General features: G+C 37.9%; 62 protein-coding genes, 1 other RNA gene and 1 pseudogene (2 of these 64 running past the window's edge). 18 read left to right on the forward strand and 46 right to left on the reverse strand.

Annotated features, from left to right (window positions below; genetic code table 11):
• From mntR to LC455_RS20030, 3 genes are all read right to left on the reverse strand, one after another.
• Positions 1-233: the 5' portion of a transcriptional regulator MntR gene (gene mntR / locus LC455_RS20020; RefSeq protein WP_223593366.1), read on the reverse strand. The gene continues 190 nt to the left of window position 1, outside the view; only the first 233 of its 423 coding nucleotides appear in the window; its start codon is at positions 231-233; its stop codon lies off the left edge, out of view.
• Positions 234-327: 94 nt separating this feature from the next.
• Positions 328-2,496, reverse strand: a complete 2,169-nt coding sequence (locus LC455_RS20025; protein WP_223593368.1) for a DNA topoisomerase III — start codon at positions 2,494-2,496, stop codon at positions 328-330.
• 134 nt (positions 2,497-2,630) lie between these two features.
• Positions 2,631-2,888: a hypothetical protein gene (locus LC455_RS20030; protein ID WP_223593369.1), complete on the reverse strand. Its 258-nt coding sequence runs from the start codon at positions 2,886-2,888 to the stop codon at positions 2,631-2,633.
• Between the two features lie 209 nt (positions 2,889-3,097).
• Here LC455_RS20030 and cspD point away from each other — a divergent pair, with 209 nt between their 5' ends.
• A complete protein-coding gene (gene cspD, locus LC455_RS20035; RefSeq protein WP_026563856.1) occupies positions 3,098-3,298 on the forward strand; it encodes a cold-shock protein CspD in 201 nt (66 codons plus the stop codon).
• 44 nt (positions 3,299-3,342) lie between these two features.
• Here cspD and LC455_RS20040 read toward each other — a convergent pair whose 3' ends face one another.
• On the reverse strand, positions 3,343-3,531 hold the full coding sequence (locus LC455_RS20040) for a zinc-finger domain-containing protein (protein ID WP_223593370.1): 189 nt from the start codon (positions 3,529-3,531) through the stop codon (positions 3,343-3,345).
• A gap of 21 nt (positions 3,532-3,552) precedes the next feature.
• On the reverse strand, positions 3,553-4,209 hold the full coding sequence (locus LC455_RS20045) for a reverse transcriptase-like protein (RefSeq protein ID WP_223593372.1): 657 nt from the start codon (positions 4,207-4,209) through the stop codon (positions 3,553-3,555).
• Positions 4,210-4,357: 148 nt separating this feature from the next.
• Here LC455_RS20045 and LC455_RS20050 point away from each other — a divergent pair, with 148 nt between their 5' ends.
• Positions 4,358-4,774 carry an RNase H family protein gene (locus LC455_RS20050; RefSeq protein ID WP_223593374.1) on the forward strand — a complete coding sequence of 139 codons (417 nt, stop codon included), beginning with the start codon at positions 4,358-4,360 and terminating at the stop codon, positions 4,772-4,774.
• Complete coding sequence (locus tag LC455_RS20055) at positions 4,771-5,691, forward strand: DMT family transporter (RefSeq protein WP_223593376.1); 921 nt, start codon at positions 4,771-4,773, stop codon at positions 5,689-5,691. Before LC455_RS20050 ends, LC455_RS20055 begins: the two co-directional genes overlap by 4 nt.
• 60 nt (positions 5,692-5,751) lie before the next feature.
• On the opposite strand, the gene LC455_RS20060 is transcribed toward LC455_RS20055, so the two are convergent.
• Complete coding sequence (locus tag LC455_RS20060) at positions 5,752-6,021, reverse strand: DUF6123 family protein (RefSeq protein ID WP_223593378.1); 270 nt, start codon at positions 6,019-6,021, stop codon at positions 5,752-5,754.
• A 40-nt stretch (positions 6,022-6,061) separates the two neighbouring features.
• The gene (locus LC455_RS20065; protein WP_223593380.1) at positions 6,062-6,553 is read right to left on the reverse strand and encodes a divergent PAP2 family protein; all 492 of its coding nucleotides are present in this window, start codon (positions 6,551-6,553) and stop codon (positions 6,062-6,064) included.
• Positions 6,554-6,636: 83 nt separating this feature from the next.
• On the opposite strand from LC455_RS20065, the gene sspL reads away from it, so the two are divergent.
• Positions 6,637-6,774 (forward strand): small, acid-soluble spore protein L, encoded by a 138-nt coding sequence (gene sspL, locus LC455_RS20070; protein WP_223593381.1) that lies wholly within the window; start codon positions 6,637-6,639, stop codon positions 6,772-6,774.
• A gap of 51 nt (positions 6,775-6,825) precedes the next feature.
• Here the strand turns inward: sspL and LC455_RS20075 are convergent, their stop codons facing one another.
• The 6 genes from LC455_RS20075 to LC455_RS31495 form a co-directional block, all read right to left on the reverse strand.
• The gene (locus tag LC455_RS20075; RefSeq protein ID WP_223593383.1) at positions 6,826-7,722 is read right to left on the reverse strand and encodes a 5'-3' exonuclease; all 897 of its coding nucleotides are present in this window, start codon (positions 7,720-7,722) and stop codon (positions 6,826-6,828) included.
• Between the two features lie 70 nt (positions 7,723-7,792).
• Positions 7,793-8,620 (reverse strand): sulfurtransferase, encoded by an 828-nt coding sequence (locus LC455_RS20080; RefSeq protein WP_223593385.1) that lies wholly within the window; start codon positions 8,618-8,620, stop codon positions 7,793-7,795.
• 21 nt (positions 8,621-8,641) lie between these two features.
• The gene (locus tag LC455_RS20085; protein WP_223593387.1) at positions 8,642-12,310 is read right to left on the reverse strand and encodes a dynamin family protein; all 3,669 of its coding nucleotides are present in this window, start codon (positions 12,308-12,310) and stop codon (positions 8,642-8,644) included.
• 317 nt (positions 12,311-12,627) lie between these two features.
• On the reverse strand, positions 12,628-13,197 hold the full coding sequence (locus LC455_RS20090) for an isoprenylcysteine carboxyl methyltransferase family protein (protein ID WP_223593388.1): 570 nt from the start codon (positions 13,195-13,197) through the stop codon (positions 12,628-12,630).
• Complete coding sequence (locus tag LC455_RS20095; RefSeq protein WP_223593389.1) at positions 13,198-14,286, reverse strand: type III polyketide synthase; 1,089 nt, start codon at positions 14,284-14,286, stop codon at positions 13,198-13,200.
• 183 nt (positions 14,287-14,469) lie between these two features.
• Positions 14,470-14,595 (reverse strand): hypothetical protein, encoded by a 126-nt coding sequence (locus tag LC455_RS31495; protein WP_263297850.1) that lies wholly within the window; start codon positions 14,593-14,595, stop codon positions 14,470-14,472.
• A 351-nt stretch (positions 14,596-14,946) separates the two neighbouring features.
• Here LC455_RS31495 and LC455_RS20100 point away from each other — a divergent pair, with 351 nt between their 5' ends.
• Genes LC455_RS20100 through LC455_RS20110 form a run of 3 tightly spaced genes read left to right on the forward strand, consistent with a single transcriptional unit; the run spans position 14,947 to position 17,251 of the window.
• On the forward strand, positions 14,947-15,096 hold the full coding sequence (locus LC455_RS20100) for a cytochrome c oxidase subunit 2A (RefSeq protein WP_223593390.1): 150 nt from the start codon (positions 14,947-14,949) through the stop codon (positions 15,094-15,096).
• A gap of 20 nt (positions 15,097-15,116) precedes the next feature.
• Positions 15,117-15,593: a cytochrome c oxidase subunit II gene (locus tag LC455_RS20105; protein ID WP_223593391.1), complete on the forward strand. Its 477-nt coding sequence runs from the start codon at positions 15,117-15,119 to the stop codon at positions 15,591-15,593.
• Positions 15,593-17,251: a b(o/a)3-type cytochrome-c oxidase subunit 1 gene (locus tag LC455_RS20110; RefSeq protein ID WP_223593392.1), complete on the forward strand. Its 1,659-nt coding sequence runs from the start codon at positions 15,593-15,595 to the stop codon at positions 17,249-17,251. The genes LC455_RS20105 and LC455_RS20110 overlap by 1 nt, the downstream gene beginning before the upstream one ends.
• Before the next feature lie 174 nt (positions 17,252-17,425).
• Here LC455_RS20110 and LC455_RS20115 read toward each other — a convergent pair whose 3' ends face one another.
• The 3 genes and pseudogenes from LC455_RS20115 to LC455_RS20125 all read right to left on the reverse strand — a co-directional run.
• A complete protein-coding gene (locus LC455_RS20115; RefSeq protein WP_223593394.1) occupies positions 17,426-18,340 on the reverse strand; it encodes a DMT family transporter in 915 nt (304 codons plus the stop codon).
• Positions 18,337-19,836: a carboxypeptidase M32 gene (locus LC455_RS20120; RefSeq protein ID WP_223593396.1), complete on the reverse strand. Its 1,500-nt coding sequence runs from the start codon at positions 19,834-19,836 to the stop codon at positions 18,337-18,339. The genes LC455_RS20115 and LC455_RS20120 overlap by 4 nt, the downstream gene beginning before the upstream one ends.
• Positions 19,837-20,018: 182 nt before the next feature.
• A pseudogene (locus tag LC455_RS20125) lies at positions 20,019-20,135 on the reverse strand (DUF2249 domain-containing protein); the annotation flags it as partial.
• 22 nt (positions 20,136-20,157) lie between these two features.
• Between LC455_RS20125 and LC455_RS20130 the strand changes: the two are divergent.
• Entirely contained in the window at positions 20,158-20,310 is a 153-nt protein-coding gene (locus LC455_RS20130) for a hypothetical protein (protein WP_223593398.1), read from the forward strand.
• Between the two features lie 24 nt (positions 20,311-20,334).
• Here LC455_RS20130 and LC455_RS20135 read toward each other — a convergent pair whose 3' ends face one another.
• Positions 20,335-22,698 (reverse strand): nitric-oxide reductase large subunit, encoded by a 2,364-nt coding sequence (locus LC455_RS20135; protein ID WP_223593400.1) that lies wholly within the window; start codon positions 22,696-22,698, stop codon positions 20,335-20,337.
• 214 nt (positions 22,699-22,912) lie between these two features.
• Between LC455_RS20135 and LC455_RS20140 the strand changes: the two genes are divergently transcribed.
• Genes LC455_RS20140 through LC455_RS20160 form a run of 5 tightly spaced genes read left to right on the forward strand, consistent with a single transcriptional unit; the run spans position 22,913 to position 25,651 of the window.
• Complete coding sequence (locus tag LC455_RS20140) at positions 22,913-23,605, forward strand: Crp/Fnr family transcriptional regulator (protein WP_223593402.1); 693 nt, start codon at positions 22,913-22,915, stop codon at positions 23,603-23,605.
• Between the two features lie 21 nt (positions 23,606-23,626).
• On the forward strand, positions 23,627-23,860 hold the full coding sequence (locus LC455_RS20145; RefSeq protein WP_223593404.1) for a DUF2249 domain-containing protein: 234 nt from the start codon (positions 23,627-23,629) through the stop codon (positions 23,858-23,860).
• A 15-nt stretch (positions 23,861-23,875) separates the two neighbouring features.
• Entirely contained in the window at positions 23,876-24,082 is a 207-nt protein-coding gene (locus LC455_RS20150; protein ID WP_223593406.1) for a DUF2249 domain-containing protein, read from the forward strand.
• Between the two features lie 13 nt (positions 24,083-24,095).
• Positions 24,096-25,340 (forward strand): hypothetical protein, encoded by a 1,245-nt coding sequence (locus LC455_RS20155; RefSeq protein WP_223593408.1) that lies wholly within the window; start codon positions 24,096-24,098, stop codon positions 25,338-25,340.
• Between the two features lie 11 nt (positions 25,341-25,351).
• The gene (locus LC455_RS20160) at positions 25,352-25,651 is read left to right on the forward strand and encodes a metal-sulfur cluster assembly factor (RefSeq protein WP_223593410.1); all 300 of its coding nucleotides are present in this window, start codon (positions 25,352-25,354) and stop codon (positions 25,649-25,651) included.
• A 39-nt stretch (positions 25,652-25,690) separates the two neighbouring features.
• On the opposite strand, the gene LC455_RS20165 is transcribed toward LC455_RS20160, so the two are convergent.
• The 8 genes from LC455_RS20165 to LC455_RS20205 form a co-directional block, all read right to left on the reverse strand.
• Complete coding sequence (locus LC455_RS20165; RefSeq protein WP_223593412.1) at positions 25,691-27,616, reverse strand: ATP-dependent DNA helicase; 1,926 nt, start codon at positions 27,614-27,616, stop codon at positions 25,691-25,693.
• Positions 27,617-27,674: 58 nt separating this feature from the next.
• A complete protein-coding gene (locus LC455_RS20170) occupies positions 27,675-28,820 on the reverse strand; it encodes a THUMP domain-containing class I SAM-dependent RNA methyltransferase (protein WP_223593413.1) in 1,146 nt (381 codons plus the stop codon).
• Positions 28,821-28,967: 147 nt separating this feature from the next.
• Positions 28,968-29,366: RNase P RNA component class B (gene rnpB / locus LC455_RS20175), an RNA gene on the reverse strand.
• A gap of 80 nt (positions 29,367-29,446) precedes the next feature.
• Positions 29,447-29,749, reverse strand: a complete 303-nt coding sequence (gpsB, locus tag LC455_RS20180; protein ID WP_223593414.1) for a cell division regulator GpsB — start codon at positions 29,747-29,749, stop codon at positions 29,447-29,449.
• A gap of 66 nt (positions 29,750-29,815) precedes the next feature.
• A complete protein-coding gene (locus tag LC455_RS20185; protein WP_223593415.1) occupies positions 29,816-30,379 on the reverse strand; it encodes a DUF1273 domain-containing protein in 564 nt (187 codons plus the stop codon).
• Positions 30,380-30,498: 119 nt separating this feature from the next.
• A complete protein-coding gene (locus LC455_RS20190) occupies positions 30,499-30,927 on the reverse strand; it encodes a CotD family spore coat protein (RefSeq protein ID WP_223593417.1) in 429 nt (142 codons plus the stop codon).
• Between the two features lie 373 nt (positions 30,928-31,300).
• Positions 31,301-32,566: a ribonuclease H-like domain-containing protein gene (locus tag LC455_RS20200; RefSeq protein WP_223593419.1), complete on the reverse strand. Its 1,266-nt coding sequence runs from the start codon at positions 32,564-32,566 to the stop codon at positions 31,301-31,303.
• Positions 32,567-32,568: 2 nt separating this feature from the next.
• Positions 32,569-34,860, reverse strand: a complete 2,292-nt coding sequence (locus LC455_RS20205; RefSeq protein WP_317851457.1) for a DEAD/DEAH box helicase — start codon at positions 34,858-34,860, stop codon at positions 32,569-32,571.
• Between the two features lie 171 nt (positions 34,861-35,031).
• Between LC455_RS20205 and LC455_RS20210 the strand changes: the two genes are divergently transcribed.
• Together LC455_RS20210 and LC455_RS20215 are read left to right on the forward strand one after the other, a co-directional pair.
• A complete protein-coding gene (locus tag LC455_RS20210; protein WP_223593420.1) occupies positions 35,032-35,730 on the forward strand; it encodes a Crp/Fnr family transcriptional regulator in 699 nt (232 codons plus the stop codon).
• A 109-nt stretch (positions 35,731-35,839) separates the two neighbouring features.
• On the forward strand, positions 35,840-36,325 hold the full coding sequence (locus tag LC455_RS20215; RefSeq protein WP_223593421.1) for an Hsp20/alpha crystallin family protein: 486 nt from the start codon (positions 35,840-35,842) through the stop codon (positions 36,323-36,325).
• 49 nt (positions 36,326-36,374) lie between these two features.
• Here LC455_RS20215 and LC455_RS20220 read toward each other — a convergent pair whose 3' ends face one another.
• On the reverse strand, positions 36,375-36,938 hold the full coding sequence (locus LC455_RS20220) for a YppG family protein (protein ID WP_223593422.1): 564 nt from the start codon (positions 36,936-36,938) through the stop codon (positions 36,375-36,377).
• Between the two features lie 188 nt (positions 36,939-37,126).
• Here LC455_RS20220 and LC455_RS20225 point away from each other — a divergent pair, with 188 nt between their 5' ends.
• On the forward strand, positions 37,127-37,336 hold the full coding sequence (locus tag LC455_RS20225; RefSeq protein WP_223593423.1) for a YppF family protein: 210 nt from the start codon (positions 37,127-37,129) through the stop codon (positions 37,334-37,336).
• A gap of 36 nt (positions 37,337-37,372) precedes the next feature.
• On the opposite strand, the gene LC455_RS20230 is transcribed toward LC455_RS20225, so the two are convergent.
• From LC455_RS20230 to LC455_RS20240, 3 genes are all read right to left on the reverse strand, one after another.
• A complete protein-coding gene (locus tag LC455_RS20230; protein ID WP_223593424.1) occupies positions 37,373-37,726 on the reverse strand; it encodes a YppE family protein in 354 nt (117 codons plus the stop codon).
• An 89-nt stretch (positions 37,727-37,815) separates the two neighbouring features.
• The gene (locus LC455_RS20235) at positions 37,816-38,091 is read right to left on the reverse strand and encodes a hypothetical protein (RefSeq protein ID WP_223593426.1); all 276 of its coding nucleotides are present in this window, start codon (positions 38,089-38,091) and stop codon (positions 37,816-37,818) included.
• Between the two features lie 342 nt (positions 38,092-38,433).
• The gene (locus LC455_RS20240; protein WP_223593428.1) at positions 38,434-39,411 is read right to left on the reverse strand and encodes a DUF2515 domain-containing protein; all 978 of its coding nucleotides are present in this window, start codon (positions 39,409-39,411) and stop codon (positions 38,434-38,436) included.
• Between the two features lie 181 nt (positions 39,412-39,592).
• On the opposite strand from LC455_RS20240, the gene recU reads away from it, so the two are divergent.
• Complete coding sequence (gene recU, locus LC455_RS20245; protein ID WP_223593430.1) at positions 39,593-40,195, forward strand: Holliday junction resolvase RecU; 603 nt, start codon at positions 39,593-39,595, stop codon at positions 40,193-40,195.
• Between the two features lie 37 nt (positions 40,196-40,232).
• Positions 40,233-42,830 carry a penicillin-binding protein 1A gene (locus LC455_RS20250; protein WP_223593431.1) on the forward strand — a complete coding sequence of 866 codons (2,598 nt, stop codon included), beginning with the start codon at positions 40,233-40,235 and terminating at the stop codon, positions 42,828-42,830.
• Between the two features lie 28 nt (positions 42,831-42,858).
• Here LC455_RS20250 and LC455_RS20255 read toward each other — a convergent pair whose 3' ends face one another.
• From LC455_RS20255 to dapB, 17 genes are all read right to left on the reverse strand, one after another.
• Positions 42,859-43,215 (reverse strand): YpoC family protein, encoded by a 357-nt coding sequence (locus LC455_RS20255; RefSeq protein WP_223593433.1) that lies wholly within the window; start codon positions 43,213-43,215, stop codon positions 42,859-42,861.
• Positions 43,208-43,870: an endonuclease III gene (nth, locus tag LC455_RS20260; protein WP_223593434.1), complete on the reverse strand. Its 663-nt coding sequence runs from the start codon at positions 43,868-43,870 to the stop codon at positions 43,208-43,210. Before nth ends, LC455_RS20255 begins: the two co-directional genes overlap by 8 nt.
• 29 nt (positions 43,871-43,899) lie before the next feature.
• Positions 43,900-44,598 (reverse strand): DnaD domain-containing protein, encoded by a 699-nt coding sequence (locus LC455_RS20265; protein ID WP_223593435.1) that lies wholly within the window; start codon positions 44,596-44,598, stop codon positions 43,900-43,902.
• A 134-nt stretch (positions 44,599-44,732) separates the two neighbouring features.
• Positions 44,733-45,926, reverse strand: coding sequence for a pyridoxal phosphate-dependent aminotransferase (locus tag LC455_RS20270; RefSeq protein ID WP_223593526.1), 1,194 nt, complete (start codon positions 45,924-45,926; stop codon positions 44,733-44,735).
• Positions 45,927-45,958: 32 nt separating this feature from the next.
• Positions 45,959-46,432 carry a cell wall elongation regulator TseB-like domain-containing protein gene (locus tag LC455_RS20275; protein WP_223593436.1) on the reverse strand — a complete coding sequence of 158 codons (474 nt, stop codon included), beginning with the start codon at positions 46,430-46,432 and terminating at the stop codon, positions 45,959-45,961.
• A gap of 14 nt (positions 46,433-46,446) precedes the next feature.
• Complete coding sequence (locus tag LC455_RS20280; RefSeq protein ID WP_223593437.1) at positions 46,447-46,617, reverse strand: YpmA family protein; 171 nt, start codon at positions 46,615-46,617, stop codon at positions 46,447-46,449.
• Positions 46,618-46,723: 106 nt separating this feature from the next.
• On the reverse strand, positions 46,724-47,563 hold the full coding sequence (locus LC455_RS20285) for a hypothetical protein (RefSeq protein ID WP_223593438.1): 840 nt from the start codon (positions 47,561-47,563) through the stop codon (positions 46,724-46,726).
• Positions 47,564-47,614: 51 nt separating this feature from the next.
• The gene (gene dinG, locus LC455_RS20290) at positions 47,615-50,419 is read right to left on the reverse strand and encodes an ATP-dependent DNA helicase DinG (protein ID WP_223593440.1); all 2,805 of its coding nucleotides are present in this window, start codon (positions 50,417-50,419) and stop codon (positions 47,615-47,617) included.
• 91 nt (positions 50,420-50,510) lie between these two features.
• Positions 50,511-50,894, reverse strand: a complete 384-nt coding sequence (gene panD / locus LC455_RS20295; RefSeq protein ID WP_223593442.1) for an aspartate 1-decarboxylase — start codon at positions 50,892-50,894, stop codon at positions 50,511-50,513.
• Between the two features lie 25 nt (positions 50,895-50,919).
• Positions 50,920-51,768, reverse strand: a complete 849-nt coding sequence (gene panC, locus LC455_RS20300; protein WP_223593444.1) for a pantoate--beta-alanine ligase — start codon at positions 51,766-51,768, stop codon at positions 50,920-50,922.
• Complete coding sequence (gene panB, locus LC455_RS20305; protein ID WP_223593446.1) at positions 51,765-52,601, reverse strand: 3-methyl-2-oxobutanoate hydroxymethyltransferase; 837 nt, start codon at positions 52,599-52,601, stop codon at positions 51,765-51,767. The genes panC and panB overlap by 4 nt, the downstream gene beginning before the upstream one ends.
• A gap of 338 nt (positions 52,602-52,939) precedes the next feature.
• A complete protein-coding gene (locus tag LC455_RS20310) occupies positions 52,940-53,917 on the reverse strand; it encodes a biotin--[acetyl-CoA-carboxylase] ligase (RefSeq protein ID WP_223593448.1) in 978 nt (325 codons plus the stop codon).
• Entirely contained in the window at positions 53,902-55,101 is a 1,200-nt protein-coding gene (locus LC455_RS20315; protein WP_223593450.1) for a CCA tRNA nucleotidyltransferase, read from the reverse strand. The genes LC455_RS20310 and LC455_RS20315 overlap by 16 nt, the downstream gene beginning before the upstream one ends.
• Positions 55,102-55,111: 10 nt before the next feature.
• Positions 55,112-56,239: an N-acetyl-alpha-D-glucosaminyl L-malate synthase BshA gene (gene bshA, locus LC455_RS20320; protein WP_223593452.1), complete on the reverse strand. Its 1,128-nt coding sequence runs from the start codon at positions 56,237-56,239 to the stop codon at positions 55,112-55,114.
• A 3-nt stretch (positions 56,240-56,242) separates the two neighbouring features.
• Complete coding sequence (gene bshB1, locus LC455_RS20325; RefSeq protein ID WP_223593454.1) at positions 56,243-56,953, reverse strand: bacillithiol biosynthesis deacetylase BshB1; 711 nt, start codon at positions 56,951-56,953, stop codon at positions 56,243-56,245.
• Positions 56,943-57,362, reverse strand: a complete 420-nt coding sequence (gene mgsA, locus LC455_RS20330; protein ID WP_223593456.1) for a methylglyoxal synthase — start codon at positions 57,360-57,362, stop codon at positions 56,943-56,945. The genes bshB1 and mgsA overlap by 11 nt, the downstream gene beginning before the upstream one ends.
• 10 nt (positions 57,363-57,372) lie before the next feature.
• Positions 57,373-57,671: the final stretch of a 4-hydroxy-tetrahydrodipicolinate reductase gene (dapB, locus tag LC455_RS20335; protein WP_223593458.1), read on the reverse strand. It continues 505 nt past the right edge of the window; 299 of the gene's 804 nt are visible here — the last part of the coding sequence; its start codon lies beyond the right edge, outside the window; the stop codon is at positions 57,373-57,375.

Raw genomic sequence — 57,671 nt, forward strand, 5'->3', positions numbered from 1 at the left:
TCATGTCTAAAAACAAGTCGCTTGCCAATTTTATTACCTTTTGGAGTTAAACTAAGTCCTCTATATTTTTCATACACCAAATATTCATCTTTATCCAGCTTTTGAACCATTTTTGTTACTGAGGAGGGATGTACAGATAACGCTTCGGCTATATCAGAGACTCTCGCGTATCCTTTTTCTTCAATTAAATTATAAATTTGTTCAATATAATCTTCCATGCTCGGTGTTGGCATCCCTTACCCTCCATTGTCTATCATCATTAAAAGTTTACTATAGATAAAAACGAGTGACAAGGCTATTTATCTCTGAATCAGATCCCATCGGTATTTATTTTGGTGCAGGCTCAGCAAAAATAAATTTAATTTTTTGCTCCTTTTCATCGAGATAAAGCTTTGCATTAAAGGTTTTATCTTTATTTGTAAATCCTTCTATCAGTTCTGTTGTTCCTTCTTTAAGAAGCATTTTAATATTCTTTTGGGTTATGTTCTTTCCAAGGATTTTTTTTGAAATGGTAAAATCACACTTATTATTTTTATAATTTGAGCAGCCATAAAAGCTGCCTTTATCGACAACCGCCCCATCACATTTCTTACAAGGTCCTAGTTTTGTAAAGGTTCTGGTCTTCGTTGATTTCTTCCCAGGAGTAAAATTTTCCCTTACGTCATCTGAAAAAGCCCAATTATTAGCTTGACCAGTTCCGGATGTTATTAGGTGCAAAACCATCTTTTTCGTCTGTTCCATAAACTGCTTAGGTGAAGCGAAGCCGTCTGATATTTCCTTCAGCTTTTGCTCCCACTTTGCTGTCATTTCCGGTGAAGCAAGTACCTCTTGACCAATGGCACCGATTAATATTTTGGCCTTGGCGGTGGCATACACCAAATTTTTGGTTACTTCAATATAATGCCGATCCTTCAGCATCGTAATAATACCTGCTCTAGTTGCCTCTGTCCCAAGTCCTTCTGTCTTCGCCAAAATTTTCTCTAATTCTTTATCCTCGATATGTTTGCCAGCTGTTTTCATTAAGGTTATTAACTGCCCTTCTGTATATCGCTTGGGCGGCTGTGTTTGGCTCTCTTTTACCTCTACCTTTTCTGTGATTCCCTGCTCCCCTTTTGCCAGCTGCGGCAGGGCAGGGTCATCATCATGGTCCTTTGGTTTTAAAACCTTTCTCCAGCCTTCTTCAATTTGAACCTTCCCCTTCGAGATAAACTCTGCTCGTCCATCTACAAGGGTTGTTACCGTAGTATATTCGAAAATGGCTTTTTTGTAATGAATCGCTAATAAACTTTTAACTACTAAGTCATAAATTTTCCGCTCATCCGGATCTAACTTTTCCATAGTTGGAATTTGCTCAGTTGGAATGATGGCATAGTGATCGGTCACTTTTTTTTCATTTACATACCGTTTATTATCTGCAATCGAGGAAATCGGCAATGGGAAAAAGGCTTGATAGTCTTTAAGCTGCCCTAATTTATTAAGAATTTCCGGGAAGGTGCCCGCTTCTTCTTTTGTCACATAACGTGAGTCAGAGCGTGGGTAAGAAACATTTCCTTTTTGGTAGAGTTTTTGCAGAACATCCAGTGTTTTTTTCGGCGGGAACTTAAATAATTTATTAGCCTCTGCCTGTAAAGTAGAAAGATTATATAAAAGGGGTGGGTAAAATTCTTTTCGCTCGGAGATTACGTTCGCGACCTCAGCCGGTTTTCCTTGGCAAAATGCTGCAACCTTTTCGGCCAACTCCTTTTTATTTACACGAGTTTCACCATCGTTCTGCCATTTCCCAATGTATTTTTTTTCATTTATTAAGAAATGAGCAAGAACCTCCCAAAACGGTTCAGCCTTAAAATTTTCTATTTCTAATTCCCTCTTAACGATTAAAGCTAATGTAGGTGTCTGAACTCTTCCAACCGAAAATACATCGGAAAAACCTTGTTTTTGAAGAAGCAGGCTGTAAAGTCTAGATGCATTCATCCCAACCACCCAGTCAGCACATGCACGTGTATAGGCTTCAAAAAATAAGCTTCGTGTATCGTTTTCATCGAGTAGTTTTTTAAATCCTTCTCGAATGGCATTCGCGGTTAAGGATGAAATCCAAAGCCTCTTCATTGGCTTATGGCATTTGGTTAATCTTAAAATATTGCGGATAATTAACTCCCCTTCACGCCCCGCATCACCGGCATGAATAATTTCCATTACCTCCGGATTGGAAACAAGCTTTTTAATAATTGCAAACTGTTTTGCTTTATCTTTCGTGACTTCATATTCAAACTGTTCTGGAATGATAGGCAAATTATCCAAGGACCATTTTTTCCAGCCAGGCTGATATTTTTCTGGAGGAACTAATTGGCAAATGTGTCCAATTGCCCACGTTACATAGGCACCATTTGGAAAAAGTTCATTCGGAAAAATTTCAATAAAGCCGTTTTGTTTTTTATGCTTAAAGATGGACGCCAGAGTTGAACCTTGATCTGGTTTTTCAGCAATAATTAGCTTCATAATCATTGTCCCCTTTTTTAAAAACATCTCCGCTTTCATTTTACCTATTTCGAACTATCCTCGTAAAGTAATAATCATATCCATAAAAAAACCTTTCCGGTTAGAGGCCCGAAAAGGTTTACGTTTATCCATGACTACTGAATATACCAATTTTCTTCTGAAATAATATTTGAAACGGTTAATATAAATGATGGAATCCTTTCTACATTAAAGACAATCGCTCCGATATTCCTGTTAAACATGATAAATGCATCTCCATGCGAGAAAGTGGCAAGTTTATGACTCATTTGCTGCAAGGACATAAAGATTGCCTGTTTCTCGTCTGCTTCAATCCTTATCTGTGGTGAGAATCTTAAGATCCATTCGTCTCCGTCAATCGAAAATCGATACATGATTTCCCCACCCAATCATGTAAAATTTATTAATTAAACATATGAAAAAGTAGGAATTTTATGTTATGAATTGGATAAAAAAACGCTGCCATTCCTTGACTGTCCATTTCCCTTATTGTATATTTAAAGCATCATGTATCCGAACATGATAATATTCATCTTTGGCACCAATAAAGGGGTGTCTTGAAAGGCTTAGGAGGAAGAAGTAAATGCAAAACGGTAAAGTAAAATGGTTTAACAATGAAAAAGGTTTTGGTTTTATCGAAGTTGAAGGCGGCGACGATGTATTCGTACACTTCAGCGCTATCACAGGCGAAGGCTTTAAATCATTAGAAGAAGGCCAAGAAGTTTCTTTCGAAATCGTTGAAGGAAACCGTGGACCACAAGCAGCTAACGTTGTAAAACTATAATCCTAATAATAACCATTCAAGGGCTGACGATTTCGTCAGCCTTTTTAATTTGTCAGTTTTTTCCCAAACTCCTGCAGCTTTTCTCCAACGGTGCATTGTGAAATACAAAAACGGTGCGCTGTCCTCCGTCCGCCTTCTTTTTTTAAATATTGATGCAAAAAGCAGCCTTCACAGTAATGATTAATCATGTTTTCGACCTGACTTAAAAGTTCTTTTCTGGCTTGATCCTTCACTAATTCCGTACACCCCCAATGTTATAGGATTAATGTTTTGGCAAAGATTTCTTTTCCTTCTAGTGCTTGGGTAGCCAGCTTATCTGCCTCTTTATTCTCTTTTCTTGGAATGACCGTATATTTAGGAATAAGACCAAGCGCTTTGATTTTTTCCTCAATTCGATCCAGCCAGCGGTTTAACGTTGCTTCATAGCACGGCCAATCCCCTTCCAGCTGTTTTAACACAACCTGCGAGTCCCCCTTAAATTCACAGGATAAATGTTTAACACCTAAATCCTCTAAAATATTTAAAGCATAATAAAAAGCAGCATATTCGGCTTCATTGTTAGTTTCCATTTCGTTAAATCGCTCGTTAGCTCGAATCCGGTATTTCTTCTTCCCTTGTTTAAAAAAGATAACAGCTCCGAGACCAGCTTCATTTGTTTCCTTTTGAAAGCCCCCGTCAAAAAATACAATAATTTCATGTGGGTCCTCTTCGATTTCTGTTAACAGTTTCCTCATTTCCTTTAAAATCCAAGATGTTCCTTTCTCATCATAAAAATACAGGTCCGTTATTTTCCCGGATTGCTCCAATTCCTCACCTATCTCAATGGCTGTTTCACCTGAAACCCACTCAGATGAGAATTGGACCTTTTCATTACTTTTTAATTTATGATACCACTCAAGCCTATATTTCATTGTTTTCAGTCCTTCATGAAAATTTCAGTTACCATTATATATATTCTTTTTTATCATACCCACTTGTGCCATATAAAAAATATTTTCCTGCATGACTGTTTTAAAATATGATAAACTTTCATTATTACATTGTTGGAGGAAACGTAAATTGATTGAGGTCTACATTGATGGAGCCAGTGCCGGTAATCCTGGTCCTAGCGGTGCAGGTATTTTCATTAAAGGAAACGGAATAGTTGAAAAATATTCAATTCCCCTTGGAGTTATGTCAAATCATGAAGCGGAATTTCACGCTTTTATTAAAGCGTTAGAGATTTGCCTAGAAAAGGGATTTGCTGACGGTGTTGTTTCCTTTCGGACTGACTCCGAATTGGTTAACAAGGCTGTTGAAAAAGAATTCGTTAAAAACAAGCTTTATTCTCCTTTGCTTGAAAGGGCATTGCAATTAGCTAAACAAATTGATTTATTTTTTATGAAGTGGATACCAAGTGCTGAAAACAAAACAGCTGATGAGCTTGCCAGACAGGCTATTCAAAAAAATGAAATTGGGGAGCAATCAACACCATGAAAAAAACTATCTATGCTGATTTAAGTTTGCTTCTTGTCACTTTAATATGGGGAACTACTTTTGTATTGGTACAGAATGCCATCGACTTTCTCTCTCCCTTTGCTTTTAACGGGATTCGTTTCTTCATTGCGGCAATATTACTTATTATTTGCCTGCTTATTTTTGAGAGAAAGCAATTACAATTCTTGGACTTCAAACTAATTAAATCAGGAGTCTTAATTGGTTTTTGGCTGTTCCTTGGATATGTAACACAAACGATCGGCCTACTATATACCACCACCTCAAAGGCTGGATTTATCACTGGATTAAGCGTCGTATTGGTTCCGTTATTTTCAATGATTTTATTAAAGCAAATGCCTAGCCGGAATGCGGTATTAGGTGTGATTACCGCTACACTTGGCTTATTCCTGCTGACAATGACGGATGTAAGTTCTTTAAATATTGGCGATGGATTTGTTTTTATTTGTGCGATTAGCTTTGCCATGCATATCATTTTTACTGGTAAATTTTCAAGCAAGTATCCATCACTTTTATTAACGGTCATTCAGATAACAACCGTTGCCGTTTTATCAATGATTTCTTCATTTCTATTTGAGGATTGGCAAAATTCCTTTAACATGTCTAATTTATTATCGAATTCAGTCATCCTCGCATTAATTATCACAAGTGTTTTCGCCACTGCCATGGCCTTTTTTATTCAAACCAATTTTCAAAAATATACGTCAGCAACCAGGGTTGCTTTAATTTTCGCAATGGAACCCGTTTTTGCTGCGATCGCTGGCTACCTATGGGCAGATGAACGCCTATCCGTCAGTGCATTGTTTGGCTGCATACTTATTTTTATGGGAATGATCTTTGCAGAGATGCCGGTTAACAAAATCCCTTTCCTTAAAAAAAATAAGAGTATCGAAGGATAAAAAAACTCCCTTTTCCAATTTGGAAGGGAGTTTTTTTGTATCTTTGCGCAAAATAGCGATTTATAAAGCAAGCAGTTCTTTTTCTTTAACGAACTTTATGGCGCCGCTTCTGGTTTTAATCCTATTTGAAGCTAATGTTTCCAGCAATGAAACATAAAAACTGCCATCAAAGGTTTTCTGCGCCTTTAAAGTTAGTTCAATTGCCGTATTGATGACTTCATCGGTAGCATTTGTATAATGTTTCCCGAAAAAAATAAATCCAATGGCATCTTCTTGAAACTGAAATCCCTTTCCCTTCAAGAAGTGTAAATAATCTTCTACCGTCCGCATTTACGTTCCATCCCTCTCCCTGCAGTCTAAAAGCGTCCCTTTAGAATCTTAACGTAAATTTGGGGATTTTTCTATTCTTTTTTGTACATTTATGGCCTAAAATTCCCACTAGGACCCCTAGAAGTGCTCCGCCAATTACTTCTTCTGGCTCATGACCTAACATTTCTTTCAGCTTTTTGGGTTTCTCTTCTTTAAATTCTACACTTTCATCTTTTTGTATCTTTTCAATTAGATCATTCATTGAGTTTACCTTTAAGGTGAGCTCCCCTGTTTGCCTTCTAACCCCTTGGGCATCGTACATGACAATCAGCCCATAAACAAGGGATAGGGCAAAATCTACCGTTGGCAGGCCACGCTGCAGGGCAATATACGTTGTTAACGTTGATACGCCCGCTGAATGAGAACTAGGCATCCCGCCTGTCCCAAAAAAAAGCTCTGGACGCCATTCCTTCTTTTTAAAATAGTGGATAGGAATTTTCACACCCTGTGCCAGTGCAATGCTAAAAAGGGCTAAATAAACACCTTTGTTCATTTTATCACCTCTGCCTTTATTGTTAGAAAGGCTGAGTTTTATTATTCCATATGGAGATACTAACCAAGCAGGAGGTGATGGATATGGGTAAAAAACTCGGAGCTAGTCGTGGTGTTAAAGCACCCGGTGTTAATCCACAAGGTTACGGTCAGGATGCAGAATTTGCTGAGGAACCAAAAAGTAAATTAGAAAATGCAGCCAAAAAGAAAAATACAAAATGAATAAAAATCTGGCTGCCCACAGACAGGCAGCCAGATCAACCTTACTTGCTATTAGGAAACATATGCTTCATCCAGCGGCAGCAAACGCTGCAGGCCGCGAAGCTCTAATTCCATTAATTTATTTAATGCTTTTTCTTTTTCAATTCTGAGTCCAGCATCTTCTAAGGTACAGCTTACGGGAACATCACATTTAATTTCTGCGAGCCTTCTTGATAGGTGAAGCATTTCTAAATCCTGTTCAATTTTAGTTTTGTTGGATTTAGACAGCCGGTCCAAGTTTGCGATAATACCCTCGACATGATCAAATTCCTGAAGTAGCTTTAATGCTGTCTTTTCACCAATTCCTTTAACTCCTGGATAATTATCACTAGGATCACCCATTAAAGCTTTTAAATCAATCATCTGCCTTGGTGTAATTCCTTTTTCCTCCCAGAAGGTTTGCGGCGTGTGTACATGGTAATTTCCATAACCTTTTTTCAATAGGATGACGGAGATTCTCTCATCAAGGAGTTGAAGGATATCCTGATCACCCGTCAAAATCGAAACATGTGCATATTCTTTGATTTGATTAGCTATGGTTCCGATGCAATCATCTGCTTCATACCCTTCTAGACCAATATTAGGTATGTCAAATGAGGCAACGACCTCTTTTACTAAATCAAATTGCGGAATGAGCTCAACAGGAGCCTCGCCGCGATTCCCTTTATAAGCATCAAATAATTCTGTTCGGAAGGTTTTACTGCCCATATCCCAACAAACGGCAAGGTGGGTTGGTTTAAAAGAAGATACGGCTGTAAATAAATGCTTTATAAAACCATGGATTCCATTTGTAGGAATTCCTTTAGAATTTATCATAAATTGTCCTGTTACCGCCGTTGCATAAAACGCACGGAATAACAAGGCCATTCCATCAACTAGCATAAGTGAAGGCTTTTGAATATTGTTCATTTTTGACCTCCTAAAATTGTTGGTAGAAAAACAACACGTTCTCCATTATAACATAATCTGAGGTCAAAAATTATTCTATTTTATTTTCTTCATAGGAAATCCAATCACTAAAACTTCCAACGTAAAGCTTTACATTGTTATACCCGGCTTCCTTTAAAGCGATGAAGTTGGGAGTTGCAGTTACGCCAGAGCCGCAGTAAACAATAATTTTCTTGTCTTCTCCAACATCCGAGAACCGCTCTTTTTGTTCTTCCTCCCTTTTATAGCTCCCGTTATTTAAACCGGCCATCCAGGGTTTATTGATTGCCCCTGGAATATGGCCTGCTTTCTTATCAATGGGTTCTTCAATGCCTAAATACCGCTTTTCTTCACGTGAATCAATTACAACAACATTTTCGTTTTTCCCTAAAGCTGCTTCTTTCACTTCTTCAATGTCCGCCATTATTTCCGGTTTTAATTGGATGTTAAACTTTTCTTTTTCAAAGGACGGCAGCACCGCAGTTGTTGGATAATTTGCTTCTACCCACTGTTTAAAGCCCCCATCTAGTACGTATACCTGTTCATGTCCAAGATAACGTAAGAGCCACCAAAACCGGCCAGCAAATGCACCTTCACCATTATCATAGACAACAATTACCTTTTCATCATCTATTCCTGCAGTTTCCAGTTTATCGACTAATTCCGTTAATTCTGGCAGGGGGTGCCGTCCGCCATGCTCTCGGACAGGACTTGATAGGTCTTTTTCCAGATCAAAATAGACAGCGCCAGGCAAATGGCCAGCTAAATATTCTGTTCTTCCTTTTTCAGGATCAGCTAATGAAAACCGGCAATCAACAATTCTTACATGACTATCTTGTAAATTTTTGTGTAACCATTCTTTATCCAGGATAAACTTCAAAATCTTCCCCCCATTTTCATATTATTTTTGTAATTGCTCTTGAATTTCGGTCAAAAGTTCAATGGAGACTCCGCCTTCTAATGCAGCAAGGAGTCCTTGATAATAATCCTTCACCTGCTCCTCCATTTGATTTAACAAACGGTTAAATTCAGTTGATAATTTCCTATCATAATGTCCCTTTAAAAGATTCGTTTCCTGCCTTAGATAGTCATCTGCAAGAGGATTTAATGTATTGTAAAGTTCTTCACTCATCCGCTGCTTTTCATTTTTTTCGAAAAATGATTTTGGATTTTTAAAATAAGACATTGCTTTGGAAAACTGTTGATTATTTAGGCTTGTAAAGGCTGTTTGAAAATCAATATCCTCTCCATGTAATATTTCAAACGTTGAAAAAGAAAGGTCTTGATTTATTTCAATAAGTTTTCTAGTTACAGCAGATTGATAATCTACAAAAAGTTTTTCGATGAACCTGTCTAATCTTACGGTTGTTGCCCTCATTTCCTGAGCCAAATCAAAGCCGAGGCTTTCTAGAAATTCATCCAGCGCACCCTGCAATGCCCTTTTCAAATTTCGGCCATCGTCTCTTAGGGTTGAAGGATTAAATGCTTCTTTAAAGAAATCGCCAAACCTTAAAAATACTCGTTGTTTGATGTAATAAACTAATTCTTCAGCCTCTTGATATAAACGGTTTTGAATAGCCTCAGGTGTTTGTTGTTCAAACAATCCCTGAATGACCGCCTTTTGTTTTTCGATCTCAAGCCGCTTTTGTTCCTTAATTGACTTGTCTTCTTTTGAATTTTGAATTAACTTGTTCACTAACCCCTGAACACGAGATAATTCCGCCTCCGCAGAAGAAACAGTCATTTCTGTCAGGTCATTGGTAATAAAATGATAAAACGCATCTTCAAAATTCGCCATTCCGGAGCTTCTATCTTTTGTCGGATTAGTTTTCTCTTTTAATGCGAGCAGACTCGATAAGGAATAGAGGTGCGGATTTCTTATGCCATATTTAACAAGCTGTTCACCTACATAAGCGGCAACTGCATCCTTCTCTGCCTCATTTTCAGCAAGGTCGATGGCATTTATCAAAAAGAACATTTTATCCATTTGGAATGATTCTTTGACACGCCCGAGCTGAATCAGAAATTCTCGGTCTGCTTTTGAAAAAGCATGGTTGTAATATGTGACAAACAGGATTGCATCTGAGTTTTTGATATAATCAAATGCAACACCCGTATGACGGGCATTAATGGAATCCGCTCCTGGAGTGTCCACAAGGGTAATACCTTTGCGTGTTAACTCACAATCATAATAAAGCTCAATCCATTCGACATAGCAGGATTTTTCCTCTTTTGCAACAAACTCTTGAAACTCGGTTAAATCAGTTTCCATGATGGTCCCAAGTTGATTAACAAATGTGTCATAGCCCTTATTAAAGGCTTGCAGAAAAGCAAAATGGGTCTTTTCCAAAACTCCTGCTTGACCTTCCCCAAGCATAATTTGATCAATTCTCTTGGAAGCCTCTGCAAAATCGTCAGCATGAAACTCAAAAACCTTCAAGGAACGATTTACATCCTCGAGCATGGTGCTTTTTTCTTTAAACTTCACTAATACCGTTCCATGAGGAATTTTATCTGTTACTGGCTTGATTTTATTAATGGCAGCCGTTGTCGGATTTGGCGAAACAGGCAGCACTTTTTCCCCCATCAAGGCATTGGCAAAAGAAGATTTTCCTGCACTAAATGCACCGAATAAGGCAACTGTAAATCCCTTATTATTTAATCTATTTGCTTTTTCGACTAATTCTAGTGAAAGCTTTTTAAAACCTGGCAGAGTTTGAATCAGCTTTGAAGCATGATGCAAGCGATCAATGGTTACTTGCAAACGATTTTCTGCAATTGGCTGAAACGATTTTGCTTCTTTAAGAGGAAGAATCTCTGCCTGGACTGAAGGGGCAGGCTTGCTGTTGTTATTCTCATTAGCAACAATTGTTACTCCTTCAGATTTGATTAATTCGTACTCTTCCACTTCGCTTTGGCTGAACAAGTGATAAAAATCTTCCTTCAGACCTTCTGATTGTGTCAGCTTCTCTGAAATGAGTTTTTCGATACCCATCAAGTTTTTTTCGGAATTGGTTATTTCTGATAAGGCGTTTACATATTTCTCGACATTGCTAAATTCCTTTTCGAACTGATTCTTTAATTTGATATTTTGTTCTGTTAACGAATCTAAGTATCGAGCTTTAAATTCACTTAATTGATTTCTCGCAATCTTCTTTATTTCATTTGCGACATCATCTGTGTAATGAAGAAGATATTCTCCTGATAAACGGGCTCCTGTCTTAACTGTTTTCTGTAGAATTTCAAGCGGGACTGGAACTGAAAATCCTTGAGCTAAACTAAGTAGTTCACCTTGATCAAGCTTGGTTTCCTTCAAGGTCCGCAGTAAATATTCCCGTAAATGCCACTCGAGCTGTGATTTCGTTTTATCAAGAATATCTTGATAAAAGCAGTCCAACCTCGCTTCCCTTTCCTCTTGGGTTTTTTGTTTGGAGAAGAGGAATCCAACCTTAAATTCCGGCTGACACGATTCTAAATAGCCCTCTGCCAAATTCCTTGTTTGAAACGGCATGAGGTAGGCATTTTTCATAATTTGTGCAATTTCATGATCGAAGTCTTTTTCCTTATCACCTACTCCTTCCTTTAATTTCTTCAAATCAGAAGTGATATTTTGATAGGATGCTGACAAAGTCTGTTTCTCATGATCGGGTAACTCATTTAGCAAATCCACTGCTGGAGCAAGCTTTTCTTCTTCTGCTTTTTTTAAGTCATTTAGGTGGTCTTGAGTTATTTTTTTCAAAGAATGAAAAATAGATGGGAGCAGAAATTGATCTTTTGCCGCTAATCTTTCAGCAATGAATTCCTGAAGATCATGAAATTCATTAAATGGGTTGTCCTTATATTTTAAGGAAGTATAAAAAATCTTTGCAGGCTTTACACCCCATGAAGCAAAGGAATCTATAACACTTTTTTGGAATTCTGAAAAACTTAATTCTTCATCTTTGTGCTTATCGATTTGGTTGATGACCAAATATACTTCTTTGCCTGCTTCGGTAAGTTCTTTTGTAAACAAAAAGTTTAATTCCGCTTGAACATGATTATAGTCCATCACATAAAAAATTAAATCGGCGAGATGTATCGCTGATTCGGTTGCTATTCGGTGAGCATCATCAGCTGAATCGATACCAGGAGTGTCCATAATCACCGTATTAGGCGGTAAATGGGAATCACTGTGGCTAATCTCAATTTCCTCAATTTGGTCTCCGTCTTTGCAATAGTTTTTGACCAATTCATAATCATAGGGGGCTAAATAAAGCCTTGGTTTTTCATTTTTGAAAAACACCTTGGCGTATTCCTCCCCAGATTTTACTTTCACTAGGTTGGCGCTTGTTGGTATTGGGCTTGATGGCAGCAGATTTTCGCCGACGACCTGGTTGATCATTGTCGATTTTCCGGCAGAAAAATGTCCGCAAAAGGCAATAGTGAACTCACGATTTTCTAATTTTTGGGCAAGTTGTTTCACCTTTTCTGCTTGCTGATGGTCCTCTTGTCCCAATAAATATTCATATATTGAAACAGTTTTATGCTTTAGTGTTTCTATCGTTTCATTTGGATTGGCTGTTTTAACCATAATCTTATATACCCCTTAACAACATGATAATATGTTTTATTTTATACGATAATTCAAACTTTTCCTATCTTGACACTAGAAAAAACAAAAAAAACCAAGGCTTTTTACCTTGGCTTTTTTTAAATCCTATTAATGTGTAACATTTTTTAAAACGTGCTTCATGACAAATGCATAAATTAAAACGGTTCCGCCCACAAAAGCAAAAGTCATATGTAACACCTTCCTTATCAGACTCTCAGCTGAGAATGATTTTCATCGTTAATTAAATAGTAGCATAGCTGATAATGATTTTCAATATCTCTTATGAATTGTCACAATTATTTAACAAACTTGGGAATGAAGCGATGGCAGTCCTTAAAGGTTCCTTCATATTCGGTTAAACTTTTAAGAGCATTTTCTTCCTCGCGAATTCGGATAGCCAGCATAATGGCATTAAAAATCGTAAAAAGACAAGCTGTCAAATAGGCTGAAAATAAGGTTGGAATAACTAAAAATTCGATTGTCACAACAAAATAATTTGGATGCCTTATATATCGGTAAGGGCCTTTGCGAATGGCTGGAGCATCAGGTAAGACAATTATTTTTGTATTCCAAAATCTCCCTAATGAAGCGATTACCCAAATTCTAAAAAACTGGGCAAAAACAAATATCATAAGAACCCAAGGCCACACAGTAGAGAATCCTCGATTGAATAACAGCTTTTCCAATAAAAAACTAATAAAAAACAAGCTGTGCATCAGCACCATAAATCGGTAATGTTTTTCACCAAATTCAATCGCTCCTCGCTGCTTCATCCAAGATTCATTATTTTTCGCAACCAGGACTTCCACAATCCGTTGAAGTATGATGAAGCTAAAAAACAGTGTAAAAGGAAGGAAATCCTTCATTCAATTCCACCTCAATAGAAGTAATTCTGAGCTAAATCCTGGACCAAGGGCGGTGCAGAGCCCAATAGATCCTTCAGAAATATCCATTTCCATATAACGCTTTAAAACATATAAAACGGTTGCCGAGGACATATTCCCATACTGCTTTAATACTTCAAGGGATACTTCCGTCATTTTAGAGGGAATTTCTAATGACTTAACATAAGCATCAATAACTTTTTTTCCACCTGGATGGGCGATAAAATAGTCAATTTGCTCAATGGTCAATTCGTTCTCCTCCAAAAATCCACTAACATTAGGCTTTAGCCAATCTTCAATGATATGGGGGATATCACGTGAGAATACGACATACAATCCAGAATTTTTAACGTCCCAGCCCATCACATCCAAAGAATTAGGCATCAACATGGATTGTGTGGTGAGGATCATCGGTGATGCCGCCTTTTTCCTAATACCCTCCATGTTCACGTTATCACCACAAACCAATGCACAAGCAACGCCATCGGCAAATAGAGAAGTCCCAATTAAATTGCTTTTGGATAGGTCGTTACGTTGGAAGGTCAGGCTGCATAACTCTACAGAAAGTACAAGAACTTTTGCGTTTGGAAAGGCCAAACAGTATTCAAATGCTCTAGATAAACCTGCAGCCCCTCCAGCACAGCCCAATCCCCATATTGGCACCCTCTTCGTCTGGGAACGAAATGGCAAGGTATTCATGATTCTTGCTTCAATGCTTGGTGTGGCGATACCAGTTGTGGAAATATAAAAAATAGCGTCAATTTCTTCATAAGGAATATTTTCCGTTAGAAAAACGCTATTATTTAAACACTTTTCGATAGCTTCGATACCAAGTGTGGTAGAAGACTCGATATAAGCATTATTCTTTTCCTCAAAAGAATGATTCTCTTGGAACCATTCAATATCGTTTACAAAATGTCTTTTTTCAATATGACCATTTTGAAACGCTTTTAATAATCGTTCAATATCCCTAAATGAATCGCTAAAGAGCTCACGCGCGAATTTCGATGCCTGTCCTTGTTTAATTTCAAATGGTGGAATTGCCTCTGCAATGGAAATAATCGTAGGCATTATCATTCTCCTTCGACATATGTAAGGGTATTTTTTCCAGCAGACAAGAAAATTATGCGATGAGAAAAAAACGATAAAAAAAAGCTTCCCCTATTTGGAGAAGCAAACGTTTTGAAGGTTGTTGTTGTGCTCTCTTATTATAACTCGGAAATGGTTTTCGTACATTGCATAAACATTTCCAATTTACTGTTTATCTGGCTGCTTTTGAACTTCAATTTTAATTTTTTTATCGGCTACAGATCCGCAAATCTTGCAAATTTCGACCACATCGTAAAGAAGGCGGCAATTCTCACAATAATACTTTTCCACAAAAAACACGCTCTTTTCTGAAAGAAAATTAGGTATTTGATTTTATCTTATTTTCTATTTTCCATTTTGTGACTATCTTTTAAATTTGTTCATTTTTTCACAAATCAGCTATTAATCAATTACTTTTATCACAGGTTAGATGTGATTATTCACATTTTAGTCACAATTGAAAGCGGGCTTTTGTGATATAAATCACTGTTACATCAAGTTAATAACATTAACATAGTAGATATCTAAGGAATGAACAATTTGTGAATTTCGAAATTTCATATTTTACTTTCAAAATTGTTTTGTATTATGAAAGAGAATTAATTAATTTATCATTTCATTATCTGAAGGGAGTGCAAGGGGATGGCGAAGGCGGAACTAAAAACAAAACATAAGACTGAAATAGAAGACAGCTCTTCTCTCAAGGGGACACTCGCATCTGTTTTCTTTTTGGGATTCTTTATTATTATCACTTGGGTCAGTGTCTACTATTTATTCGTTGAACGTTTTTAAAATTTAAGGAGGAAACAATTATGCATATGCATAAATTTGAAAAAATTTGGCTGATTTTCGGTATTACTTGTCTTATTTTTTTCTTATCAGTCGTGGGGGTAAGCGCCTTCTATTTAGGGAATAAGCCGCCTAGCTGTTTGACAACAGTTAATCCAGAAAAGGTGGATCAAACAAAACCATTCGACAAACCAGGACTTCATAAAGTAGAGGGAAAAGATTGGGATTATGAATTAGTCTATGTAGCACATGCTTTCTCTTATAATCCTGCTCAAGTTAAAGTGCCGCTTGGAGCGAAGGTACGAGTTATCGCTACTACTAAAGACGTCATTCACGGCTTCGAAGTGGCGGGAACCAATATAAACATGATGCTTGAACCTGGTTATATCAGCGAATATACGACAACTTTTGATAAAGCTGGCGAGTATTTAATTGTTTGTAATGAATATTGTGGTGCAGGTCACCATTTAATGAGCTCGAAGATTGAGGTGGTCGAATAATGGTTAACTCAGCAGTTTCAAGAATAAAAGTTGACCCGCGTGATGCAAAGCTTTCAATGGCGCATTTTTATGTGGCATTTATTGCACTTGCTCTTGGCGGACTAATGGGGTTGCTGCAAACTCTAGTCCGTTCTGGTAAATATGAACTTCCTGGAGGAATCGGTTATTATCAAATTTTAACCGTTCACGGTGTCATGATGGGACTTGTTTTAACAACCTTCTTTATAATGGGATTCCAATATGCAGCAGTAAGCAGAACAGCCGGAACCCATTCCAATGCGGCTAGACGCACCGGCTGGATTGGCTTTTGGACCATGACTGCTGGAACAGCAATGGCTGCTACCATGGTTTTGCTTAATAAAGCAAGTGTCCTATATACTTTCTACGCTCCGCTTCAGGCACATTGGATTTTTTACTTGGGATTGACTCTTGTTGTGGTCGGCAGCTGGATTGATGGTGCCGCACAAATAATGACCTATGCCAAATGGCGGAAAAATAATCCTGGAAAACCTAGCCCGTTATTAAGCTTTATGGCCGTTATTAATACCGTCCTTTGGATCGTAGCAACTTTAGGGGTAGCGGCAACCGTTTTATTCCAATTGCTTCCATGGTCTCTTGGATTAGTTGATACAGTTGATGTTTTAGTCAGCCGTACTTTGTTCTGGTATTTCGGACATCCGTTAGTTTATTTCTGGTTATTGCCTGCCTATATGTGCTGGTATACTATTATTCCAAAAATAATTGGCGGAAAAATTTTCTCAGATTCATTAGCTAGATTGTCGTTTATCTTGTTCCTTCTCTTCTCTATTCCGGTTGGTTTCCATCACCAATTAACAGAACCGGGAATTGATCCAGCTTGGAAGTTTTTCCAAGTAGTATTAACCTTTATGGTTGTTATTCCTTCCTTAATGACAGCTTTCTCGTTGTTTGCGACCTTTGAGAGGTATGGCCGTTCAAAAGGGGCAACAGGGCTTTTTGGCTGGTTTAGAGTTCTTCCTTGGGGAGATGCTCGTTTTACAGTTCCATTCATTGGAATGGCTTCCTTCATCCCTGCGGGTGCAGGCGGTATCATCAATGCTTCAAACCAGATGGACCAAGTCGTTCATAATACGATTTGGATTACTGGGCACTTTCATTTAACAGCAGCAACCTCTGTGGTATTAACGTTCTTTGGAATTTCCTATTGGCTAATTCCTCATTTAACAGGACGCAAATTAACAAAAGCGATGAATAAATTAGGAATTATCCAAGGCTGGGTTTGGTTTATTGGTATGGTCTTCATGTCCGGAGCTATGCACTTCGAGGGCTTGCTTGGCGGTCCTAGACGTTCTGCCTTCTCCACTTATGGAGGAGCAAAGCAGGCGGCTGAATGGATTCCTTATCAAATTGCCCAAGCAGTTGGCGGATCGATTTTATTCTTAGGCATTATCCTAGTTTTAATTATCTTCATTAATCTAGCATTCTTTGCTCCAAAAGGAGAGGAAGAATTCCCTGTTGGTGAAGCAGAAAATCCACAGGAAACAGCTCCAATGGTATTCGAAAACTGGAAGTTATGGCTTGGCATCACTGCAGCCCTAATCCTTTTCGCTTACACGATACCATTTATTGATATTATTCAAAATGCTCCGCCTGGATCAAAAGGGTTCAAAACGTGGTAATAAGAAAAGCGTAAGCGCCTTCGGAACAAGCATAGCTTGTTCCTGCGATGATCATTCTAAGGAGATTTCCTTAGTGTTCAGCCCCGACTAGCAACCTCGAGGGGCTAGGCGCTGAAGCTGGACAATTCTCAAATTCGAAATAAACTATTTAATATAAAAATAGAAAGGCTTCAATCATTTGATTGAAGCCTTTTCTTTTTGAATCCTTCGTTCGAAGCCGACAGGAAGATTAATGAATAAAACAGATAAAAGAATGATGGTAGAGCCTATGCCTTGAATGGCACCAAAATTTTCATTATATACAAAAACACTTAAAAGGGTCGCAACAACTGGCTCGACTGTGGCAATAATGGCCGCTTTACTTGTTTCGATATCCTCAAGGCCTTTAGTATAAAGTAAATAGGCAAGAACGGTTGGAAACACTCCCAATCCAATAGCATAAAAGACAACATCACCATTCATAAGGATATCCACCTTAGTCCATAATCCAGTTAAAGGCAGTAAACTGATAGCAGCTACAACAAAGGTATAAAACGTAACAGTAAAGGGTGGATATTTCTTCAGGGCGAACTTCCCAAAAATACTATAAAGAGCATAGCCGAAACCTGCGCCCAGCCCCGTCAAGAGTCCCGCACCACTAATGGATGACGTATCATTTAAATTAAGTCCTGCTATCAATATACAGCCTAATATCGTTCCTGTAACTGAAATGAGCTTGATCGAATTCATTTTTTCTTTTAGAAAAAAGTAGGATAATACTGTTACAAAGGCAGGAGCTGTATACAGTAAAATTACAGCAATCGATAAATTCATTTGATTAATAGCAGAGAAGTAACACCAATTAAATAAGACAATGCTGCAAAGCCCTGTGCCAATAAATAGCGGGAGATCCTTATACGCGATTCTTAATTGGCTGCGATATTGAAATACCCCAAGTAACCCTAGTAATACCGCTGCAGTGATAACCCTCAATGTCACAATTTCCATTGGGGAAAAGCCAGAACTAGATAGTTTTCTAATAAAAATTGCAATGATTCCCCACAAGGCTGCACTAGTGGAAATCAGCACAATCGGAATCGACTTCTTCAATGTAACTGATAAACCTTTCCATACTTCTCATAGAGATATTCGATTAAATATTTAGCGCTCAGCCCTTCACCAGTCACGTCATGCAAGATTTCTAAAGGTTTTTTCATTTTCCCATATTGGTGGATATTTCTTGTCAGCCACTCTTTAATTGGAAGAAAATTTCCATCTTCCAGCAATTGATCAAAATTTGGAAGATCCTCGAGCATTTTATGCTTAAATTGAGCCGCATACATATATCCTAATGCATAGGAGGGAAAATATCCGAAGCTGCCTCCTGCCCAATGAACATCTTGAAGAACTCCAACGGCATCATTTATGGGACGGATTCCTAAGTATTCCTCATACAAGTCATTCCAAACCTTCGGCAAATCACAGACTTCGATTTCGTCATTAAATAACCTTTTTTCAATCTCATACCGGATGATGATATGCAGCGGGTAGGTTAATTCATCAGCTTCAATTCGTATGAATGAAGGCTTTGACTCGTTTATCGCACGATAAAACTCTTCAATTTCAACATGATTAAACTGACCACTTGCATATTTCTTTAACAGTTCATAATTATGTTTCCAAAAGGAAAAGCTCCGACCTACGATATTTTCATAGAAAAGAGATTGCGATTCATGAATCCCCATGGACGTTCCTGAACATAGCGGAGTGCCTACCAAGTCTTTTGAAATATTTTGTTCGTATAAAGCATGGCCGCCTTCATGAATCGTTCCAAAAACCGCAGTCCGGAAATCCTCTTCATCATATTTTGTTGTTACACGGACATCCCCAGGATTAAGACCAATGGCAAAAGGATGTACAGTTTCGTCCAGCCTTCCTGCATTAAAGTTATAACCCATTTTTGCAAGGATATCCAAGCCGAATTCACGCTGTTTTTCCTTCTTAAAGTCTTTAAATAAAAAATCGGTTTTAGGTTTATTGGCAGCTTCTGAAATTGCCTTGACCAGGGGGACAATTTTTTCCCTTAGTTCACCAAATACATTGTCCAATACATCTGTTGTAATCCCCGGTTCAAACATATCTAGTAACACATTATATTTGTTGCCTTCATATCCCCAATAGGAAATGAATCGTTTTGTCATGTCCACTAATTTCTCTAAATAAGGTCTAAATAGATCAAAGTCTGCCTTTTCTTTTGCCTCTTCCCAAATGCTTTCTGCTTTTGATTGAAGGATAACAAACTCTTTATACTCTTCAGCAGGAATTTTTTTGTTGCGTTCATATTCCTTTTTGCATTCTTCAAGAATTTTTCTAGTCGATTCAGGTACTTCTGCATTTGTTAAACTTGCTATGTAGGCGGCCATTTCTTCGGAAGTGGACATTTTAAAGACTTCGGATGATAACATTCCTATTACTTCTGATCTTTGTTCCACCCCTTGCTTCGGAGCACCAGTACGTAAATCCCAATAAATTAAACCAATTGCTTCATTGTAGGCAGACATTTTTTTTACATGCTCTAAAAATTCTTTTTCTAAATGTGCAGTCATGGTACTTCCCCCTTTCCTTCAGGTTAAATTTTATCATATTTTTCTGAAAAATAGTTGCCTATAAAGTTATAAAAAAACAACAGAATCGAATTCTGTTGTAAAATAAGTTTATAGGAAAATAGAGATGTTTCAATGGAAAATAAATAAAATGGAAAAAGAGAGAGTGTAGTTTTCAAAATTACTTTTTGGCTAATTACGACTTTCCAAACTTCAGGGCCTTCTTCAAGGTATTCCCAAGTAAATTGCTCTTTCCTTTCCATCATAAACTGATATAAGAGCGGTCTTGGACCATGATTGTTTATAATTTTAAGGAGGAGAACTATGACAGAACTGGTTGGCACCTGTATTGGCTGTGAAAAAGAGGTTTATTGTTTGGATGGATTTTTAAACGGAGTCGTAACCGAGGAAAAAGAGATTTATTGTTTTGATTGTTATGATAAAACTGCTAATAAGGAAAAAAATCCGCAAAGCTAAACTTTGCGGATTTCTTCTATTAAATTAATCTTCGTCAATAGAAAGATCCTTAACAGGTAGTATTTCTTCGTCTTTGTGAGTCGGTTTCCGTAAATTAAACAATGCTTTCAAACAGAATAAAACTAAAATCAATACACCAATAAGGAAAATGGTGTCAGGCACCGCACGCCACGTTAAAATGGTTTGTACAATATCTTTTTGGAGGAAGTTGCTTGAACGGCTGGCAGCGTATCCATGATAGAATGCTTCTTTAATTTGCATGAAGCCGACAGGGAGTAACGAAACGAAAACCATTCCTGCTAGACCTACGTTCAATAAAATACAGCTGATTTTGATCCATTTATCATTCCAAGCTTCTGGTTTCACAATGTTTCTTAAAGAATAAAGAAGTACGGCTACGGCAAACATGCCGTATACACCCATCATGGAAGCATGACCATGTGTTGGTGTTAAGAATTGTCCGTGTTCGAAATAGCTTACTGCAGGCAAGTTAATGAGGAATCCAAGGACACCGGCACCTACTAAGTTCCAAATCGCAACAGAGATTAGGAACCAGAATGTTCCTTTATATGGGAAGATAACCCCGCCATCACGCATCATTTTATACTGTTCATATGCTTCTAAAATTAACAATGTTAATGGAATTACTTCTAATGCTGAGAACACGGCACCAAGTCCCAGCCAAACTTCTGCCGAACCGTTATAGTAGTAATGGTGTCCAATTCCGATAACCCCGCTGCCTAATAATAGGATTAATTGGAAGTACAATTGTCTGACTGTAGATTTTTTCGTTACCAATCCTAATTGAACTAATAAGAAACCAATAACGACAACAGCAAAAACTTCAAAAATACCTTCAACCCATAGATGAATGATCCACCAACGCCAGTAATCTGCAAAGGTAAAGCTTGTCCCTGGATTGATAAATAACGCGAAGATATAGAAAGCTGGCACTGCAATCGCAGAGTAGAATAATAGATGGATAAGACCGCCCTTATCGGATTCTCTCTTAAGACCTGCTTTAACTCCTCTAAATACAATGAAAAGCCAGATTAACATACCAACAATCAGGATCAGCTGCCAAATACGTCCTAATTCAATATACTCCCAGCCGGTGTGGCCAAATAAGAACCATTGGTTACCTAATTTTCCATTCGCTCCAAGCCACTCTCCGACCATACTGCCGCCAACAAGAACAACCAATGCCCAGAATAAAATATCTACTAATAAGCCTTGTTTCTTCGGTTCATAGCCGCCTACCAGCGGTGCAACATAAATACCCATTCCAAGCCATGCTGTAGCAATCCAGAAAATCGCCAACTGCAGGTGGTAGCCTTTGGTAATATTAAATGGAAGAATATCGTGGATCCACTTAATTCCAAAAAAGCTTTCTGGTTCGATATAATAGTGTGCGAGGAGCGCACCAAACATACATTGAACAAAGAATAGTACTGATACAACAGTAAAATACTTTCCTGTTTTTACCTGCGAACTAGTTACCGGCATGTTCCGTAAATCGATACGCGGGAATTTCCCTTCCTTATACGCTTCCTGCATACCAAATTGATAGCGATAGAAGAGATAAAGGATAACACCAATCATTAAAATAAGTATCGTAATACTAGCACCGCTCCACCAAATAGCAGAAAAGGATAATTGATTTCCTGCATCCTCATAATAAGGCCAGTTATTTGTATAAGTGATCTTGTCACCTTGACGAACGGTACTTGATAGCCAAGCTGTCCAGAAGAAGAAATCTGAGATTTGGGTGATTTGATCACCTTTTGCAACATAGGAACGGTCACTTTTTGGAAGATCCGATTCTTTAATAAGATTAGCCTTTAACCCCCAGCCATCACCCTTTGTAAATACCAGCTTATAATAGGCTCTAACTTTTTCAAGACCAAATACTTGAGCAGCAGTCAGCTTCATTGTCTCCTTGCTGCTGTCATAGCGATTTTTGCGCATTTCTTTTATTACTTTATTTTTAATTATTGTTTTTTCGTCCGCTGCTATTGATGCATAGGTTTTGCCGTACTTTTCATTTGCTTTATAGTCCTGCATTCCTTCAGTGTAAATCTTTAATGCTTCAGCAGTATAATCTGGCCCCATATAAGAACCATGTCCTAAAACTGTACCATAATCCATTAATCCGTATTTTTGGAAAACCGCCTGGCCCCCCATAATTGATGCTTTTGTAAACAACACTTCACCATTTTCATTCGTAACCTCTAACGGTCTAGGAGCCTGCTCCTTAAAGATCCAATAGCCCCCGGCTAGAAGAACAGTGAAGCTAAGTAAAATAGTAATAATCAAAACGGATTTCAAAAGTGCATTTTTATTTGCCTTCACCGCTTGTTGTGATGAGGTCGTCCGCTGTAATTCCATTCCTTTCATCCTCTCATGTTTCATTACAGTCCGTATTGTAACTTTCACAAGACTGTCACAAAGTGAACCACCTCATCTTTGTACTGTGATTTTTAACACACTACTGAGAATTATTTTCATAAAGATCTTTTCAGCTATGACGGAGGTCACATATCTACTGTTACATCACTGCTACAATGTAACTAAAGTAATTACTAACATTAAGGTGATGTTAATGAAACAAGAGGACATTGAAAAAAGATTAGCGGCTGTTCCCATCTTCAAAGAATTATCCAACGAGGAACTGGCTCCATTCGTTAAGATTGCTCAGACGCGCTTTTATAAGAATAAGATGTATGTTTTTATGCAGGAAGACCCGCTAGATCGAGTTTTCTTTATTCATAGCGGGAAAATCAAAATTTATAAAACGGATTTTTCCGGCAAAGAACAAATTATATCGGTACTCGAGCCTGGTGAAATGTTCCCGCATGCTGGATTTTTCAGACAGGGAAATTTCCCGGCACATGCGGAAGTCATTGAAGAAGCCAATTTGATTGTTATCCCGATTGACAAATTTGAAGAAATTCTCATTTCTTATCCAGAGCTTTGTGTGAAGTTATTTAAAGTATTGGGTGAGAAAATTGTAGACTTGCAAGGAAGATTAGAAGCCCAGGTTCTTCATAATACTTATGAACAAATCATTTTACTGCTCATTAGATTGTGTAAATCCAATGGTGAAAAATTGGGAAAGCGCTATAAATTAACGACACAATTTACGAACCGTGAACTGGCCAATATGATTGGAACCTCCAGAGAAACCGTTAGCAGAGCCATCAATCATGTAAAGAAGAAGGAATATATCACCCAAGACCTTGACGGCTTTTATCACATTGACAGTGATGCACTCCAACAGGAACTATTTTATTAATAATAAGGAGTTGTTTCCCAAATGGAACAAAGAATTATTGAATTAGATGTCCGTGAAGAATTAAAAAATAAAATCGAACCCTTCCAAAAAATAATGGAAGCTGTTAAAGAATTAAAAAATGATGATATTTTTATACTGCATGCACCTTTTAAACCAGTTCCCCTTTTTGCTGTACTAAAAGCAAAAGGTTTTACACATGAAGAAGAGGAAATTGAGTCAAAGCATTGGAAAGTAATATTTAGGAAAAAAAGCTAGAAGGGAGAGCTTACAATGATATTAGATAATCGGGGTTTAGAGCCTCCACAGCCTATGATGAGGACCTTAGCTGCTCTAGAAACCTTAGCCGAAGGCGAAGTCCTAACCATTATTAATGATCGAAGACCGATGTTTCTCTACGAGCAGTTAGATGAACTTGGTTACCAGCAGCTAACAGAACAACAAAACGATGGAAGTTTTAAAATCGAAATCTTCCGCTAAGAAGGTGAATACTATGCTTCCTCAAAACATGGGAAGTGAAACGAATATTAAGCTTCCTTTTTCTTTTATTTTCTTTAGCTTACTTGCATTAGTATTTTCACAATTAATTTTATTAATAAAGGGACAAATGATGATTGAAGGCAGCTTTAGAATCCCTGCCATTTGGTCAGCTGCTCACCTATTAGTCCTCGGATGGGCATTAATGGCGGCCATGGGTGCCATGTATCAACTAGTACCCGTTGCCTTCTTAACAAAAATTTGGAATGAGAAATTCGGATTTATACAGTTTTTCATTACAGCAGCAGGAATAATAAGCTTTTCAGGCATGCTTTATTGGGCTCCGCAAAAAGCGCTTATACCAGGGATTCTAACACTATTGGGCATATTAATGTTTTTATTTCAAATGTTTATGACATTACGAAGTCAGGCAAAACCCAATATCCTGGCAGCCTTTGTCGGCACTGCCTTGTTTTGTTTATTCGGTACTATCTTAATGGGAATCACATTGATTTATTGTTTAAAAACAGGGATTGGTGCCAATCACTATCAATCCATTTTTAAAACCCATTTATTAATGGGTATAACCGGCTGGTTTACGTTATTAATATTCGGATTTTCTTATAAAATGGTTCCAATGTTTTCTTTATCCCATGGCTTTACAATGGTTCATGCAAAATATGTCTTTGGAATCTATATGACAGGTTTAGCCATTACAGCTATTTCCTTTTTCACCGATTATACTTTTTTATTAAAAATTGGTATTTTCCTACTTTTTGCAGGATTTTCGATTTTCAGCTGGCATATTAGCTTAATCATCAAAAAACGTTTAAAGAAAAAACTCGATAAACCGTTTACCATTGCATTAACAGCGATTGTTTTTGGAAATCTCATTCATCTTGCTGCTTTTATCCTAATATTGAGCACGCATTTTTCAACTCTAGTTGGGCCGCTTGTATATGCATATCTACTCCTCTGGATTGTATTAAGCATTGTCGGGTACTTATTTAAAATTGTTCCATTTTTATGGTGGACCTACAAATATAGTAAGGAAATCGGCAAATCAAAGGTTCCTTCCTTGAAGGAAATGATGGATGAGAAAGTAGTTGTTCCATTATTTTTAAGCTTTATTATCGCAGTGATCGCCGTATTTTCTTCACTTGCTTTTAAATCGGCGCTGCTTTTTAACATCGGCCAGAGTATTCTTTCAATTATATTTATATTGATTGCCATTTGTATTTTAAGAGTCTTAAAAAAATAGGAGTGTTGAAAATGAATTTAAGAGAAAAGATCGATAGTCAGTTAAAAAGTGTTTATGACCCTGAATTAAATATTAACGTTATAGATTTAGGATTAATTTATAATATCGAGATTACAGAAGAAAATGATGTTACGATTACTATGACACTTACAACACCCGGATGCCCGCTGCATGACAGCATTACAAGCGGAGTACGTTACTCCATAAATGGAATTGAAGAAACAAGAAATGTAGCGGTCAATCTCGTCTGGGAGCCAGCTTGGTCCCCTGAAAAAATGACACCCGAAGGACTTAGATTACTCGGACGGTAAATAAAACGGAAGCACCGTTAATTGGGTGCTTCCGTTTTCTTATTCCTCTATTGCCTTAGTTGGTAAAACATCTTTTATTTTTGTTAATACGTTGTTGTCGATGTTTCCATCTAATAAAATATGAACCGTTCCCTTATCCTGTTCACTTCTAATTAATCGCCCAATTCCCTGCCGCAAGCGAAGCAGCATATATGGTAAATCCACCTCTGAAAAAGGATCCACAACTCCCTCTCTTTTTGCCGTAAAGACAGGATCATGAGGAGGATACGGCAGTGAAAAAATCAATACATTTTCAAGTGATCTGCCTGGAATGTCAAGTCCTTCCCATAGATGAATAGAACAAAGGACCGCATGTTCGTCATTTTGAAATTTTGAAACAAGGGTGCTGATTTCTTCATCCCCTTCGAAATAAACGGGATACGGAATTGAGCCTTTTAATCTTTGTTTTAGCAGCATCATTTCTTCCTTTGTATTAAGAAGAACCAGTGCTCGTCCTTGTGATTCCCTAATTTGAGTGATTAGATAATCTATTTTTCCATTGATTGTTTCATTCTTGAAGTTTGGAAGATATGCCTTCATTTTCTCCTCATAATCGAACGGCGAAGCGACTGAAAAGGATAAATAATCCTGAACTCCAAGGCTTGCAGCTATATAATCGAACGATTTTTGATTAGCCAAGGTTGCCGATGAAAAAATAAATGGTTTTTTCTGCGAGAAAACCTCTTCCTTCATTACCGTTTCAACCATTTTAGGCATAATGACAAGCGTCCGTTCCCCTGCATTTTCTTCAAACCAAGTAATTCCATTTACTTCTTGGAGAAAAAGCGATAATGAATGAGTAATTTGCTCTAAATATTCCTCAACAATTTTTAAGTCATATTCATTGATTACATATAATTCACTCTCAAACACCAGCTCTTCTTCTAATGTTTGAAGGGTAGAAAGTAATTTCCGGCAGGTTTTTAATACTAATGCATGTTTAGTAATTATCTGTTTTTCGGATCCTTGCGAATAGGAGGAGAAGCTTGATATCGCATCAAAAAATGCTTCGTTTTCTAGTAATGCTTCTTCAATCGTATACAAGGTTTTTTCTCGAACTTCATTTTCCATTAACCGGGTAAGCAGCGTCTCTAATGTATAATCAGTAAAACGGTAGCTCAAGGCTTTTTGTGCAGCATATTCGAGTAGATGACCTTCATCAAAGACGACAGCCGAATGTTCTGGCAGGAGGGCCAATTGTCCTTCACGCTTTCGTGATTCTTTTGTCCATATATGCTCCATATAAAAATCGTGTGAGCAGATAATTAAATCCTTAGCATGCCGGTAAAATTCCCGGTGTAATGTCAGGCCGCAGCGATGGCGTTTTTCACAGGAAAAACAATCCTGAAGGGCATCCCAATTGACTTTTCCCCAATGCTCATCTGACAATGCCGGATAATCCCTCCGGTCACCGTACTTCTCAAAATTCTGCATGGTACCACTGGCATGAACAAAATCAGGCAATTGTTCATAAATATTGGCAATACCTTCTGAGTAATCGTCACCCCTTGCAAGGTCCAGTTTCTTTAGACATAAATATTGGTCCCGGGATTTTGCCAGGCGCACATCAACCTCCAGACCTAGGACCTTTTCTAATTTAGCAATATCACCTTCTTTTTTGACAAGCTGTTCAATTAAAGTCTCATCCGCACAGGCAATAATGGCAGGACGATTTGTATAGCGAGCATACATAATGGCGTAAAGTAAATAAACGATCGTTTTTCCTGTTCCTACACCCGCTTCCGCAAACATCACCTTTTTATCCTTGAAAGCTTTTTCAAGCTGGAAAGCCATATAAATTTGTTCATCACGGAGCTCAAAGCCGGCTTCCGGCAAAATATCATAAAATAAATCGCCAATCCATTCACTCAACTTATCATAAAATGATTCCGATTTCGAAACTTCAAACGGTAGTCCTTGCTGCATGTTAACCCTCCAAAAAAAAAGCGCCCTAGACGACGCTTATAAAAGTTGTTTGTTAAATTTAAGACTCACTTAGACGCGGAGGCTTTTTCCCCCAATATTGATAAAGGTCTGTTCGGATAAAACCGTTAAACAATTTTCTTTTCTTTGTTGCCGGCTTACCATAAAACTGTTCAAACTCTTCATTAGAAGTAAGGATATAAATGGACCACGTATCAAGTTTTTGAAACGCCTGTCCCATTTCTTTGTACATATGCTCGACTGCTCTTTTCTCACCAAGTCTTTCACCATATGGAGGGTTGCCGACGATCGTACCATATTCTTTATTTGTAGATATATCCTTAACTTGCATTTGCTTAAATTGAATTAAGTCAGCAAAACCAGCCTCAAAAGCATTCTCTTGAGCAATTTTAACCATCCGATGATCAATATCTGATCCGGTAATGTCGAGAGGCTGATCGTATTTGGCAAGATCTTCTGCTTCATTTCGGGCATTATCCCAAACTTTGGCTGGAATCCATTTCCACCCTTCTGATACAAACTCTCGATTAAAACCCGGTGCGATATTTTGACCAATCATTGCTGCTTCGATCGGAATCGTGCCTGAACCGCAGAACGGGTCAATAAAGGGCCGATCAGGCCGCCAATTCGTCAACATAACCAGTGCTGCTGCCAGAGTTTCTTTAAGTGGTGCCTCCCCTTGATCCGTACGGTAGCCGCGTTTATGCAGCCCCTGACCGCTGGAATCAATTGTGATCGTTACGACATCCTTTAATAATGCTACTTCAATCCGATACAATGCCCCGCTTTCCTCAAACCAGGAATTCCTTTTATAATGTTTTTTCATCCGCTCAACAATAGCCTTTTTTACAATCGCTTGGCAATCCGAAACACTAAAGAGCTTTGATTTAACCGACTTCCCAATGACTGGAAATTCCGCATCCTCTGGCAGGAATTGTTCCCATGGCAGGGCCTTAGTCTTTTCAAATAATTCATCAAAGGTAAAAGCTTTAAATTCACCAACCTTAATCTTAATCCGGTCAGCGGTTCTAAGCCATAAGTTGCTTCTGACAATAGCAGATTCGTCCCCCGTGTATGTAACTTTCCCATTCTCTACTTGACATTCATAGCCAAGCGCTCGCACTTCTTTCGCTACTAATGCTTCGAGCCCCATAGCAGCAGTTGCTATTAGTTGATATTTACCCATTTTTTCACCCTTAACTCTTTCACATAATTATACAGTATCCATTATTGGCTAAAATCGCTGAAAAATTCAGAGTCTATCGAAACATATAAAAAGCCCTCCTTAAAAGGAAGGCCGTTATATATGCACTTTACATTCCCATTAATAACGTTCTGTAAGCCATGTTCTGTACCAAAGTACTTCAAACGACCGTTATGTCTCGTACTGAGGTGGTAATCATCTATCTACAGATTCGGATGAATCTGTCCTTCTCCTTGTTCAGTTCCTCAGAGAAAGTGCCCCTACCATTATTTGGGTTTCTCGCTCGTGGGGTTTACCCGTTCCACCCTTTCCATTTCTAGAAAGGCATCGTCACTGTGGCACTTTTAAAGGTACTCATACCATATCCAATTGGACTTAGGTATTTTTCCGGCCGTCAACAAGGCGTTACGCCCTGCTGCCCTAGCTTATGATTTCGCTAGGCACGAACACTACGGACATCTCAGCCCGTGCGAGCATGGACTTTCCTCTACAAGTTGCAATAGCTCCTTGCAGCGATTACCCGAACGTCATTAATGATGACATTTCTTATTATATGTATTTCATGGTGTTTATTCAATGGTTTTTATTAGGAAATGTCATAAAATCTGTTAATCGTAAAGTTTGTTGCCAAAAACATGCTTTTCAAGATTGGACAGACGTTTTAGAATATCAAAATTGGTTGTTCCTGCCGGTTGGGCAACAGGCTGTCTTTTAGATGTATCCTCAAGCTGTTTGCGCAAACGCAAATTCTCTTGTTGAAGATCTTCAATTTCCTGATGAAACGTTGCATAATCCTTAATAATTAAATCTAAAAATTTATCAACATCTTCTTGTTTGTAACCACGTACTCCAGTCTTAAACTCTTTTTCTAAAATATCCTTAGCTGTTAATTTCACTTTATCTGACAGCATTCAAATCACCTCAAGTTTAGCCAATCATTACCTATTATTTTTTCAAAAATTAGTGTTTTTGTCAATCTATTCATAATCCGTTCGCTTTAATTGCTCTTCCTCCACAATCATCTGCAAATCATAAAAGGTAATCAGGTTAATTGAATACAAATGATTATTTTGATATTGCTGCGCTAATTCATATAAATATTTGGGACTTCCTTCCTTTTCATGATCGTAAAGGAGAAGCATACCATCGCTTTTTTGAATAAAAAATTGATTCTTTAAACGGTATTGCCATGGTTTTTCATAGCCTTTTTTTGTAACCGAATCAATAAAATCAGCTTGAGCGAGTATAGATTCATACCATTCCTTATTAGTTTCATTCCAGGATACTTGTTGGTCCAAAAATGGTGTTATGACTGCAAGCTTTAATTCAGGAAATTCTGATTGCATTTCAAACACAACTTCGGCTGCCCACAATTCCACTCCAAGCTGGCCGCTAATGAGCACCCATTCTAGCCCTTCTTCTGCCATTGGCATTAAGACCTTTTTAATGGCCGCTTTTATATAGAAAACTGACGGATGGTCATTTTTAAAAATACCTAATTCAAAGGGCTTATAACCTGAAATTGCCAATACTTTATTCAAGGAAGTTCTCCTCATTAAAAAATTTAAAAATGGACAAACATTTTTTTAAACAAAGCATAACATATAGTAAACAATAAAAAAAACAAGGGCTAAAAAGCCCCTGTAATTAGCAATGACCCCTAAGGTCTAGGTCCCATAAAAGGTCCTGGAGCGAACCCTGGACCTCCTGGTGCAAATCCTGGACCTCCTGGGCCAAATCCTGGACCTCCTGGGCCGAATCCTGGACCTCCTGGGCCGAATCCTGGACCAAATCCTGGACCTCCTGGTGCAAATCCTGGAGCACCTGCTCCCGGTACAACATTCGGTAATGCATTCGATACTGGCATTACTGGTGCACATGGGTTGCAGCAATTAATATGTTGGTTACATACCTCTTCAGCACATGATGCAGTCTGCGGACAGTAATGTTTATGTTGGAACATATGATGATTTATAGTTGTAGTGTGTACTGGATGAATGTGCGGTACCACTGTAGTTGAGAACGTATGGTTCACAAAGTTCTGAGTCGGATGAATGACTGGCGGTGTAAAATTAGTTCCTAAATACATTTCATAATCTCCCTTCAAATATTGTGTTTACATTAACAGCCTATGTAAAAGGGATTACTCTTGTACTAAGGAAAATACCTATTTTTGCTAATCTTATAAAAACGAATAAAAGCTATCTTTTAAATTCGTAAAAACAAAGGCAGTTAAACAAACAACTACAAAAAAGGCAAACAAAATTGCTTTATACATATTACCACTCCATATTGTTTCTATCGTGTTTTAACTCAACACAATTTAACATTTTACCCTTTTCAACTATGATTAACAATATGGAAAAATGATTTTTTTAAAATAAATTTTTAAGATTTTGTGACAGCATATCGAAGCTTGACGAAAAGAGCAGAGTTATTACATTTTTTGACGAAAATTGCGCTTACCCAGGAAATTTTGCTAATTTTCGTTCTAACCGTTCACTTCTTTTTTTAAGCTGTTCATAGGAATACTCACCGGTTAATTTAGGAAGTTTGGAAGTTTGAGTAACGATTAAAATCGCTTCATGACAATAAAAAATAGCACTCTTATAATCTTTGACTTTATGCTCATAAATTTTAGCAAGCTCTAAGCAGGCCTCAAGCGTTAATTTTTCATCCTTGGAATCGACAACATCGGCAAACAATTTCCGAGCCATTTCCCAATTCTGGTCTTTTTTGTGCTGCAAAGCGAGAGCAAGTTTTGCTTGATACGAAGGGAAATCACTGCCCTCAACAAGCTTTTTTAATACCTTTTCCGCTTCCCTTTTCTCCCCTAAGCCCGCAAACCATCGGCCAACTTCAAAGGACTCTGATCTCGTTTGCTTCTCGTCAATTCCGCAGATTTGAAAAGTTAGATGAGTATATAATGTGATCAATGACAAAATATCGATTTCATTATGTTTTAATATTCCCAGCATCCCCTCTGGCTGCTTACTTTCAACAAAATCGAAATAGATCATTGGAGCCAAAAATCCAGGGATATCATCTACCCGTTCAACCCCTAGAATCTCTTTCTCCACGACAGCCAGCTTCATCTTTTCTATTTTGTGCTTCCATAGCCTTCTGGCTGCATGGAATAAATCAAAATGTCCAAAAGCCGGAAGTTTCGGAACATGTTCTCTCACAAGAGTATGACGCGTCTTAACCTGCGGCCAATCGAAGGATTTTCCATTATACGTGACAAGCGTTTTATAATTCACTTTTTCTAAAAAACTTTGGTATAAAGGAACTTCCGCCCCTGGGTGCGGTAAAATATGTTGTCTTAAGATTAGTTCTTCCCCGACGAAACTTGCATACCCTAATAGAAAAATAGTATTTCCGGTTCCTCCCCCTAGTCCAGTTGTTTCGGTATCAAAGAAGAATAAATCCTCAGGCTGATGGCCTTGTGCGGATAACGGATGATTAATTGGTCGCTTGTTCCATAGGGCCACTGCAGTCAGAAAGTCACGAAAATAATAAATCCCATGCTTCTCGGAAATCGGATATTTCACTTCCCTGATTAAGCAATAATCCTGATCCATATAATAAGGAAATATGTTTTCGCCCGCCCATTTTTCCCGGAATGGCACATCAATTGTAGGAACTATGGGCGGCTTTTCTATTTTTTCCGGCTGATTTCCGCTAGTAAGGTGCGGCTTTAGCCGATTTAATTTATTTTTTAATGACATTGTCACACTTCCTTGTCACTAATAGAAGACTGCAAAAAAGAATCAATAATTTTTAAGGCGTCCTTTTTGGCGGATTCACTAACGGTTTCTGTGCCAATACATGACGGACAACCGGATTCACATTGACACCGATTAATCATCTTTTTTGTTTCTGCAAAAACCGCTGCCATTCCGCTGTGGATTTTTTCACTTAAGCCTATCCCGCCTGGGTAGCGATCATAAAAAAAGATGGTCGGCTTTTCATTATGGTCGGCCTTGACTTGCGGAACCACATGGATGTCCTGTGGATCGGACATAACAAATAAAGGAGCGATAGACCCAAGTGCATGGGCAGTTCCCACAAGCCCTTGCTCAAGTCTATCATAGCCCATTTCTGCTAAAGGTTTATTTAATGATATCCAGGCTGCATTCGTATGAAGTTCCTCCTCAGGGAGGTGAATGGGACCAGAGCCAATATTTTCGTGGGTTTCAAACTTGATTTTCTTAAAAATCGTCGCCATTGCCCTGACACTGACATCGCCATAACCAATTTCAGCATTATCCATTGTTTTAAGTTTATCTACCTCTAAGACCTTTAATTGAACAGCTAAATTTGCATCGGTAAAATAATCTACGTCTACTTCTCTCACAAACGCCTTTTTCTCTTCCCAATCCAATTTTTCAACCTGGAATTGGGTCCCTTGGTGTAAATATATAGCTTCATCATGTAGTAAGGTCATCGCGGAGAAACGGTCCATTTCACCAATAACCTTTACATTCGCCACGTCAGATTGATCGACGATGATTACATTTTCCTGCGAAGCCGAACGCAAGCTAATATTATGGGCTGGGAACGAATCATTCATCCAATACCATTTGTCGCCATTTCGATAAAGAACGCGTTCTTCTGACAAATACTCCAGTAATTCCTCTGTACCAACACTGCCAAACTGCTCATCCGCTTTAAACGGAAGCTCATAGGCCGCACATTTCATATGATCGATTAAAATGATCAAATTATCGGGATTGATTCTTGCCGTTTCTGGACTCTTATTAAAGAAATAGTCTGGGTTCTGGATGATAAACTGATCCAATGGACTTGAGCTGGCTACCATTATTACTAGGGCCTCACCATGCCGTCTTCCCGCTCTGCCTGCCTGCTGCCATGCACTTGATATTGTGCCTGGATAGCCAGTCATAATACAAACCTGAAGTTGTCCGATATCAACTCCTAATTCAAGTGCATTTGTGCTAACAACACCGTAAATTTCACCTGAGCGAAGACCTTTTTCAATCCTTCTTCTTTCTGTAGGCAGATAGCCGCCTCGATAGCCCATGATTGATTTGGGGCCTAATTGATTTTTCACTAATTCTTGCAAGTAGGTCAGAATAATTTCCACCCTAACCCTGCTTCTTGCGAAAACTATTGTCTGAATTTTATTTTTTAACAGTTGACCAGCTAGTTTTCGAACTTCAAGTGTTGCACTTCTTCTTATATTTAAGGGCTTGTTCACAATTGGCGGATTATAAAAGAGAAAATGCTTTCTGCCGCTTGGAGCTCCATTATTATCGATTAAGTGCATTATTTCTTCTGTTAATTTTTCCGCAAGCTCAAGTGGATTGGCAATCGTTGCGGATGTACAAATAAATATTGGATTACTTCCGTAATAACGGCAAATCCGTTTTAATCTTCGAATGACATTGGCTACATGGCTGCCGAACACGCCCCGATAGGTATGGAGTTCATCAATCACGACAAATTTAAGATTTTCGAACAAAGACACCCATTTCGTATGGTGCGGCAAGATGGCCGAATGAAGCATATCAGGATTTGTAATAACGACATGCCCAGCTTGTCTTACCCTTTGACGAATATTTGCTGGTGTATCACCATCATACGTATAGCTGTTGATGTCAACACCTGCCGCTTGAATAATTTCATTGATTTCACTTTTTTGATCCTGTGCGAGTGCTTTTGTAGGGAACATATATAAGGCCCTTGCATTTGGATTTGAAAGAATCGTTTGCAACACTGGAAGATTATAGCAAAGTGTTTTTCCTGATGCAGTCGGTGTAACGGCTACGATACTGTTACCTTCCATAATCTTTTCATAGGCGGCTTTTTGATGTGTATAAAGCTTCTCAATCCCTTTACTTTGAAGCGATTGTATTAAAAAAGGGTGTAAATCTTGGGGAAGTGAAACTGTTTGGGCAGGCTTTTCATCAAGGGTATGCCATTTGACAATATTCTCTTTAAAGTCATCATTTATTTTTAATTCTGATAGAATATCTTGCAGGCTTTTTTTCAACATCATGACTCTCACCTCATTACTTCTATTTTAGCGAATAAACGTTCGCTGCAAAAGATTATATACAAAATTTTTTCTATTTCCTGCATTGATATTTTTACCTTTTATAGAAAGAGATTACTTTGAACCCTTAATTTGATACAATAATAGTAATTGAATTTATTTGAAGGTGATCAAATGAAAATAGATGAAATAAAACGAGTCCTATCTGATTTTTCTCTTTTTCGTGAGTTAAATGATTTCGAATTAAGCAAAATTACCGATATTGCCAACGCCAGAGAGTGGAAAAAGCAAAGCCATGTTTTTCTTCAGGGTGACCCGCTAGAAAATGTTTATTTTATTAATGATGGAAAAATCAAAATTTACAAAAGTGATATCAATGGTAAGGAACAAATAGTTACCATCGCGAAAAAGGGCGAAATGTTTCCCCATGTTGGTTTTTTTAGAAAAGGGGATTATCCTGCCTATGCCGAGGTTCTTGAGCCATCGACCCTTATTGCAGTCCCCATATCAAAATTTGAATCCGTTTTGATTGAAAATCCGGAACTTTGCATTAAGGTCTTTAAAGTCCTAGGTGAAAAGATTGTTGACCTGCAAAATCGTCTTGAGGAGCAAATTCTTAACAATACATATGAACAAATTGTCAAACTGTTAATTCGGCTTGCCCAGAAGCATGGAAAGGAACTGGAGGATGGAACAATCCTGCTAAGGTCCGAATTCACGAATAAAGATCTTGCCAATATGATTGGGACAACAAGAGAAACCATTAGCCGGACACTGACCAAAATGAAAAAGGACGAATTAATTGAAGTGGACGAAGACGGAAATATGATTGTAGACATCGAAATTCTCATGGAAGAAATTAACATAATCTAAAAAAAGCCCGCAGCAAAAATAAAACGCTGCGGCGTTTTATTTTAACCGCACCCACCCAGGCTCAATTTCATATGATATCATGTGAAATTTCGAAAGTGAGGGTATCAAAATGTCATCAAAGCTTCCGAGTGATAAAAATAATAACTCCAAAAAGCCCGTACCTGAACCTTTTCGTGAATTAGTGAAATCAATGAACGACTTATTCACTGAAAAACCGATTAGGGGGTTTTTACAATCTATCGATGAGTTTTTTAAACATCCATTTCCTCCAACGGCAGGCTTTCATGTTGAAACATTAGAAACCGACAGTGAATATATTATCACTGCTGAACTTCCTGGTGTAAAAAGAGATCAGATTCATTTAAATATGAGGGAAAACTATATAACTATCTCTGTGGAAAATAATCAGATTGAAACCCAGGAAGATGATCTTAACCAAATTTATTCACGGAAAATGTTTAGGCAGCAATCTTCAAGAACGGTTTCCCTTCCCCAGACTATCAATGAAAAAAAAGTAAAAGCATCGTATCGAGATGGTTTATTACAAATTCGAATTCCACAAGAAAAAGGCAAGGTCATTGAGATTGAAGATTAAATTAACAGCGTAATAAAAAGAGACGGCTTAAATTAAGCCGTCTCTTTTATTACGCTTTAAAAATTCCTCCAAATCCTTTGACTAGCGAGGAAACTTGGTTGACTGCATTCATCATTTGACCTGCTGTATTCACCATCTTATTAAAATCAACGGATCCATCCTGCGATTTAAAGGAATTCATAAAGGATTGCATTCCGCCAGGTTGTTTAGGTATGACATTTTGTTTTGGATAGGGGTTCATCATAGGATACCCATTCATGGCTTGAAATTGGTTGGGTTGGTATTGGTGATACATTTCTTCCTGTGGCTGCAATGGATTCTGGAACAAGAATTGTGAGTCTTTTTGTGAATTATTTTGGTTCGGATATGGGATATTTTGTGGGGCGAATCCAGGTTGATAGTTTTGGGCCATTTGCTGAAAAACTTGCGGGTTATAAGGATTTTGTTGTGGATATCCGTTCCAATTATAATTTCCAGGTGGAGTCTGATATAGAAATGGTTGAGTACGAGCAATATATGGCTGATTCCATTGCTGACCAATCGGGCTCTGGTGCATCATTTGCCCCGAATATCCATTATGAAAGTATTGGTTTGGCCGCCTTTTACCAAACATGGGCAAACATCTCCTCCGCATTTATCTCTCCTACAATTTATGAAGGATATGAGTGAAAGGTGATTAATTGGAAAGGGACAACCTATGTCAAAATCCCGTGAATTTTGTCTAAAGTTTAAATATTTTAAAAACTAAAAATCTCTTTTTTTCGTGATACGATATAAAAAATGGTGAAGGAGGAGCTTTATATGAACATTCGTGAATTAAAAAGCAGATTTATTCAAAGTCGGGATTACATCACAGATGACGTTAATGCACTAATGGATTTTGCTAAGAAAGCCTATATTCATAACGAAATTAGCATTAAAGAATATCGCCTTCTTGTCCGCGAACTTGAAAGTCAAGGCGCGGTTATTCCTGAAATTGATAAGGAAAACTCCCTCATCGAACATTCCTAATCTATAATCTAAAGAGATGCAAAATGCATCTCTTTTCTATTTGTTCACTTTTAAAATTTCTAAAAGAAAATATTCAATTGTTCGGTGGGTATTTAAAAACCTTGTCTTGCTGGTTTCTGGAAAAAAACATTGAATTGAGAGTTGTGAAATATGCTCTCTCGTCGTATCAATTTGCTTAAGATGAATATGCTTAACCGACTCATTTTTCAGCCATGCGTTCATGGCATCTTTCCACCGGTCGTTAACTTCTCTTACCTCATTTGAAAATGGTTTAACAGTTTCATGAAAATCATAGCTAATGCCATTTTCTCTTCCTTCCTGATAGTATTTTAGAAATAGGCGGTTATAGTGTAAAAGTTTTTCTGTTAAGTCGATAATTTCTGTCTTCATTTTGCCAATACCCCTTCATAATCTACAAATAAAAAAGCAGCATTGATTTTCGCTGCTACTTTATCACATTATTTTCATTTTAACGGTAATTAAAAACCTAATTCAAGTTCTAACCGTTTTGCAGCAGGGTTTTTGTTTGACTCAATACTGTTTTCGAAAAATGCTAAGTTAACTTGATCGATTTTATTCTCTATGAATGAGAGTTTCAATGCAGAATCATTTATTTTACTTTGCTCTTCCTGGTTTAAACTAATGCGAAGGTCGGAGAAAGATGCCTCAAGAACAGAATCCAATTCTTCCAATTGATCGTATATTTCAGTCAGCATCGATACCAGCTTTTCTTTTTCAGACATTGGCTTATTCATATTAAAAACCCTCCTCGCTTAATCTATATGGTATAATTCTCTTTCTTTGTTTGGCTTCCTTCCCCCTTGACAAAACTAGAAGCTATTCGTCAAAGAAAGTGTCAAAATAGCAATTTACTTATATTATTTCGACACATTCCTAAGTTCGAATGAAAAATAAAAAACGGCACAAGCTAAAGCATGGAGGTGTTAAGATGCCAAAAAAGACTAAACCAACCAACAAGCAGAAGCAAGCAGCATCGGGAAAAAATGTTGGCTATGGTGATAAAAAGCTAGAGGGTCCAGATCGTCCTTCTACATAAGATTTTCAAAGAAAAAGCAAGGAATCACACCTTGCTTTTTTTATTCGAATTTTTTTAAGTTGAGGACTTTTTGGAGGGATAGCAAAAATTGAAGTTGATTTGATTTAACGAAATACCAATCAGTTAGATGTATGGGGTGGCGATGGCGAGCCGGAAAATACATCCATGCCGGAGAAATCCTTCGATGCTGACTCCAATCAGTGCAGGTATGCTGATCATGCTCAATTACGGGAAAAACTGCCCTTAATAAAGGGGTATTTCGTTGCGTTTTAACTTTAAAATACTGTTCATAATCATATCTTGAACCTGTATGCGGCGTTTTTGCAGCGAATTCATAGAAATAAGGAAATAAACGAGGATGAAACAGAATGCTGGCAAGTCTTTTTCCTAAATCAATCCGCTTAGAAAGGGAAGTAAATCCGTACACACTAGCCCCATAAACCTCACCCCCGCATGTCGGGAACAATACACAACTAAAATGAAGCCAGTCCTGAAAGGAAAAGATAAGCGAACGAAAAACTTTCTTCTTATACACTGGGTGCTCAATGACAGGTTTTTGGATCACATTTTGCTCGTTAATAATCAAAGCCGTGGTCAGCCTCTTTCTATCTCTTTCTTTCCAATAACGATTCCATTCCTTTTGAATAAATGTGGATACATTAAAATTAGGAAGTAAATGAAACATTGGCTTGTTGATTTTCGTCGAATATTGATAGAGCAATAACTGGGGGAATACGTCATGGAAAATAAGCCAATTGGCCATTTCATACGTTAAAAAAAGCTGTTTCCTAACCTGCGGAGTGAGTAAATGAGGGAGGACTGATCCCTCCAGGTCACACATATTCCATCCTCCATTCCGAGAAACCATACTGGCAAGGAAGGACCACATAATATCCGTATTTTTATTAAAATAAGAAAAGTAGGCATTAGTTCTAGATATATTATCGATATTTCGCTTGTTTGTTTCTCTTCGAATTTGACGAATGATGGTTTCTTCCTGTATTGTAAGATGATTCATACTCATCTTCCCTTAACGAGTTTTAATAGATTATAAGCCTTGATCGAACCGTAAATGGGTTCATGCTCTTGTTTGACAATCAAGGTACAATTGTTATTAGCTTGTGCATGTTAATTCATTTTATTCACCCCATTTTCTCCAAATTTGATATGATATGTTTAGCTTGTGAGGTGTGTTTAGTATGAATTTTAACTATCCAAATGGGAAGAAGTATATCACTAAGGAGCTGCCAGCGGAAAAGACAGCAGGCAATAAAAAAAACGGCTCCTACAGTAATAGAGGAATGACACTGGAGGAAGATCTGAATGAAACAAATGATTATTATCGGGAAAGAAAAATAGCTGTTATTCATAAAAAGCCAACACCAGTGCAAATTGTACAGGTGGATTACCCAAAAAGAAGTGCTGCCGTTATAAAAGAGGCTTATTTTAAACTAGCCTCTACTACCGACTATAATGGGGTTTATAAAGGAAAATATATTGATTTTGAAGCGAAGGAAACACAAAATTCAACTTCTTTTCCACTAAAAAATTTCCATCAGCATCAAATAACTCATATGGAAGAAGTCATGAACCAGGGAGGAATTTGTTTCGTCATCCTTCGTTTTACAAAAAATGAGAAAGTTTATTTGCTTGAAGCAAAGCATCTCCTTTCTTTTTGGGAAAGGATGGCTAATGGAGGCAGAAAATCGATTACAATGGAAGAAATCGAACAGCTAGGGCATTACATACCGCTTGGATATCATCCAAGAATTGACTATATTAAAATAATTGATACACTTTAACCTTTTTTGGAAAGGTTTGAAAGGATGGAATTTGTTTATGGCAGACCAATATCAATCACGAGAGGAGCGCCGAAAGAATCTCCAAGCTAAAGGAAAACCAAAAGGAAAAGCCAAGAAAAAACCAGGCGGACTATTTAAGAAAATATTTCTATCTCTCGTTGTCCTTGGTATCGTTGGCATTCTGGCTGGAGTTGGTACTTTCGCCTATTTAGTGAAGGATGCTCCCAAACTTGATCCTAAATTATTAAAAGATCCAATCCCCTCTAAGGTTTTAGATAAAGATGGAAAACTAATATCTGAAGTAGGGGCGGTAAATCGTGAATATGTAAACTATAAGGACATTCCTAAGCAAGTCGAGAATGCCATTTTAGCCACAGAAGATTATCGTTTTTACAAGCACCATGGTATCGATCCAATTCGCCTAGGTGGTGCCGTATTGGCTAATATACGACATGGCTTTGGCTCTGAAGGGGCTAGTACAATTACACAGCAGGTTGTAAAAAATTCATTTTTGACCCCTGAAAAAACATTAAAACGTAAAGTTGAAGAAGCCTGGCTCTCCTACCAGTTAGAGCAGCAATACACGAAACACCAAATTTTCGAAATGTATGTTAATAAAGTGTATGTTTCCGAAAACAGCCACGGTATTGCCACGGCAGCAAAAATCTATTATGGAAAAGAATTAAAAGATTTAACTCTGGGAGAAGCTGCGCAAATTGCTGGAATGCCGCAAAGTCCTAATAATTATAATCCGTTTGAACATCCGGATTCAGCCGAGAAAAGACGTAACATCGTTTTATCTTTAATGAATCAGCATGGATATATTACAAAGCAACAAATGGAAGATGCGAAAAAGGTGTCTGTTGCTTCTACTGTTTTGAAAGAAGAACAACGGAAAATTGATGAAAAGCCGTTTGAATCTTTTGTCGATGCAGTTATTGATGAAGTAAAAGAAACAACGGATCTTGATATCAATACAGACGGTTTAACCATTTATACAACCTTAGATCCGAATGCCCAAACCTATGTTGATAAAATTTTAAACTCAAAAGATATCATCCCATACCCTGATGAAGATATTCAAGCTGGGATCGCTCTCCTTGATACGAAAACAGGTGAAATTCGGGCAATTGGCGGTGGCCGAAATCCAAAGGTAAAACGCGGATTTAACTATGCAATCGATACAAAGCGCCAGCCAGGCTCGACCATTAAGCCAGTTCTCGATTATGGTCCTGCTATTGAATACTTAAATTGGGGCACCTATGAAATGATTGAGGATAAACCGATTACCTATTCAACCGGGAAAAAATTCGGAAATTGGGACCAAAAATACAAAGGTCCCATGACGATTAGAACCGCCTTGCAGTTATCACGCAATACTCCTGCCGTTCAAGCACTTCAGCAGGTTGGCTTAGATAAAGCAAGAGATTTTGCGTTAAATTTAGGAATTCCATTGAAAGAAATATATGAGTCCTATGCAATCGGCGGCTTTGGCGGGAAAACGATTGGGGTTTCGCCGCTAGAAATGGCGGGTGCCTATAGCGCCTTTGGTAATAAAGGCATTTACACAAAACCGCATGCGATTACTAAAATCAAGCTCCGTGACGGGACAATGATTAATACAGCTCCAGAACCAAAAGTGGTAATGAAGGACTCAACAGCTTTCATGGTTACGGATATGTTAAAAAGTGTATTGGTATCACCTGGAACTGGGGTAAGAGCGAAAGTACCAGGACTTCCAATTGCCGGTAAGACAGGGACGACAAACTATACAACTGATGAAATGAATAAATATAATATTAACAGCAGTTCAGTACCGGATGCCTGGTTTACAGGATATACAACTAACTATACGGCTTCTATATGGACCGGGTACAAAGATCGAACCACGCCAATTACAGCTGTTGGAAATAATCAAAGATTAGCGCAATTAATCTTTAAAAATTTAATGGCCTATGTATCAAAGGATATTGATACTCCTGATTTTGAGATGCCAAATAGTGTTCAAAAAGTTAGGATTGAAAAAGGCTCAATGCCTCCAGTCTTAGCTAGTGAATTCACCCCTGATAGTGAAATTACGACCGAATACGCTCTTAAAGGGCATGCGCCTAAAAAAGTATCTCAGAAATATAATAAACTTGAAGCTCCAACGAATCCTGTTGCCAAATTAGATGAAACTGGTCAAAATATTGTATTGACATGGGACTATAAAAATGCGACCGAAAATGTTACTTTCGATGTATCCGTTGATAACGGAACCGAAGTGAACCATATCCCTGTTAAAACGAACACTTTGAGTATTCCTGCTACACCTGGCACGAAATATACGTTTGCTATTGTTGCCATTAGCGGAAATAAAAAGAGTGATCCAGTAACAGCCTCCATTGAAATTCAAAAGCCAGCCAATGAAAATGACACAGGCAATGGTAATGGGACTGAAGGCGGGAATGGCAACGGAAATGGAAATGGTAATGGTAATGGGAATGGTAATGGGAATGACAACGGAAATGGCGAAGGCCAAGGTGATACAGGTGATACAGGTGATACAGGTGATACAGGTGGAACAATTCCGCCAATAACCATTCCGGGTACTCCTTCGAGCGGTCAAAGTACAGAACCACGAAGTGGAACATAAAAATTTATATGATCAAAAATAAAATCGTCTAGGCCTTTGGCTTAGACGATTTATTTTTGATTGTTTTCTTCACAAAATGTTTTTCCTGTTCATCCATCAGCTCTGAGAGCTGCCGGTAAGAATGATATAAATTGGGCCTTGCTTTAATAAATGCCAATCGTTCTTCAAGATTAACCGGTTTTGTCTCTAATTGGTCAAATAACAGAGTCCCTTGAAAAAAGGACCTATCATTGGACTTCAATATAAATTGAATGAATAGCTCGATCCCTTTCTCCATCCATTCCTTGATATTTTTAAGGCTGCGGCTGCGAAAAGATTCATCCAGTCTTTCTTTTACTAGCTTCCATTCCTTTAGGATGTTTATCACTTCTTGATCTTTATCCATGGGAAACGGCACTGCCCTTCATTCTTTTTTTACCTTCACGGCAAATTTCTAATAACGGGCATGATGGGCACTGAGGATTTTGAGCTTTACAATGATACCTTCCAAAAAAGATTAAGCGATGGTGGGTAACCGACCATTCATCTTTTGGAATTCGTTTCATTAAAGTCTTTTCCACTTCCAATACGGAATCCTTCCACCGGCATATTCCTAGACGCTTACTAACTCTTTCAACATGCGTATCAACGGCGATGGCAGGGACATCAAAGGCAACAGAAACCACGACATTGGCTGTTTTTCTTCCCACACCCGGCAGTTTAGTTAACTCGTCCCTATCTTTTGGAAGTTCTCCGTTATATTCATCTAAGATCATTCTGCAGAGACTTTGAATATTTTTCGCTTTATTCCTGTAAAGTCCAATCGAACGTATGTCATTTTGTAATTCCTCAAGCGGAACTCTTAAATAATCTTCCGGTGTTTTATACTTTTTAAATAATTCCTTTGTGACCTTATTTACGAGCGCATCTGTACATTGTGCCGATAATGAGACAGCAATAATAAGTTCAAAAGGATTTGAATGGGTTAATTCACAATGGGCGTCTGGGAACATCTCTCCCATTTGATCTAAACAATATCGGATTTGAGTATTATTCAGCATAACATTTCACCTGCTTGTACGTAAAACTATTATTGTTCTAACCAGTTGTAAAAGGGAATCGATGAATGCTGGGATTCATCTTTAACATTTGGTTTCAGAGATTGTTTTTGACGAAACTTTCGTCCCTGGTTTTTAGCTTGTTCTATTGTTTTTATACCGTTTTTCTTCCACTCAAACAGGATCCTATCAATATAGCGAAAATTTAATTTGCCTGACATTACAGCTTCTTTTAATCCCGCTTTAATAATAACTGGGTCATGGTGATCATCATCCATCCACATCCCAAGGGTTTCGCATTCAAATGGTGATAAAGGCCGGCCAAACTCCTTTTCAAAACATGTATATAAATCAGTTTCCTCAGCCTTCTTTTCCATTTGGTTCATATTTTGATTTTGAATCATAAATTGATCCACGAGTCTCTCCCACAAAGGCTTTAAGGAATACTTTTCAAATCGGATACCTTCATGCGAATATTCATCCATGATTTCAATGAAACCTCTTTGGATTAGCCTTCTGAGCATTTCATTGCATTCTGAAATAGAAATAGTCATTCTTGCAGACAGTTCTTCTGGGGTTGGAAATTCATTCCCTTTTTCTAAAAAAGTAAGTATATTTAGTAAAAGAACGAGCTCTGTTTCGTTTAAGTTAAGATTGCGGTATTCAGAAAATAATAGTGTTGGTATCGAAATATTACCTTCTTGGAGCCACGCTAATAAAGTTGTTTTCATCTTTTGGACACCTCCTGATAAGTATACCATGAACATTTTATCCGAGTAAGAGTATTAGGTATCCAGCATTGGAAAGGAAATCAAAAAGCCTGCAGAAAGCAGACTTTTTGTAAATATCAATAGTTCTAACTATTTTAGTTTTTAACGTTCGCTTTTTCTAGTACAAACTGGTGAATCCTTGCTACGGCTTTTTCTAATTGTTCGAGAGAAGTTGCGTAGGAAAGGCGAATATTATCTGGTGTTCCAAACCCTGAACCAGGAATGACAGCCACTTTTGCCTCTACAAGTAATGCTTCTACAAAGTCATCTACTTGGTCAAAACCAGTCATTTCAGCAGCAGCTTTCACATTTGGATATAAGTAAAAAGCACCTTGTGGTTTTACACAAGTAAAGCCAGGAATTGCAACTAACTTATCATAAATGATTTCTAATCTTTTTTCAAATGCCTGACGCATTTCTTCTACTGGTTCTTGCGGACCGTTGTAAGCTGCAATAGAAGCATATTGTGCAGTTGTAGTGGGATTCGATGTACTATGGCTGGCAAGATTTGTCATTGCTTCAATGATTTCTTTATTTCCGGCAGCATAACCAATTCTCCATCCAGTCATGGAATGTGATTTGGAAACACCGTTAATGACAATTGTTTGTTCCTTAAGCTCAGGTGATAGCTCGGCAATCGATATATGCTTAACGCCGCCATATACAAGCTTTTCATAAATCTCATCTGAAACGATGAGAATATTTTCTTTCAAACAAATTTTACCTAATTCTAAAAGTTCTTCAGCTGTATAAAGAACACCAGTTGGATTGCTTGGTGAATTGATAATCACCGCTTTAGTTTTTTTCGTAATAGCCTTTATAAGTTGTTCCGGTGTAATCTTAAATTGATTTTCTTCAGAACCCTCAATATAAACGGGGACACCGCCTGCTAATTTAACTTGTTCGGGATAGCTTACCCAATAAGGAGTAGGAATGATAACCTCATCGCCATCATTAAGAATCACCTGAAATAATGTATAAAGAGCATGCTTGGCTCCATTGCCTACAATTATTTCATTTGGTTTATATGTTAATCCCTGGTCTTGTTCAAATTTCTTGATAATCGCTTTTTTTAATGCCGGTAATCCAGCTGAAGGGGTGTACTTTGTATAGCCTTCATTCATCGATTCTACTGCAGCATCTAAAATATGTTGAGGTGTATTAAAGTCAGGCTCCCCTGCTCCTAAACCAATTACATCCTCTCCCTTTTCTTTTAATTCCTTCGCTTTAGCGGTGATTGCTAAAGTAGTAGAAGGTGTAAGTGCCAAAACTCTATTCGCCAGCTCCACTACCATGCCTGTTCCTCCATTCTCCATCCATTCTATAGATTTTCAATTTTTTTCAGCCATTCGCCTGTTTCAAAGTGTACATAATAATAATTTATTAAATTATTTTCAGAACGATAATAAATTTCCCATAATGGGATATTTTTTTCCATACCTAACCGTACTGAAATAATTTTTTTAGGTTTTTTTTCTTGTAATAATTTTTTTATAGCCTCATTTTTCGTGAGACCATTTTTTGCTTTTTTCACCATAACTTTTTTACTTTTTTCGGGAATCCATACAATGATATTTTCACCTTTGTTATTTTTTCCCTCGATTACATTTACTGTCTCTAAACCATTGTAAATATGAAAGTCCTCTACTTTACTAATTTGAACCCTTTTATTAGCAAGCAGTAACGCTTTTTCTTCAGCCGCTTTTACAGGTTCTTCTGCAGAGAAATATACCTTAATCAAGACACCAAAAATACCAAGAACAAATAATGCTAGAAAAAATAACCACTTTTTCACTTTCATTCACTTCTTTATGTACGATATATAGTAAAAATCGCTTTATTTTTGTCTTCTTGATCAAGGGCCAATCCAAACATAAGGTCTTTTTCTTTCAAGGTACGATTCAGCGCATCAACTACTTTATATAAATCCGGACTATGCTGGATTTTTACAGTTGATATAACTTCTATTTTACTTTCCATTCAATTCCTCCATAAAACAAAATCGATATAAATTTCTTCTCAATTATTATAACAGGTTAAAGCGAGAAACGTACTTGAAAATGCTAGAATAATTAAATGAATATTTTTACTCCTCTGCTGCAGCGGGCAAGGGAATTACTTCATAGTTTGAATCTGTAAATTTAATTGTCACTGTACCGTGTTTTTTTGTAAAATATATCTCCGACCAAATATCATGTAAATCGTGTATGATTTCAGTATCAAAGAGATCACCTTCATCAGCAAATAGAATCGAAATTTGCGGATTAAAAAATTCGATTAATTTTTCAGTTATTGCGTCTTCTTTAGCGAAAAGAGGAGTTTTAAAAACGTTTAGATTCTCGAGGTTCCGAGTTAAAAGCTTTTGTTCAGCGCGTTTGCTAAAAGAATTCATCATGAAAATTCGATGGTTAAAAAACTCCAAAGTAAAATCTAAACCTTCGTTTTGCATACTTCCTAAAAATTGAACTTCAGCTGTCAACTCAGGGAGAATTTCTTTTTTCGTGCCCTCTCCCCAAGCCACAATTGATAGCTGATTTGCAGGGTTTAAACTTTTCGATAGGAATGCCGCCATTTTTGGTGTAGTAATTATCTCTTGGGTTTTATATTTTAAAAGAAATTGATTGATCAGATTAATATGGGTTTCAGGTTCATCATTGGTAAGGATGAGCGTAGAAATTTCCTCGACATCATACAGGCTCAGCCATTTTTCCAATTCTTCTTTGCTTTCTTCTCTCCCAATATTCACTAAAATATTCCCGCCATTTGGTCCTTGAATAAGGGTCGCTTCTCCAGCAGACAATCCTAAAAAGGTAATGGCAAACTCATGGTCCTTCAGTTTCAAATCAATATTTTCAATATTACTTGTCGCAAAAACTGTTGAGGTGGCTTGAAATATGATCGTTATTAAAAGCAATAAAATTCTCATGCACATTCCTCCCATTGATACTTATAGAATGTACAATTTTACCATTATTTATCATAACCAAGCATGAATAAATTCTATAAGTTTATCCATTGGACCTTTTTTAACTGGAACGGAAGGAATTGATTTCAAAAAAGCCATTCCATATTTTGTCGTTACAATCCTTCTATCAAATACAACTAAAATTCCCCGATCGTTCTTGGTCCGGATCAATCGTCCAAAGCCCTGCTTAAATTTTAAAATAGCTTCCGGAAGTGAATATTCGGAAAAAGCATTACCGCCTTGGTCTTTGATCACTTGGCATTTTGCTTCCGTCAGCGGTTCGTCAGGCGGGCTAAAAGGAAGTCTCACAATCACAAGACAGGTTAAATCCTCCCCAGGAATGTCTACCCCTTCCCAAAAACTGCTGGTTCCTAATAATATAGCTTTGTCATATCGCTGGAAATTCCGTGTTAATCTCGTACGGCTGCCGCTCGTTATGCCTTGGGCAATCATAACGTAATCATTGAGAAAACCACTTTCTTTAATTAATTCATAAGTTTTCTTTAACATGTCATACGCAGTGAATAGAAGCATCATTCTTCCATTTGTCGCTTCAGCAAGAGTAATAATATGCTCAGTTATAGCGATTACATATTCATCTAAAGTAACCGCATTGATTTCTGGCAAGTCCTCAGGAATCAAAAGATTGACTTGATGCTTATATTCAAAAGGCGAAGGAATCGTAATTTGTTTCGTCGAGACTGGATCTAGTCCGATTTCTTTAATTATATAGTTAAACGAGTTATTTACCGTTAAGGTGGCAGAGGTGATGATTACCCCTTTTTTAACTTGAAATAATTGCTCTTTAAGAGCATTCGCCACGAATGCAGGCTGCGCCAAAAAGGTTGTTATGTTTTGTGGAGAGCGGATATCCATCTCAATCCATTTAACGTCGTGAGAATCCTTTATAAAGCACTTTATGACCGTTTCCCTTAGCATAACCAAATCATTTGAAAACAGTAAGATTTCTTCCATTTTACTCTTCTGTAAATTTGATAATAAACTTGTCTGTTTTTCTAACAAATGAAGCCGTTCCATAATAGAACCTTGCAGGTCTTTAAGTAAAAAGGAAAACCTTTCAGCACTATGAATGATTCCCTTTGTTTCTTTTCCTTCATCAGATTTAGAAAAACGGACTTTGGCACGATAAAAACCTTTTTTGTTAGACAGCTTCTTTTTCGTATAAAGACCGATTAACTTAAAGAATTCATCCATTTCATAGGTAAGGTCCACCATTAGCTGATTCAGCTCATGCAGGGAAGCAAGGTTCTCATTTGTAACACGAATTGATGATAACAGACCTTCTAGCTCATAAAAAAGCTGTTTCTGTTCATAAAGTCCAAATTGGCCCAATAACAGTCTTGTTGATAAATAATCTAGGGTTGCCCCGAAAAACTGAGATGCGACTTTTTCAAGATGATGTCCCTCATCAATAATCAAATAGTCATATTCGGGTAAGATGGAGCCATCTCCCTTTATGTCACTTAATAATAAAGAATGATTAGTTATGATGAAATCAGCTGAAGAGGCCGCTCTTTTTGCTTTTTGATAATAGTCTTTCTCTTGCCATTCGCGGTTTTGGGAAAATACTGTAGGTTCATTCTTTATTTTATTCCAGTAAATGAGCCCGCCGCTCGAAATATTAAGCTCGTCTTTATCTCCGGTTTCTGTTTCCGTCAGCCAAACAAGTATTTGCATTTTGGTTAACGTGGTATCGTAATTATCGTTTTCATCCAAAAGAGTTTGAGAGAATTTTTCCAAACTAATATAATGGTTTCTCCCTTTAAGCAAAACCGAATCAATCTTAAAAGGGAGTATTTTTTCTAAAATCGGAATTTCTTTTTTTAAAATCTGCTCTTGCAGCTGAATGGTATGTGTACTAATTACAATTGGGAGATTTTTCCGTTTGGCAAAATAAGCACTTGGCAAGAGATAACCTAGTGATTTGCCTACACCAGTTCCAGCTTCAATTAAAGTATGGTGCATATTGAATAAAGTCTCATGAACCTGATCCATCATCGTAAATTGGCCAGATCTATGCTCAAAATTATCAAAACCATGTTTAATCAGTTCCATTTTCTCTTCAACATTAAAAGGAAACTTGAAGTCGATTCCACTTACGTTTTCTTCTGGATCATTCTTTAAATCCTTTTTTAAGGCAAGATTCTTAAATATCTCAATAGCTTCTGGAAGCTCCTTTGGCTCTATCTTTTTATATTCCAAAAGGTCATCAAGAAGCAGCTGCAGATCACTTTTCAACCCGCCAGAAAGCTGCGTAAGCTGGTCCATTGTGATTAAAGGCAACTGCGATAACTTTCTTAAAAAAATTAGAAAGAGTTCTGCAGTGACCTGGGCATCGCTGTCGGCTTGATGCGGACGGTCATGATTAAGATTTTCTCTTTCTGCTAAATCGGTAAGCTTATAGCCATCTGCGGTTGGATATAAAATCCTGGCCATTTCGACCGTATCCAGAACTGGGCCATAAAACCCTTCGAAGCCTGCCTGAATTAATTCCTCTTGCAGAAAGGAAAGGTCAAACAAAACATTGTGCGCAACAAAATAGGCCCCTTCTAAAAGTTCCGATACTTGCCCGGCAATTTCAGAAAATAAAGGAGCATCCTTAACCATATCGTCATTAATTCCAGTTAGCTCTTCGATAAAAACTGGAATGGATTTTTGCGGATTGACAAGTGATGAGTATGTATTTTTGATTATTCCGTTTTCGATGACTACAGCTGCGAATTGGATGATTTTATCGCCTTTTTTGGGAATGTTCCCTGTAGTTTCTAAATCGATAACAACAAATTTATTTGACATCTGATAAACACCCCGAACTTCTGTTCATTAAACGGTATCACAAAAAGACAAAAAAGTAAAAAAGAAAAATCCCCGAAAAAATCGGGGATTACTACATAACTGTAAGTGCTGGTTCTGCGTGAAGCAGTTCTTTAATGCGGTTATTCTCATCCATTATCGCCACTTTTGGTTTGTGCGCCGATACTTTCTCCTCAGCCACAAAGGCATAAGATATAATAATGACGATATCACCAGGCTGTACAAGGCGGGCAGCTGCACCGTTTAAACAAACCACACCACTGCCTCTTTCTCCCGGAATAATATAGGTTTCTAAACGGGCACCATTGTTATTGTTAACAATTTGCACCTTTTCATTGGCAATCATGCCAACAGCATCAAGAATATCTTCGTCTATTGTTATACTGCCAACATAGTTTAAATTAGCCTCTGTAACTGTTGCGCGGTGGATTTTTCCGTTCATCATGGTGCGAAACATTGATTTATTTTCCTCCCCCTGGTTATTACTCTATATCAATAATCAAATTATCTATCAATCGAACCTTCGTAAATTTTACTGCAAGAGCAATGATAATCCTACCGTTTAATTCTTCCAGTGGCTGTAACTCTGGATAAGAGAAGATATCGACATAATCGATCTCCCCTTTTGATTCACTTGTTATCATTTCTTTTATTAAGCTGACTAAAGTGACAGGGTTACGTTCACCGTGAAAAATGGCTTCCTTTGCAGCCTGCAGGCTTTCATATAAGACGGTTGCCTGTAGTCTATCTTCAGGGAGTAGATTAACATTGCGGGAACTTTTCGCAAGACCGTCTTGTTCACGGACAATATCAACTGGAACCAATTCAATTGGAAAATTAAAATCAGAGATTAATCCATCAATGACAGCCACCTGCTGAGCATCTTTTATGCCAAAATACGCCCGTGTCGGCATCATGATATTAAATAGTTTCGTAATGACCGTGGCTACTCCGTCAAAATGACCGGGACGCGACTTTCCACATAATACATCCGTACGTTCCTGAACGACCACTTTAACTGAAGGTGAACCTGGATACATTTCCTCTACAGAAGGAAAAAAGACATAATCTACTTTCTCGCCATCAGCTAATTCACAGTCTCGCTCAAAATCACGCGGATAGGTAGAGAAATCCTCTTTTGGGCCAAACTGCAAGGGATTGACAAAAATACTTAATACAACGATATCATTTTCTTGACGTGCATTTTTTAACAAGGTTAAATGTCCTTCATGCAGAAATCCCATTGTTGGAACAAAGCCAATTGAATGTCCTTTTTCCTTCTGTTGCCGGATTTCTGATTGCATTTCCTGGATGGTTGTTACGACCTTCATTCTATACCTCCGTATAAAGCCTTTAGCTCCGTTTCCTTCATGGTAAAAGAGTGTTTATCTTCGGGAAATTGTTTATTTTTCACTTCGGAAACGTATGCCTGAATGGATTCAAGAATAAAAGGATTGACTGAATGGTATTGTTTCACAAATTTTGGAACACGTTCAACACCATATCCTAAAATATCATGATAGACAAGAACTTGGCCATCAACATCAATACCTGCTCCTATGCCGATTACAGGAATGGATAACGACCTTGTTACTTCTTCTGCCAGCTGCTTAGGAACACATTCAAGAACTACAGCAAAAGCGCCTGCTTCTTCGCATTTGATGGCATCATCCAGTAATTTTTTAGCTGCCTCGGCATCTTTACCTTGAACTTTATACCCGCCTAAAACACCGACCGATTGCGGGGTTAGTCCCAAGTGAGCACAGACAGGTATCCCTGCATTAGTTAGTGCGGAGATTTTCTCCAGAACATCGTCAGCCCCTTCGAGTTTAACAGCATTGGCTCCCGTTTCCTGAATGAGCCGTCCGGCATTTATTAATGTATCTCGAACCGATAAATGGTAAGTTAAAAAAGGCATATCCGCCACAATAAACGTATCTTTTGCTCCACGTTTAACAGCCTTTGTGTGATGAATCATGTCTTCGAGTGTAACTGGGACAGTGGAATCATAACCCAACACCACCATTCCAAGTGAATCACCAACTAAAATTAGGTCAACACCACCCTGTTCTGCTTGTTTGGCAGATGGGTAATCATAAGCCGTTAACATTACAATCTTTTCGTGATTTTCCTTCATTTTTAAGAAATCCGTTGTTTGCTTCATCCATATTCCCTCCTTTTAATTGGGAGAGGTGATAAAACGCAGTTGAAGAGCAAATAAAAAGATCCTTCTGAAGGCAGAGGATCTCCGTTACTCTTATTACTGTTCCATCCCTCTGTCCCGGTCCGTATTACGGATCTAGGCAGATACCTTTTTTAATTTTTAGTATGACATTAAAGGTGCAGTTCCTTAGGATACTGCCCAATGAAATTATAACAAATTTCTTAAAAAGTGTACAAGCATCTTTATATAGATTGCTGTGTTAAACTTAATTGTTGATTTGCGCTCCAATCAACATGGTTTTAAAATGAAAATTTCCTTGACCACAAACATACTACCGATTAAAGCTCTATGTCGGCTGAGTATATATGATGTATCGTACCTATGTTATCTTCAAGCATTAATACTCCCTCATCAGTAATTCCTAAAGCCTTTCCTTCTATTACATTTGTCAAGGTCCTAGCCCTAAGTACTTTCTCAATGCTTATCGAATAGCTTTCCCACAATAGCTTGATTGGAAGGAACCCTTGTTCTAAATAAAGTAAATATAATGTCTCGAATTGTTTAAAGATGCTTCTGATTAAACCGGCTCTAGAGATTGGTTCGCCTTTTTCAATATAAAGAGAACTGGCTATTTCATGCAGTTCAGCTGGGAAATCTTCTTTCTTTTGGTTTACATTAATACCGATACCTACGATGATCGAATGAACCCTGTCGGCTTCGGCCTGTAATTCAGTTAAGATACCAGTTACTTTTTTCCCTTTGATTAAAATATCGTTCGGCCACTTTATTTCAGGGGTGAGTCCGGTAAATTCTTCAATTGCCTGAACAACTGCAACCGCCGTTAAAAGGGTTAACTGCGGTGCTTTTGTTAAAGGGATATTCGGACGAAGAATGAGGCTCATCCAAATACCGGTATATTTTGGTGAATGCCATTTACGGTTCATTCTTCCCTTTCCAGACCTTTGCTCTTCAGCAATAATAACAGTACCCTCAGGTACTTCCTCAGAGGCAAATCGGTGGGCAATCTTTTGTGTCGATTCAACACTTTCCTCATAATGAATGTTCCGTCCAATAAAATCCGTTGTTAAACCAAGTCTAATTTCATCAGCCGTTATTTTTTCCGGTGTTTTTACAATCCGATAGCCTTTCTTTCTCACAGCTTCTAATTCGAAGCCCTCTTTCCTTAATTCCTCAATATGCTTCCAGACTGCCGTCCTGGAACAGCCAATTAAATCGGCTAGATGCTGCCCTGATAAGTAATCTTCCCCAGCATTTGTAAAAGCATCAAGCAGTTCCTTTCTTAATTCCGACTGCACTCTACTAGCCACTCCTTAATATCTTGATAATTATTCGCTACTTTTCCTATTAAAATTGCATGTTCAATTTCCAAAAGGGTTTCCTTCAACCAAGGCCCTCCACTTTTATTGAACCACTGCATTAGGTCATTACCTGTTACATTCATTTCTGACCGCTTTTTTATCGGCAGCTCTTGATAAACCTTCTTCCAATAATGAATAGATTCCATTTCTTCTATTCCTTTTAAAACTAGATAAAGCTTCTCTACTGATTGAATGGTATCCGGCCCAGCAGTATACAAATCATAAACCGTCCATTCCTGTTCAAGTCTTTTAGCTAGGAATGCTAAGGTTATTTGAATATCCCTTACCTCTTTAACCGGCAGTCGCCAGCCTCTTAAAAAAGAATCTGCGTTTTTATTTTTGAATTCCAAACAGAAAAGAAGTAACGACCACATTTCTTTTATATTCAGCTTTTCACAATGATAGGTTAATAATAGCTCTAAAAACTTCTTTTGATTTTTAAGGCCCGGCAAATAAGAATATAAATCAGTATCAATCAGGATGCTGATTGCTTTTTTTCGATTTTGGCCGGCTAGAAGTTTTTCAAATTCTGTTCTTTTTCGTTCCACAGCAATGTTGTCTAGTAAGGGAATTAATTTTATTAACGCCGTAACGGTTTGACTTTCCATCGCAAAAGAGAGCTGGCTGACAAAGCGGACAGCTCTCATCATCCTTAATGCGTCTTCCTGGAACCGCTCCATAGCTGAACCGACGGTTTGAATGACCTTTTCGTCTATCGCCTGACGGCCATTAAAAGGGTCAATTAAATTACCCTGCCTGTCCATCGCTATAGCATTCATCGTAAAATCTCTTCTCTGCAGATCTTCTTTAAGGCTTCGAATAAACGCAACCTCTTTTGGCCTTCGAAAATCCAAATATTCAGCTTCTGTTCTGAAGGTGGTAATTTCATACGATTCATTATTATATAAAACAAGGACAGTTCCATGCTCAATTCCAACATCCACAGTTCTTGAGAAGACTCTTTTCACTTCTTCCGGTGTTCCGGATGTGGCGATATCGACATCACTTATTTGTTTATTTAGAAGAAAATCTCTAACTGATCCCCCAACAAAATAAGCTTCATAGCCCGCCTCTTCTAGTTTCATTAGTACTGGAACGGCAGATAAAAATGGTTCAATCATTTCTTTCACCTTAATTCAGCAGCTTAAAGTATATTTGTTCATACTGTTCTACAATGTTGTCCGCTTTAAATTTAGTTGTTGCAGTTTCAACTGACCGTTTAGATAATTGTTGATGGAGTTTGCTATCCATTAATAAAGCAATCGCTTTTGCAGCAATATCTTCAATGTCTCCTACTTCACAAATATACCCAGTTTCACCATGATTAATAACTTCCGGTAATCCGCCCACATTTGTTCCAATACAAGGCACACCACATGCCATCGCCTCTAAAGCAACAAGGCCAAAGCTTTCCTTTTCGGATAAAAGAAGCATTAAATCACTAATCGAGTACAATTCCTCAAGATTCTCTTGCTTACCAAGGTAAATAACTTTGTCCTCTATTCCTAACTTCCTGACTAGTTTGCAAACGATTGTCATTTCCGGACCATCTCCGACCAGCAATAATTTTGCAGGCATTGACGCTGAAATTTTCGCGAAAGTCTTAATGACATCCTGCACCCTTTTAACAGCACGGAAATTCGAAACATGAATAATGACCTTTTCTTCTTGCTTAATCTCAAATTCACACTTTAAAAAGTCAGCATTGCTTTTTTGATAGATTCGCTCGTCAATAAAATTATAAACCGTTTCAATTTGTTTATCTGGATTAATAAGTTCAAATGTTTGATTTACAAGGGCTTTTGAAACAGCTGTGACCGAATCTGATTTTTCAATACCAAATTTAATTGCATCGGCAAGTGAAGGGTCATATCCTAAAACCGTAATATCCGTTCCATGTAAAGTTGTCACAATTTTAAGATCTCTTCCGGCCATTTGCTTGGCTAAAATCGCGCAAACAGCGTGAGGAATGGCGTAATGAACATGTAAGATATCCAATTTTTCACGATTTGCTACTTCAGCCATCTTGCTTGCAAGTGCAATATCATATGGCGGGTATTGGAAAACGGAATATTGGTTCACTTCTACTTGATGATAGTATATATTGTGGTACATTTTATTTAATCGAAAGGGAATACTCGATGAGATAAAATGAATTTCATGCCCTTTTTCCGCAAGCATTTTCCCAAGTTCCGTTGCAACAACACCTGATCCGCCAACAGTTGGATAGCAGGTTATCCCAATTTTTAGTTTCTTCATCGCTTATTCTCCTATCAAATCACGATTCATAAGGATAGGAACTTTCGTTTTAAAGCCTTCGGCATAAGTTACACCCACCAGCTTGCCAAACATTCTTTCTCTAGCCTCTACTGTTTCAATATAACCGTTCACTAAAGGTGTATCGACGCTATCATCCGTTTTTTCAAATTGACTTTTATAGGCTCGTAAAGCAGAAAGCTTTTTATCTATAAAGGCTGAAATATCAATCGTAAATTCCGGATTATGGAAACCGTTAATCATATAAAAATAAACCCTTTCCACTCGGTGGGGCATATTTTCTCCATCTGTCTGAAATTTTTTAATCCCCGCTGAAAAAACTGCTTCTTCGACAAGGCGGGCGCAATTCCCGTGATCGGGGTGCCGGTCTTCAAAATAAGGCGCAAAGACAAGTTGAGGCTTGTATGCTCTGATTAATGCTGCAATTTCACGTATGTATTGTTCCTTCTGGAATAAACCGCGATCCGGAAATCCCAATGAAGTTCGGACCTCTACGTTTAGTATTTCTGCAGCTTGTGCTGCTTCCTCTTTTCTTAGGGTTACGTTCCCGTTGGAAGAAAGATCTGCATCTGTTAAATCACATATACCAATTCTTTTACCTTCAGATGCTAGTTTAGCAATCGTACCCCCCATGCCGATTTCAACATCATCAGCATGGGCTCCAAATGCCAAAACATGAAGCTTCTTATTTTCCATTGCTTCCACCATTTTCTTTGACGATATTTCTCCAATCCATTAAACCTTCCTCTAACCCTCTAATTAATAGCTCAGCCGTCCCCATATTGGTAGCAAGAGGTATAGAATATACATCACATAAACGAACAAGTGCGGTAACATCTGGTTCATGAGGTTGTGATGTCAGCGGATCCCGGAAAAAGAACACAGCGTCCATTTGATTTTTTGCAATCATCGCCCCAATTTCCTGATCGCCTCCCAGTGGTCCTGATTGGAACCTGGTAATTGGCAGTCCTGTAGCTTCACTGATTCTAGAACCGGTCGTTCCGGTCGCAAACAATGTGTGTTTGGCAAAAATAGTCTGATAGGCAGTGGCAAATTGTACCAGGTCATTCTTTTTTTTATCATGAGCAATTAAAGCAATATTCATAATTTACCTCCTAATCTAAAATATTTTCTAGTCCATAAACAAAATGATTTTGCTTCATGACTGTTTCGACCGCCACCTTTACTCCTGACATAAAGGAAGCTCTGTTATATGAATCATGACGAATTGTCAAGGTTTGTCCATCTGCTCCAAATAAAACCTGCTGATGGGCAATTAACCCTGGCAATCGGACGGAATGGATATGCATACCGTCATAGTCAGCACCTCTTGCACCATTAATGGTTTCTTTTTCATTTGGATGACCTTGCTGTTTCTTTTCTCTAACAGAAGATATCATTTCCGCTGTTTTAA

The sequence above is a fragment of the Neobacillus bataviensis genome (assembly GCF_019969725.1).

Bases quoted from the DNA above. Each gene is read 5' to 3' on its own strand.
- LC455_RS20025 (WP_223593368.1), bottom strand. From the start codon at position 2,496: ATGAAGCTAATTATTGCTGAAAAACCAGATCAAGGTTCAACTCTGGCG.
- LC455_RS20030 (WP_223593369.1), bottom strand. From the start codon at position 2,888: ATGTATCGATTTTCGATTGACGGAGACGAATGGATCTTAAGATTCTCA.
- cspD (WP_026563856.1), top strand. From the start codon at position 3,098: ATGCAAAACGGTAAAGTAAAATGGTTTAACAATGAAAAAGGTTTTGGT.
- LC455_RS20045 (WP_223593372.1), bottom strand. From the start codon at position 4,209: ATGAAATATAGGCTTGAGTGGTATCATAAATTAAAAAGTAATGAAAAG.
- LC455_RS20055 (WP_223593376.1), top strand. From the start codon at position 4,771: ATGAAAAAAACTATCTATGCTGATTTAAGTTTGCTTCTTGTCACTTTA.
- LC455_RS20060 (WP_223593378.1), bottom strand. From the start codon at position 6,021: ATGCGGACGGTAGAAGATTATTTACACTTCTTGAAGGGAAAGGGATTT.
- LC455_RS20065 (WP_223593380.1), bottom strand. From the start codon at position 6,553: ATGAACAAAGGTGTTTATTTAGCCCTTTTTAGCATTGCACTGGCACAG.
- sspL (WP_223593381.1), top strand. From the start codon at position 6,637: ATGGGTAAAAAACTCGGAGCTAGTCGTGGTGTTAAAGCACCCGGTGTT.
- LC455_RS20075 (WP_223593383.1), bottom strand. From the start codon at position 7,722: ATGAACAATATTCAAAAGCCTTCACTTATGCTAGTTGATGGAATGGCC.
- LC455_RS20085 (WP_223593387.1), bottom strand. From the start codon at position 12,310: ATGGTTAAAACAGCCAATCCAAATGAAACGATAGAAACACTAAAGCAT.
- LC455_RS20090 (WP_223593388.1), bottom strand. From the start codon at position 13,197: ATGAAGGATTTCCTTCCTTTTACACTGTTTTTTAGCTTCATCATACTT.
- LC455_RS20095 (WP_223593389.1), bottom strand. From the start codon at position 14,286: ATGCCTACGATTATTTCCATTGCAGAGGCAATTCCACCATTTGAAATT.
- LC455_RS20100 (WP_223593390.1), top strand. From the start codon at position 14,947: ATGGCGAAGGCGGAACTAAAAACAAAACATAAGACTGAAATAGAAGAC.
- LC455_RS20105 (WP_223593391.1), top strand. From the start codon at position 15,117: ATGCATATGCATAAATTTGAAAAAATTTGGCTGATTTTCGGTATTACT.
- LC455_RS20110 (WP_223593392.1), top strand. From the start codon at position 15,593: ATGGTTAACTCAGCAGTTTCAAGAATAAAAGTTGACCCGCGTGATGCA.
- LC455_RS20120 (WP_223593396.1), bottom strand. From the start codon at position 19,836: ATGACTGCACATTTAGAAAAAGAATTTTTAGAGCATGTAAAAAAAATG.
- LC455_RS20130 (WP_223593398.1), top strand. From the start codon at position 20,158: ATGACAGAACTGGTTGGCACCTGTATTGGCTGTGAAAAAGAGGTTTAT.
- LC455_RS20135 (WP_223593400.1), bottom strand. From the start codon at position 22,698: ATGGAATTACAGCGGACGACCTCATCACAACAAGCGGTGAAGGCAAAT.
- LC455_RS20140 (WP_223593402.1), top strand. From the start codon at position 22,913: ATGAAACAAGAGGACATTGAAAAAAGATTAGCGGCTGTTCCCATCTTC.
- LC455_RS20145 (WP_223593404.1), top strand. From the start codon at position 23,627: ATGGAACAAAGAATTATTGAATTAGATGTCCGTGAAGAATTAAAAAAT.
- LC455_RS20150 (WP_223593406.1), top strand. From the start codon at position 23,876: ATGATATTAGATAATCGGGGTTTAGAGCCTCCACAGCCTATGATGAGG.
- LC455_RS20155 (WP_223593408.1), top strand. From the start codon at position 24,096: ATGCTTCCTCAAAACATGGGAAGTGAAACGAATATTAAGCTTCCTTTT.
- LC455_RS20160 (WP_223593410.1), top strand. From the start codon at position 25,352: ATGAATTTAAGAGAAAAGATCGATAGTCAGTTAAAAAGTGTTTATGAC.
- LC455_RS20165 (WP_223593412.1), bottom strand. From the start codon at position 27,616: ATGCAGCAAGGACTACCGTTTGAAGTTTCGAAATCGGAATCATTTTAT.
- LC455_RS20170 (WP_223593413.1), bottom strand. From the start codon at position 28,820: ATGGGTAAATATCAACTAATAGCAACTGCTGCTATGGGGCTCGAAGCA.
- gpsB (WP_223593414.1), bottom strand. From the start codon at position 29,749: ATGCTGTCAGATAAAGTGAAATTAACAGCTAAGGATATTTTAGAAAAA.
- LC455_RS20190 (WP_223593417.1), bottom strand. From the start codon at position 30,927: ATGTATTTAGGAACTAATTTTACACCGCCAGTCATTCATCCGACTCAG.
- LC455_RS20200 (WP_223593419.1), bottom strand. From the start codon at position 32,566: ATGTCATTAAAAAATAAATTAAATCGGCTAAAGCCGCACCTTACTAGC.
- LC455_RS20205 (WP_317851457.1), bottom strand. From the start codon at position 34,860: ATGATGTTGAAAAAAAGCCTGCAAGATATTCTATCAGAATTAAAAATA.
- LC455_RS20210 (WP_223593420.1), top strand. From the start codon at position 35,032: ATGAAAATAGATGAAATAAAACGAGTCCTATCTGATTTTTCTCTTTTT.
- LC455_RS20215 (WP_223593421.1), top strand. From the start codon at position 35,840: ATGTCATCAAAGCTTCCGAGTGATAAAAATAATAACTCCAAAAAGCCC.
- LC455_RS20220 (WP_223593422.1), bottom strand. From the start codon at position 36,938: ATGTTTGGTAAAAGGCGGCCAAACCAATACTTTCATAATGGATATTCG.
- LC455_RS20225 (WP_223593423.1), top strand. From the start codon at position 37,127: ATGAACATTCGTGAATTAAAAAGCAGATTTATTCAAAGTCGGGATTAC.
- LC455_RS20230 (WP_223593424.1), bottom strand. From the start codon at position 37,726: ATGAAGACAGAAATTATCGACTTAACAGAAAAACTTTTACACTATAAC.
- LC455_RS20235 (WP_223593426.1), bottom strand. From the start codon at position 38,091: ATGAATAAGCCAATGTCTGAAAAAGAAAAGCTGGTATCGATGCTGACT.
- LC455_RS20240 (WP_223593428.1), bottom strand. From the start codon at position 39,411: ATGAATCATCTTACAATACAGGAAGAAACCATCATTCGTCAAATTCGA.
- recU (WP_223593430.1), top strand. From the start codon at position 39,593: ATGAATTTTAACTATCCAAATGGGAAGAAGTATATCACTAAGGAGCTG.
- LC455_RS20250 (WP_223593431.1), top strand. From the start codon at position 40,233: ATGGCAGACCAATATCAATCACGAGAGGAGCGCCGAAAGAATCTCCAA.
- LC455_RS20255 (WP_223593433.1), bottom strand. From the start codon at position 43,215: ATGGATAAAGATCAAGAAGTGATAAACATCCTAAAGGAATGGAAGCTA.
- nth (WP_223593434.1), bottom strand. From the start codon at position 43,870: ATGCTGAATAATACTCAAATCCGATATTGTTTAGATCAAATGGGAGAG.
- LC455_RS20265 (WP_223593435.1), bottom strand. From the start codon at position 44,598: ATGAAAACAACTTTATTAGCGTGGCTCCAAGAAGGTAATATTTCGATA.
- LC455_RS20280 (WP_223593437.1), bottom strand. From the start codon at position 46,617: ATGGAAAGTAAAATAGAAGTTATATCAACTGTAAAAATCCAGCATAGT.
- LC455_RS20285 (WP_223593438.1), bottom strand. From the start codon at position 47,563: ATGAGAATTTTATTGCTTTTAATAACGATCATATTTCAAGCCACCTCA.
- dinG (WP_223593440.1), bottom strand. From the start codon at position 50,419: ATGTCAAATAAATTTGTTGTTATCGATTTAGAAACTACAGGGAACATT.
- panD (WP_223593442.1), bottom strand. From the start codon at position 50,894: ATGTTTCGCACCATGATGAACGGAAAAATCCACCGCGCAACAGTTACA.
- panC (WP_223593444.1), bottom strand. From the start codon at position 51,768: ATGAAGGTCGTAACAACCATCCAGGAAATGCAATCAGAAATCCGGCAA.
- panB (WP_223593446.1), bottom strand. From the start codon at position 52,601: ATGAAGCAAACAACGGATTTCTTAAAAATGAAGGAAAATCACGAAAAG.
- LC455_RS20315 (WP_223593450.1), bottom strand. From the start codon at position 55,101: ATGATTGAACCATTTTTATCTGCCGTTCCAGTACTAATGAAACTAGAA.
- bshA (WP_223593452.1), bottom strand. From the start codon at position 56,239: ATGAAGAAACTAAAAATTGGGATAACCTGCTATCCAACTGTTGGCGGA.
- bshB1 (WP_223593454.1), bottom strand. From the start codon at position 56,953: ATGGAAAATAAGAAGCTTCATGTTTTGGCATTTGGAGCCCATGCTGAT.
- mgsA (WP_223593456.1), bottom strand. From the start codon at position 57,362: ATGAATATTGCTTTAATTGCTCATGATAAAAAAAAGAATGACCTGGTA.